The sequence below is a fragment of the Aeoliella mucimassa genome (genome assembly GCF_007748035.1).
GTDB classification, from domain to species: Bacteria; Planctomycetota; Planctomycetia; order Pirellulales; family Lacipirellulaceae; genus Aeoliella; species Aeoliella mucimassa.
Genome location: NZ_CP036278.1, coordinates 6401069 through 6458739, shown reverse-complemented (window position 1 = coordinate 6458739; position 57671 = coordinate 6401069). Strand labels below are relative to the sequence as shown.

The 57671-nt window shown below is 59.5% G+C and carries 43 protein-coding genes and 1 pseudogene (2 of these 44 running past the window's edge); 22 read left to right on the top strand and 22 right to left on the bottom strand.

Features of this window, described 5'->3' with window-relative positions; translation table 11 throughout:
• Positions 1–55 carry the start of a class I SAM-dependent methyltransferase gene (locus tag Pan181_RS25285; RefSeq protein WP_197528708.1) on the bottom strand. The gene continues 728 nt to the left of window position 1, outside the view, so only the first 55 of its 783 coding nucleotides appear in the window; it begins with the start codon at positions 53–55; the stop codon falls past the left edge of the window.
• A gap of 208 nt (positions 56–263) precedes the next feature.
• Here Pan181_RS25285 and gap point away from each other — a divergent pair, with 208 nt between their 5' ends.
• Positions 264–1283, top strand: coding sequence for a type I glyceraldehyde-3-phosphate dehydrogenase (gap, locus tag Pan181_RS25280; RefSeq protein WP_145251694.1), 1020 nt, complete (start codon positions 264–266; stop codon positions 1281–1283).
• Between the two features lie 167 nt (positions 1284–1450).
• On the opposite strand, the gene Pan181_RS25275 is transcribed toward gap, so the two are convergent.
• Positions 1451–3931: a beta-L-arabinofuranosidase domain-containing protein gene (locus Pan181_RS25275; RefSeq protein WP_145251692.1), complete on the bottom strand. Its 2481-nt coding sequence runs from the start codon at positions 3929–3931 to the stop codon at positions 1451–1453.
• A 162-nt stretch (positions 3932–4093) separates the two neighbouring features.
• Here Pan181_RS25275 and Pan181_RS25270 point away from each other — a divergent pair, with 162 nt between their 5' ends.
• The 3 genes from Pan181_RS25270 (at position 4094) to Pan181_RS25260 (ending at position 6022) form a co-directional block, all read left to right on the top strand.
• The gene (locus Pan181_RS25270; RefSeq protein WP_197528707.1) at positions 4094–4696 is read left to right on the top strand and encodes a sigma-70 family RNA polymerase sigma factor; all 603 of its coding nucleotides are present in this window, start codon (positions 4094–4096) and stop codon (positions 4694–4696) included.
• Positions 4693–4980 (top strand): zf-HC2 domain-containing protein, encoded by a 288-nt coding sequence (locus Pan181_RS25265; RefSeq protein WP_145251688.1) that lies wholly within the window; start codon positions 4693–4695, stop codon positions 4978–4980. Before Pan181_RS25270 ends, Pan181_RS25265 begins: the two co-directional genes overlap by 4 nt.
• A 226-nt stretch (positions 4981–5206) precedes the next feature.
• Entirely contained in the window at positions 5207–6022 is an 816-nt protein-coding gene (locus tag Pan181_RS25260) for a spondin domain-containing protein (RefSeq protein WP_145252473.1), read from the top strand.
• 103 nt (positions 6023–6125) lie between these two features.
• On the opposite strand, the gene Pan181_RS25255 is transcribed toward Pan181_RS25260, so the two are convergent.
• The 4 genes from Pan181_RS25255 to Pan181_RS25240 form a co-directional block, all read right to left on the bottom strand.
• Positions 6126–7367, bottom strand: coding sequence for a DUF536 domain-containing protein (locus Pan181_RS25255; RefSeq protein WP_145251686.1), 1242 nt, complete (start codon positions 7365–7367; stop codon positions 6126–6128).
• Between the two features lie 91 nt (positions 7368–7458).
• Complete coding sequence (locus Pan181_RS25250; protein WP_145251684.1) at positions 7459–8706, bottom strand: fibronectin type III domain-containing protein; 1248 nt, start codon at positions 8704–8706, stop codon at positions 7459–7461.
• Between the two features lie 94 nt (positions 8707–8800).
• The gene (locus tag Pan181_RS25245; protein WP_197528705.1) at positions 8801–9511 is read right to left on the bottom strand and encodes a PepSY-associated TM helix domain-containing protein; all 711 of its coding nucleotides are present in this window, start codon (positions 9509–9511) and stop codon (positions 8801–8803) included.
• Positions 9508–11001 carry a DUF2271 domain-containing protein gene (locus Pan181_RS25240; RefSeq protein ID WP_231943703.1) on the bottom strand — a complete coding sequence of 498 codons (1494 nt, stop codon included), beginning with the start codon at positions 10999–11001 and terminating at the stop codon, positions 9508–9510. The genes Pan181_RS25245 and Pan181_RS25240 overlap by 4 nt, the downstream gene beginning before the upstream one ends.
• Before the next feature lie 25 nt (positions 11002–11026).
• On the opposite strand from Pan181_RS25240, the gene Pan181_RS26730 reads away from it, so the two are divergent.
• Positions 11027–11293 (top strand): hypothetical protein, encoded by a 267-nt coding sequence (locus Pan181_RS26730; protein WP_231943702.1) that lies wholly within the window; start codon positions 11027–11029, stop codon positions 11291–11293.
• On the opposite strand, the gene kbl is transcribed toward Pan181_RS26730, so the two are convergent.
• Both kbl and tdh read right to left on the bottom strand, forming a co-directional pair.
• A complete protein-coding gene (gene kbl / locus Pan181_RS25235) occupies positions 11265–12449 on the bottom strand; it encodes a glycine C-acetyltransferase (protein ID WP_145251680.1) in 1185 nt (394 codons plus the stop codon). The two genes, Pan181_RS26730 and kbl, sit on opposite strands and share 29 nt — an antisense overlap.
• A gap of 114 nt (positions 12450–12563) precedes the next feature.
• Positions 12564–13592 (bottom strand): L-threonine 3-dehydrogenase, encoded by a 1029-nt coding sequence (gene tdh, locus Pan181_RS25230; RefSeq protein WP_145251678.1) that lies wholly within the window; start codon positions 13590–13592, stop codon positions 12564–12566.
• 359 nt (positions 13593–13951) lie between these two features.
• On the opposite strand from tdh, the gene Pan181_RS25225 reads away from it, so the two are divergent.
• The 6 genes from Pan181_RS25225 to Pan181_RS25200 all read left to right on the top strand — a co-directional run bounded on the left by Pan181_RS25225 (position 13952) and on the right by Pan181_RS25200 (position 20430).
• Complete coding sequence (locus Pan181_RS25225) at positions 13952–14995, top strand: DUF1559 family PulG-like putative transporter (RefSeq protein ID WP_145251676.1); 1044 nt, start codon at positions 13952–13954, stop codon at positions 14993–14995.
• A 147-nt stretch (positions 14996–15142) separates the two neighbouring features.
• Positions 15143–15832: an ABC transporter ATP-binding protein gene (locus Pan181_RS25220; RefSeq protein WP_145251674.1), complete on the top strand. Its 690-nt coding sequence runs from the start codon at positions 15143–15145 to the stop codon at positions 15830–15832.
• Positions 15829–17157 (top strand): ABC transporter permease, encoded by a 1329-nt coding sequence (locus Pan181_RS25215; RefSeq protein ID WP_145251672.1) that lies wholly within the window; start codon positions 15829–15831, stop codon positions 17155–17157. Before Pan181_RS25220 ends, Pan181_RS25215 begins: the two co-directional genes overlap by 4 nt.
• A gap of 58 nt (positions 17158–17215) precedes the next feature.
• Positions 17216–18949, top strand: a complete 1734-nt coding sequence (locus Pan181_RS25210; protein WP_145251670.1) for a hypothetical protein — start codon at positions 17216–17218, stop codon at positions 18947–18949.
• Between the two features lie 82 nt (positions 18950–19031).
• The gene (locus Pan181_RS25205) at positions 19032–19760 is read left to right on the top strand and encodes a hypothetical protein (RefSeq protein ID WP_145251668.1); all 729 of its coding nucleotides are present in this window, start codon (positions 19032–19034) and stop codon (positions 19758–19760) included.
• Positions 19761–19860: 100 nt separating this feature from the next.
• Positions 19861–20430 carry a DUF3299 domain-containing protein gene (locus tag Pan181_RS25200; RefSeq protein WP_197528704.1) on the top strand — a complete coding sequence of 190 codons (570 nt, stop codon included), beginning with the start codon at positions 19861–19863 and terminating at the stop codon, positions 20428–20430.
• Between the two features lie 350 nt (positions 20431–20780).
• On the opposite strand, the gene Pan181_RS25195 is transcribed toward Pan181_RS25200, so the two are convergent.
• From Pan181_RS25195 to Pan181_RS25175, 5 genes are all read right to left on the bottom strand, one after another.
• Positions 20781–21584: a hypothetical protein gene (locus Pan181_RS25195; RefSeq protein WP_145251664.1), complete on the bottom strand. Its 804-nt coding sequence runs from the start codon at positions 21582–21584 to the stop codon at positions 20781–20783.
• Between the two features lie 451 nt (positions 21585–22035).
• A complete protein-coding gene (locus tag Pan181_RS25190; RefSeq protein WP_145245135.1) occupies positions 22036–23307 on the bottom strand; it encodes an IS4 family transposase in 1272 nt (423 codons plus the stop codon).
• A gap of 194 nt (positions 23308–23501) precedes the next feature.
• Positions 23502–24113, bottom strand: a complete 612-nt coding sequence (locus tag Pan181_RS25185; protein ID WP_145251662.1) for a DUF2695 domain-containing protein — start codon at positions 24111–24113, stop codon at positions 23502–23504.
• Between the two features lie 337 nt (positions 24114–24450).
• Positions 24451–25704 carry an IS4 family transposase gene (locus Pan181_RS25180; RefSeq protein WP_197528324.1) on the bottom strand — a complete coding sequence of 418 codons (1254 nt, stop codon included), beginning with the start codon at positions 25702–25704 and terminating at the stop codon, positions 24451–24453.
• Between the two features lie 424 nt (positions 25705–26128).
• Positions 26129–27400 (bottom strand): IS4 family transposase, encoded by a 1272-nt coding sequence (locus Pan181_RS25175; RefSeq protein WP_145245135.1) that lies wholly within the window; start codon positions 27398–27400, stop codon positions 26129–26131.
• A gap of 254 nt (positions 27401–27654) precedes the next feature.
• Between Pan181_RS25175 and Pan181_RS25170 the strand changes: the two genes are divergently transcribed.
• Positions 27655–28989: a leucine-rich repeat domain-containing protein gene (locus Pan181_RS25170; RefSeq protein ID WP_145251658.1), complete on the top strand. Its 1335-nt coding sequence runs from the start codon at positions 27655–27657 to the stop codon at positions 28987–28989.
• A gap of 1173 nt (positions 28990–30162) precedes the next feature.
• Complete coding sequence (locus Pan181_RS25165; RefSeq protein WP_145251656.1) at positions 30163–31101, top strand: hypothetical protein; 939 nt, start codon at positions 30163–30165, stop codon at positions 31099–31101.
• A gap of 27 nt (positions 31102–31128) precedes the next feature.
• Here the strand turns inward: Pan181_RS25165 and Pan181_RS25160 are convergent, their stop codons facing one another.
• From Pan181_RS25160 to Pan181_RS25145, 4 genes are all read right to left on the bottom strand, one after another.
• Positions 31129–32226, bottom strand: a complete 1098-nt coding sequence (locus tag Pan181_RS25160; RefSeq protein WP_145251654.1) for a succinylglutamate desuccinylase/aspartoacylase family protein — start codon at positions 32224–32226, stop codon at positions 31129–31131.
• Entirely contained in the window at positions 32223–33431 is a 1209-nt protein-coding gene (locus tag Pan181_RS25155) for a RimK family alpha-L-glutamate ligase (RefSeq protein WP_145251652.1), read from the bottom strand. Before Pan181_RS25155 ends, Pan181_RS25160 begins: the two co-directional genes overlap by 4 nt.
• A gap of 16 nt (positions 33432–33447) precedes the next feature.
• A complete protein-coding gene (locus tag Pan181_RS25150) occupies positions 33448–33963 on the bottom strand; it encodes an ATP-dependent zinc protease family protein (protein ID WP_231943701.1) in 516 nt (171 codons plus the stop codon).
• A gap of 133 nt (positions 33964–34096) precedes the next feature.
• The gene (locus Pan181_RS25145; protein ID WP_145251647.1) at positions 34097–35305 is read right to left on the bottom strand and encodes a rhomboid family intramembrane serine protease; all 1209 of its coding nucleotides are present in this window, start codon (positions 35303–35305) and stop codon (positions 34097–34099) included.
• Between the two features lie 261 nt (positions 35306–35566).
• Between Pan181_RS25145 and Pan181_RS25140 the strand changes: the two genes are divergently transcribed.
• The 4 genes from Pan181_RS25140 to Pan181_RS25125 all read left to right on the top strand — a co-directional run bounded on the left by Pan181_RS25140 (position 35567) and on the right by Pan181_RS25125 (position 41472).
• On the top strand, positions 35567–36457 hold the full coding sequence (locus tag Pan181_RS25140) for a cytochrome c biogenesis protein CcsA (protein WP_145251645.1): 891 nt from the start codon (positions 35567–35569) through the stop codon (positions 36455–36457).
• Positions 36454–37731 (top strand): glutamyl-tRNA reductase, encoded by a 1278-nt coding sequence (hemA, locus tag Pan181_RS25135; protein WP_145251643.1) that lies wholly within the window; start codon positions 36454–36456, stop codon positions 37729–37731. The genes Pan181_RS25140 and hemA overlap by 4 nt, the downstream gene beginning before the upstream one ends.
• 85 nt (positions 37732–37816) lie before the next feature.
• Positions 37817–40015, top strand: a complete 2199-nt coding sequence (locus Pan181_RS25130; RefSeq protein WP_145251641.1) for a PSD1 and planctomycete cytochrome C domain-containing protein — start codon at positions 37817–37819, stop codon at positions 40013–40015.
• 20 nt (positions 40016–40035) lie between these two features.
• Positions 40036–41472 carry a DUF1501 domain-containing protein gene (locus tag Pan181_RS25125; RefSeq protein ID WP_145251639.1) on the top strand — a complete coding sequence of 479 codons (1437 nt, stop codon included), beginning with the start codon at positions 40036–40038 and terminating at the stop codon, positions 41470–41472.
• 1099 nt (positions 41473–42571) lie between these two features.
• Here the strand turns inward: Pan181_RS25125 and Pan181_RS25120 are convergent.
• Together Pan181_RS25120 and Pan181_RS25115 are read right to left on the bottom strand one after the other, a co-directional pair.
• Complete coding sequence (locus Pan181_RS25120) at positions 42572–43609, bottom strand: hypothetical protein (RefSeq protein ID WP_145251637.1); 1038 nt, start codon at positions 43607–43609, stop codon at positions 42572–42574.
• A 283-nt stretch (positions 43610–43892) separates the two neighbouring features.
• Entirely contained in the window at positions 43893–44837 is a 945-nt protein-coding gene (locus Pan181_RS25115; protein ID WP_145251635.1) for a hypothetical protein, read from the bottom strand.
• Between the two features lie 633 nt (positions 44838–45470).
• Here Pan181_RS25115 and Pan181_RS25110 point away from each other — a divergent pair.
• Both Pan181_RS25110 and Pan181_RS25105 read left to right on the top strand, forming a co-directional pair.
• Positions 45471–47849, top strand: a complete 2379-nt coding sequence (locus Pan181_RS25110; RefSeq protein ID WP_145251633.1) for a PQQ-binding-like beta-propeller repeat protein — start codon at positions 45471–45473, stop codon at positions 47847–47849.
• Between the two features lie 70 nt (positions 47850–47919).
• Complete coding sequence (locus Pan181_RS25105; RefSeq protein ID WP_145251631.1) at positions 47920–49614, top strand: outer membrane protein assembly factor BamB family protein; 1695 nt, start codon at positions 47920–47922, stop codon at positions 49612–49614.
• A 128-nt stretch (positions 49615–49742) separates the two neighbouring features.
• Here the strand turns inward: Pan181_RS25105 and Pan181_RS25100 are convergent.
• A pseudogene (locus tag Pan181_RS25100) lies at positions 49743–50491 on the bottom strand (IS5 family transposase).
• 71 nt (positions 50492–50562) lie between these two features.
• On the opposite strand from Pan181_RS25100, the gene Pan181_RS25095 reads away from it, so the two are divergent.
• From Pan181_RS25095 to Pan181_RS25085, 3 genes are all read left to right on the top strand, one after another.
• Positions 50563–51051 (top strand): response regulator, encoded by a 489-nt coding sequence (locus tag Pan181_RS25095; protein WP_231943700.1) that lies wholly within the window; start codon positions 50563–50565, stop codon positions 51049–51051.
• Between the two features lie 21 nt (positions 51052–51072).
• Positions 51073–52308 carry an outer membrane protein assembly factor BamB family protein gene (locus tag Pan181_RS25090; protein WP_145251629.1) on the top strand — a complete coding sequence of 412 codons (1236 nt, stop codon included), beginning with the start codon at positions 51073–51075 and terminating at the stop codon, positions 52306–52308.
• A gap of 327 nt (positions 52309–52635) precedes the next feature.
• Positions 52636–53670, top strand: a complete 1035-nt coding sequence (locus tag Pan181_RS25085; protein WP_145251627.1) for an ROK family protein — start codon at positions 52636–52638, stop codon at positions 53668–53670.
• A gap of 20 nt (positions 53671–53690) precedes the next feature.
• Here Pan181_RS25085 and Pan181_RS25080 read toward each other — a convergent pair whose 3' ends face one another.
• Together Pan181_RS25080 and Pan181_RS25075 are read right to left on the bottom strand one after the other, a co-directional pair.
• Positions 53691–55112, bottom strand: a complete 1422-nt coding sequence (locus tag Pan181_RS25080) for an AI-2E family transporter (protein WP_145251625.1) — start codon at positions 55110–55112, stop codon at positions 53691–53693.
• 927 nt (positions 55113–56039) lie between these two features.
• On the bottom strand, positions 56040–57671 hold the 3' portion of the coding sequence (locus Pan181_RS25075; RefSeq protein WP_145251623.1) for an Mce/MlaD family protein. 51 nt of this gene lie beyond the right edge of the window; the window shows 1632 of its 1683 coding nt (coding positions 52–1683); its start codon lies beyond the right edge, outside the window — the gene reads right to left on this strand; the stop codon is at positions 56040–56042.

The following is a 57671-nucleotide window of genomic DNA, read 5'->3' as shown; positions in this document are numbered from 1 at the left end:
ATTCCCAGGTGCCATGCGACACGCCAGGTGGTAGCTGCCAGTGAGGGATTTGCATGTTCGCAGGGAGCGGAGGATTCGGGATTCGGAATTCAGAAAGCACCTGCATTGTACGCTGAGAATGCCAGCATGGGGTGTGACTCCGACCCTTTTGAGGCGCAGTCTCGATTACTATAATTGCTGGTTCGGAGCTCTTAGTAAGAAAACAGGCTTCCTATCCGCCGCGGGATCAGCCCGTGGCTCATCCATTTCGCAGGAGAACAACCATGGCTATCAAAGTTGCCATCAACGGCTTTGGCCGCATTGGTCGTCTGACCTTCCGCGGCCTGATCGAGCGCTCGGACGAGTTCGAAGTGGTCGCAATCAACGACCTTACCGACAACAAAATGCTCGCAACGCTTCTGAAGTACGACAGCACCCACCGTCGGTTCCCGGGCACCGTGGACTTCGACGACGAGAACCTGATCGTCAACGGCAAGAAGATTAAGGCCACCGCTATCCGCAATCCGGCTGAAGCTCCTTGGGGCGAGCTGGGCGTCGACGTTGTCGTCGAGTCGACCGGCGTGTTCGCCGCTCGTTCGACCGCCGAAAAGGCTGGTTACGACACCCACTTGGCCGCTGGTGCCAAGAAAGTGGTGCTGAGCCAACCCGCTAAGGACGGTGCCGACCTGACTTGCGTGATGGGCGTGAACGACGATCAGTTGACCCCCGACCTCAAGTGCATCTCGAACGCTAGCTGCACCACCAACTGCTTGGCTCCCGTGGCCAAGGTGCTGCAAGAGTCGTTCGGCATCAAGGAAGGCTTGATGTGCACGATTCACGCTTACACGAACGACCAAAACGTTCAGGACCTGCCGCACCAGGATCCCTACCGGGCTCGTGCTGCTGCGATGAACATCATCCCGACCAGCACTGGTGCTGCCAAGGCGGTTGGTTTGGTGATTCCTGAGCTCAACGGCAAGCTCACTGGTTACGCCATGCGTGTTCCAGTGGTCACCGGTTCGGTGGTCGACCTGACCGTGAACCTTGAGAAGAAAGCCACCCCGGCCGACATCAACGCTGCCATGAAGGCCGCTGCGGAAGGTCCGCTCAAGGGGATCCTGTGCTACACCGAAGATCCGATCGTGTCGACCGACATCATCGGCGATTCGCACAGCTCGATCTTCGCTGGTCCTTGGACCACCGCCATCAGCGACACCATGGTCAAGGTGGTGAGCTGGTACGACAACGAGTGGGGCTACTCGTGCCGCACCGTCGACCTGATCTCGAAGCTTGGCAAGATGTAATCTTGACCCAGCTCGGCTCCCCGAGAGCCTGTAAAAACCAAAACGGGTGTCCTTACCTCGGTAGGGACACCCGTTTTTTTGTGCGCTAGAATCTTTGCAAGATGGTCTGAAAGTACGAATACCCAGTAGGTATTAGTTCGACTTTGTCGTTGCGCGGTGGGCAAGTGCTAGTCTTCGAGCACTGGGAAGTAGACCACGCGGAGCTTCGTGGAGCCGAACGGAACCAGGCGTACTTCTTCGAGTGGCTCGCTGCTGGTCACGGGGCTGGTTGGTGGCTCTGCGGCATCGGCGTGCGATTGCGGGGCGGTGATGCCGACGTAGTAGCCTTGGTAGTTGTCGAGGCCATCGGCCGCTTCGCCGACGCGGAACAGCAGCCCTGCGTCCCCGCCGCCAGAGACGGTCACCGTGGCTTCGAGTGTGAACTTGCGGCCTACGTTTGATTGGTTCAGCACCGCCTTGGCGGTTAGGTGCTCGTCGACCGCAATCGTTCCCGAGTCGAACTTCCAGGCAGCGTCGTACGTGGTCCAGGCGTCGCTACCGCTGGCGACCGGCTCGCCATTCACGCGGATATCCTCAAAGCGGGCGGTCGAGCGATACGCCCGCAGGCCGATGCTGCCGCGGCCGAACTCGTTGTCGGAGCCGGCGAGCACTGGCTGCTCGGCGTCGTCGACGTACACGCGAAACTGCGGGCCATCGACTTCCACTCGTAACTTGTGCGGCTGATTGGCCGCCAGCGTAGCGGTTTCGCTCTTCAGGGGATGCCAGCCGTGGTTGCCGCGCCCCAGTACCACCTGACCCTTCGCCTGCTGCAGTCCCCAGCCAGAGAGCTTGCGGGCGTGGGCCTTGAGCACCACGGGAGCCGATTCCAGCGCCCACGGCACCTCGCCTACTTCGGCCAGGTCGACGCTCAGCGATTGCTCGGGCTGGTCGGCATCGATCTCGAGGGCGTAGTTCCAATCGCTCCCGGGGGTGACCGTGAACTCGTCGAAGGGACCCTGGTGGTCGGCCACGCGGTGCCATTGCTCGTCGAACTCCAACCCATAAGTCAGCGGGCCGCGCTGGATGCCGATCGAGTTGTTCACCCATCGCGAGGTGCGAATCGGCATCGGTAGCTCTAGTTTCACCGTGTCGTTGGCTTTCCACTCGCGATCGATCGTCAGGTACTGCCCCGGCACGGCCACGGCCAGTTGCTCGCCGTTGACCGAAACCTTGGGCTGCGAGCACCAGGCGGGAATCCGGACCATCAGCGGGAACTTCACCGGCTGCTCCGGTTCGACCGTCAGTTGAATCGTATCGCGGAACGGGTACTCAGTGGCTTCCACAATCCGCACCGACACGCCGCCAGCGACTTCGGCTTCTACGGTCGATGGGCCGTAGGCCACCGTGGCCAGACCGCCCTGGCTCGTTGCCGCCCAGAGCGACTCCACGAGCTTCGGCCAGCCCATGTGCCAGTTGTAGCAGCAACAGGGGAATCCGCTGTAAGGGCCAGGCATGATGCCGTTGTGGTAGTCTTGCTCGAACCCGTGTGGCGTATTCATGCACTGCACCTGGTTCTGCAGTTGGTAGTAGGTGATGCCAGTCAGGTCTTTCGTTACGTGCGCTGGGAGCGAGTTGTAAGCAACCTGCTCGATTTCGTCGCCGAGCGTGGCGTCGCCCAAAATACGAGCGGCCACGGCAGTCGACACAATTCGCTCGACATCCGCACACAGCTCGACTCCATCGGTGCTGCTGAGGCCCGAGAGCATCTCGGTGCCCGAAATTTGCCCGTCGATCCGCCCGTATTGGCGATTCAGATGCACCAGGCCCTTGGCGTACGCGTTGCGATCGGCCGCATGGTGCGACAACTGCCAAACCACCGGCGAGAACTTCAGCGCCTGGCTCACGTTGACGATGTGGTGCGGGTGAAACTCTTCGAAACGCCCATAAAATTGGTTGTCGGTAAAGATTTCGGTCCAGGGATAGGCTTGTTTCGCTAGCAAATCGGCAAGCTGCAGCAGCCAGGCTTCGCCGGTGAGGTTGTAGGTCCAGAGCACGATCTCGATGTTGTCGCCAGCGCGGGCGCGGCCCCAGTCGGTCAGCGGGCGATTCGGCAGGTTCGTAAGCTGATGGCGGAAATACCGCGTGAGGAACGGCACCACGCGCGTGTCGCCGGTCGCCTCGTAGTAGTCGCGCAGGTAGTACAGCACCACCATCCGCGGCCACCAGTCGTTGTTGCTATCGGGGCCGAAGAATCCGTCGTCGCGCTGGCTCGAGAGCACCCAGCTCACCCACTTTTCCGACCGCTCTTGCAGCTGCTTGTCGTCCAGCGTGTACGCCAGGGCGATCAGGCCCTTGGTGTAGTAGGGAGATTTCTCCCAGCCCTCGCCCGAGCCCCCCAGCCAGCCCGAGTTGGCCTCGAGGGCGTCGTACAGCTGCTCGGCCGAGCCGGTGAGTCCCTCTCGCTGCAGCTCCAGCTGGCGGAGCAGCCAGCCCTGCGGGCGGACACTGCCGATCGGCAGCCGCACGAGCGGGGTTTCGGCCAATGGAGCCCGATTCGCGACCGGTTGCCGGTGCGACGGTTGGTCGGCCAAGGCGGGGGAAGTCGCCATCTTCGAGGCCAGGAGAGTGAGTAGCAACAGTGTCGAGAACTTCATGGTGTATTTCATCATGGCAATATGATAACAGGTGTCAGCAGATTCAAGTAAACTGGTAAGGCGATCGAACCGCGCGGAGCCGTTGCGGGAATCCCAACAAAAATAGCTTGTAATCGGACTGCCTGGGGAGCGACTAACGACATGTCAGCCATCCCCTGCCCCCTCGGGAAACCACTTGTGGAACGCCCTCGCATAGTCAACAACCCGCCGAACGACGCGGCCGAGTCGCCGAATACGTGGGTCGAACAGTATGGCGATTTGTTATTCCGTACCGCGGTATCCCGCGTGGCCGATCGCGCGGTCGCCGAAGATCTGGTGCAGGAAGCCTTTCTCGCTGCTTGGCGGGGACGCGACAAGTTCGACGGCCGATCCGAGCGAGGCACCTGGCTCATCGCCATTTTAAAACGCAAGATCGTCGATCACTACCGGGCGACGGGGCGCTCGCGCGAGGTGCCTGCGGGCGACGATTCGCACGATACCGACTTGTTCGATAGTCGTGGTCTCTGGCGGTCGAGTGTCGGCAAGCTCTCGCTCGAGATCGACGACCCCGTGGATCGCGAAGAGTTCTGGCGGGTCCTCAGCGGCTGCGTGCGGGAGCTGCCAAGCACCTTGGCCCAGGCGTTTGCGGTTCGCGAGCTGGAGTGCCGACCGGCGACCGAAGCGGCTGCCGAGCTGGCGATCAGTCGCGAGAACCTGGCAGTGCGTTTGCACCGCGCTCGGTTGCTACTTCGCGGGTGTTTGGAACATCGTTGGCTTGGCGAACGGGAGGCCAAATCATGAAACTCCCTGATCTGAATCTCATCCTCAATTGTCACTGCAAGAAGGCGACGGAGTTGGCCTCGGAGTCGCTCGACCGTCAGCTCACTGCGAGCGAACGCTGGGCGCTCCGGATGCATACGCTGGTCTGCAAAAGCTGCCGACGAGCGGTCCGCCAGCTGCAAGCGCTGCATCGTCTGGCAGGGCAAATGCCCGATGCGGTGAAGCAAGCCTTTGGGCACGACGCCAGCGAGCTATCACCAGAACGCAAGGCCGAGATTGCCGAAGCGATGCGTAAGCTGAAATAGACCGCACTCAGGCGATCTCAAACTTCTTGGCGTTTTTCTTGTAATCGCTCGCTCTCTCGAGCGACTAATCCGCCAAATCGCTTATCGGGCCAGGTGCAAGCTGCCCTGCACCACTGGCCCGCCCGCATTCCTCAGGGATTCGCCTATGGCATAACCTCTGCGCGAAAGCTGCGCACCTACTCGTTTAATTCACCGAATTGCTGCCTTCACTCGAAATGGAACAAAGATGATTACTTCACCTATGCAGAAACTTTGCTTTACGTTTGCTTCGCTCACACTCCTCGCTGCCGCTTGCAGTTCGCAGGCGGTGGAGATTCGCGTGACCGTAACCAATCACAGCATGTCGGACAGCGTCGCGCTGTCGCCGATTATCATGGCCGCTCACAATGGCTCGGTCGACCTGTTTTCCGCTGGCATGGCGGCCAGTGCTGGCATTGAAGACGTTTCGGAAATGGGCGGGGCCGCCGAGATGCTCCGCAACGAGATCACCGCCGCCCAAGCTTCTGCGGTTACCGAAGTCGGCATTGCTACCTCCGGCGGTTTTGGACCCGGCGTGTTGATTCCGGGCGCCGAGGCCTCGTACGTGCTGTCGCTCGATCCCACCGACAACCGTTACTTTAGCTACGCTGCCATGGTGGTGCCGAGCAACGATTCGTTCATCGGCAACGACGATCCGATGGCCGTGGAGTTGTTCGACGCCGACGGCAACTTTGTGGCGAGCAGCTTCGAACTGACAGGCCTCGACATCTGGGACGCGGGTACCGAAGTCAACTCGTTGACAGGAGCGGCTTACATCATGGGGCAGGATGCCGCGCTCGGCAGCGACGAGAATGGCCTGGTGACCCAGGTGAGCAATCTGGCCGATCAGTTCGGCCTGTATCTCGGTGGCACCACGCCTGAAGGGTCGACGTTTGCTTCGTTGCCTCCGGCCGATGCTGGCTTCGTGACGTTCTCGTTCGAAGCCGTACCTGAGCCATCGACGGCCGTGCTGTCGCTGATGGCCGCTGGACTTGGCTTGGTGGTCTGGCGTCGCCGTCGATAGAGAAATGGAAGAGTCTCCGTAAGTCAGTAGCGGGTGGCCCTGGTCGCGATTCGGCGACTGTAGCTTCGGCGACAGTTGTTTGGCGACTGGGGCTACTCTGCTGTTACTTGCGGATGGGACTCCACTCGGGGGCCGCTTCGCGGTGCGTCGCGATCTCTTCCCGTTGGATGGTCGGCGCGGTACGCGGTGCTACTGGTTTCGGCATCGGCTCTGCCGAAGCGGTCCAGCGCGACGGGCGAGCCGGCGTTGCATTGTTCGCTGGCATATCGAGTCCACTGGCAGCGGCCCAATCGGTGGTGACACGCTCGCCAGGTTGTTCGTTTTGGGCGGTGACTTTTTCGACTAGCGTAAGACCAGTCGAGCAGAGCATCTTGCTCGATCCGTCGTCGGGTTGCAGGCGGACCCATAGTTCGAGAAGTCGACCCATAGGAGCCTTCGCCGGCACCGCGATCGGTAGATCGAGCACCCGGTGCGAATCGTCGCGCCAGGCAGCTTGCACTTCGCTGGCCGAGAAGTTCCAGCGGGCGATTTCCCACTCCTCGTCGCTTGCTTCGGGATCGACGAGCATCAACGATGCGGTGCCCGAGAACAGTCCCGCGGCTCCGTCGCTAGTGAGTGGTTCGATGATGGCCATCACGCCGCGGCCGGTGGTTGCGACATCCGCACCAGGTTCCGTGGGAAGCTGCTCGGCGTACATCGCACACGACGTGGCCGGCTGCTCCGGCATCGACAGCATGGTCGCGCCTGGTTTTTGATTCGAAACCAAACGAGTCGCCGAGTGGAAGGGGACTTTCGAAAGGTCCCCAGGCTCTTCGAGCGGAAGCGGATCGGGCTCTTCCAGGAAGTCTGGCACGTCGAAATCCGGTGCAGCCCCAGGATCAGGGCCGTCCATCGGTTCTAGCTCATCGAGCGACTCGCGCATCGGTTCGGGATCGCCGAGATCCACCGGGTCACCCAACATAATCTCGGGCAGTTCCGGTTCGTCGATCGGCTCGCTTCGCTTCACACGTGGGAGCGGACGGTCGAGCAGGCTCCGCTCACCTTCGTCGGAGTCTTCGTCTGGATCGTCGCTCGCGTCCGAGTCGGCAGGTGCGCCTTTATCGATCTGCTCGCGAAGCTTGGCGTTCTCCTGGCGTTGTTCGCGCAAGAGTTGCTGATACTGCTCCATGTTGTCCTGGAGCTCGTAGATTTGATCTTCCTGCATCCGCAGTTCACGAATGTAGGCGTCCTGTTGCGTGGGATTGTTGCGACAACCCACCAGCGCAACCGCGAGCAGACCGACCAGCGCGAGCGAAGCTCGGCGGCGACTTGCAGCGCATGCACTTTGACCAACATCAGCGTTCATGCAGGGGGAAATACAAGATTTCCCCCTGCTGGGTCAAGGCAACTCGCGCCGCAAAGGCAAAAAGTGCTAGCACTCACCGTGCGAGACTGGCCTAATCTTGTTGGTGCGGCTTGAGCGTGAATTCGTCGAACACCTCGCCTGCCATGGTAATCACTCGCACTTCCATGCGATCGTCGTAGAACGTGATCAGGTGCAGGTGATGGTCGGAGCCGCAGTGCTCGGCGGTTTCTTGCAGGAACCACCGACCTGTCTTGGGAGTCCGTTGTCCAACGCCGAGACCTCCCTCGCCGATGTAAACGACACCCTCGGCATCGATTTTACCGTTGCGAAGCGGAGAGGTCCGTTTGATCACGTGACCATCGGCCTCGCAGGCGAGGTCGATCTTGTACTGGTCGAACAACGGCACCCAATTCGGCAGCGCGCCGCTAGGGATTTTCACGGCCGGGAAGGCCGGCTTGTGATACTGGGCCAGGTACCAGGTGGTGTCCCAGCGGTGCTCAGCAAGTTCGTCAGCAAGCCATTCGCGTTGCTCGCCGCCGGTGACGGTCTCGGTGTTGAGCGTTGCGAGTCGCACGTTGCCCGACAGGTTGCCAGCGTAGTAGTTCTCGCTTTCCTTGGGGAAGGCAAACAGCTGGTTGAAGATTGGCCCCATGTCGTGATTGCCCCGCGCGGGAACAATCGGCAGCAGTCGGCCATCGGTGCCGGTGGTTTGCTCGCAGTGCTCCAGCCAAGTCAGCCATTGCGGCAGATCGGTGCCGTTGACGATGAAGTCGCCGCCGTGGGCGAGGGCCACGATCTCGGGCCGGCCAGCCTTGGATTGCTCGGCCACCATGTTGGCCATCATGCGATTCATGGCCATCCGCTCGCCCCAGCCCGAGCGACTATCGCCGCCGTAGATGAGGGCGATGGGACGCTTGTCGTCCGGCGCGGTGTAGAAGTAATACTCACGCGAGGTTTCCTCGTCGGACAAGCACCGCACGCGGTACTTGGTTGCCGGCGTCAACTCGGCGAGTTGTGCCGAGTGCACGTAGGGGGCTGTCCCGCGCTTGACCTGACCATCGAACTGCTGAGTGTCGACCGACTCGACGGAGTGCCACTCGGTTTCGTCGCCGGCCGCGTACTCCACCTTGTGCGAGGTGCCTTGTTCGCTAGTGGTCCAGGCAACGATCGCCTCGGTCGCGGGAGCGGTCCGCCAGATGACCCGTACGTGACGAGGGGTGGTACCAGATTGTGGCTGATTGTTCTGCGCGCCGGCCGATTGCAGCACGACAACTAGCAGGCCAGTGATCGCCAAGATTGCGAACAAAGTACGACTAACGTGGGAGTTTTTCGACAACATCCTTCTCCAATAAAGCTCGAACTACGACAGGGAGCCAAACATGGCGCAGCCCCATAGTATACCTTGCACGACCGCTGGCAAAGTAAAAACTGCACTACCCGCGGGCGACCCAGTAAACCGCGTACAAGGCGAGTGTGCCGGCTAGGGCGACTAGCAGTGCCGATTTGAGTCGCAGTCGCAGGAAGAAAATCAGCACAAATCCGGTGAGCGACACCAGCACGCCGATGATGGCCGAGATGTCGATGACCCACGACCATACCTCGCCGGTGTGGCGGCCTTTGTGCAGGTCGTTCATCACGGTCACCAGGTCGTTGCTGGTGACATCCAGAGTGTACTCGCCCGACTCCCGCGAAATGCGGGCGGTCGACGCGTAGCCCGGCCCTTCGAAGGTTACCTCGCACTCGTCGTCGAACACCAGGAAGTCCGAAAGCCGCCCTGTGAGTCGATGCTCCGCCCGCAGGTGCTCGGCGACTTCGAGCTTGTCGACTTCGTGCGACAGGTCGTAGCCGTCCCAGTCGTTTGGCGGATTACCATCCACGTGCAGCCAGGCGACAGGCAGCTTGCCTTCGAGTTGCACCAGGTGCTCTTCGAAGAACCAATCAGGATGGTTGAGCGTGATGCCAGTCGCACTGAAAAACAAAATGGCAGCCAGGCCGAACATCGAAAGATAGATGTGTAGCCAGCGACTCCACTTGGCAAGCCAGCGACGAAACTCCTTGCCGGCCGACAACGTGCGTCGGGGCCGTGGGTTCGGCGAAGGCTGGACTAGCGGTGCAGGTTGGTCGGAGGGGTTGATGGTACTCACTTCCCTTCGCTTCCAACGGTGTAGCGAATCTTGGCCGAGCTGATCTCGCTGTTCGGTTCCAGGTCTTTCGAGAAACCATCGGAGAGATCAAACGAGTGCTTCATGAGTACGTAGCTGCCATGCTCGCGAGCCGATTCGATGAACAACGTATACACGCCAGCCGGAACCGGCTTGCCGAGTTCGTCGTTGCCATCCCAGGCGACGCGATACGAACCAGGATTCCGCGAAGGCTTCGAGATCGTGGTAATCAAATCGACCTTTTGAACACGCTTGCGGGCTTGGTCGGCTGAGTACCAGCGACGCAGGTCGCGATACCAACGTGGACCAGGCTGCTGCTGCATGAGGAACAAGCTGAGCGTCTTGACTGGGAAGCCCGACTCGTCTTCGACCCACACGGCCACGTAAGGGCGGCGGTAGCGGCCCGAGTTTGCAGGGCGGGCGATTTCGAATTCAACCGTCATCTCCATGCTCTGGGGAGCCGACTTGCTGGCGGGATCCTCCCCCCAACCTTTGGTGGTGGTTACTTTGCCATCGACGGTTTCGAGTCGGCACTCGACGCGCGGGATCGAGCGAATCAGCTCCATGCTCTCCTCGGGCGGCAGGATGCTGCAGATGGTCGCCAGCACGTCGGCCGTGGCGGCGTCCTGGGCCATCACTGCTGCGCTCACGATCTGCGTGGCTGGTTTGCCTGTGCGGGGGTCGATGAGATGCGAGTAGTGCTTGTCATCGATGGTCCAGCCGCGCTCCGAATCGCCGCTGGTGGCAACCGCGCCGGCGGTCAGTGGGAAAGTAGCTGCGGCCGGAGCGCCGATCGCGTCGTTCTTGGGATCCGCAATCGCGACTGGCACGGTGAGTTCGCCGGCCACGCGGATGTCGCCGCCGATGTTGAGCATGACGCCGGTTACGTCCTTGGAGCTGGCAATCACTTTCTCGGCCGCGCGGTCGAGGATCATGCCTTTGGCAATCGCATTCAAGCACAGCGGGGCGTTGCCAGTTCGGGTTGCGCGACGCAGGGCTTTCATCACTCGCCATTGCGTTTGCTCGACTTCCTGCACCACACTGCTCAACGCTTCTTCGGTCGGCAGCGTGCCCTCCTTGGCGGCTTCGGTCCACTGTTGGGTGAGTAGTTCGACCGCGGGGTTGTACACACCCTGGCTGGTAGTGGTCCATTGCTCGCTCAGGTCGAGAGCCTCGGCCAGGTCCTTCGACACCCGCATCGACTCGCCATTCTCGAGGGCGGCGAATTGCGACAGTTCGCTCTCGGCGGTGTAGCTGCTGAGCACAAGGTTCAGGCGATCGATCTCGGCCAGAGCAACTTGTTCGGCCTTGTTGGCAGCCGCCTGATTGGTGGCCGCGACCTTCATGTCGAGCGAAGTGCCGAGCACGTTCTCGTGGTGGAACGAAAACTCTTCGGCACCCAAAGTGGATGCGAGACTGATAACGAGCAGCAGCACCAGCGAAACGCGGCGCGACACACAAAGAATGTTCATGGTGGGTAGGGACGGGGGCGAGTGAATGCGAACTTGGATACGAAGCCGCCCGCCGACCGAAGGTACCCCTTCGCTCGTCGACATCAGCGACTCCACGTTTCCCCTACCCGCGCATCTGGAATGCGAAAGCAATCACCTGACGGAGAATGCACCCTTTGAGCATACCAACGGCCGAGTTGGTTTGCTACTCCTGTTTGTCGCCCGCCGCGGCAAGTTTTGGCCCTCTGCGGCAAGTCGAACCGCTTGCCGAGTGATTCCGCCGGTTAGGCGACGACCGCCTTGGCTTGCTTGAACTTCTCGACCGCACCGCGGAGGTCTTTCTCGCTGTGGGCAGCGGAAATCTGCACGCGGATGCGGGCTTTGCCCATCGGCACCACCGGGTAGTAGAAGCCGATGACGTAGATGCCGAGTTCCAGCAGCTTGTCGGCCATCGACGTGGCGAGCCGAGCGTCGCCTAGCATGATCGGCACGATCGGGTGTTCGCCCGGCAGGATGTCGAAGCCGGCTTCGGTCATTTCGCTACGGAACAGCTCGGTGTTCTTCATCAGCTTGTCGCGCAGATCGGTCGAGCGGCTGGCGATCTCCAACGCCTTGAGCGAACCGCCGACGATGGCCGGGGCCAACGTGTTGGAGAACAGGTAGGGCCGCGAACGTTGACGCAGGAGGTCGATGATTTCCTTCCGCCCGCTGGTGTAGCCACCGCTGGCACCGCCGAGGGCTTTGCCAAAGGTGCCGGTGGTGATGTCGATGCGTCCCATCACTCCACAGTGCTCGTGGGTACCACGGCCGGTGGGGCCCCAGAAACCGGTTGCATGGCAATCGTCGAAATGCACCAGTGCGCCGAACTCGTCGGCCAGGTCGCAGATTTTGTCGAGCTTCGCGACACTGCCATCCATGCTGAATACTCCGTCGGTGGTGATCAGCTTGGTCTTCGCCCCTGCGGCATCGGCTTCCTGTAGCTTGCTGCGGAGGTCGTCCATGTCGCACGTCTTGTAGCGGAACCGCTTCGCCTTGGCGAGCCGCACGCCGTCGATGATCGATGCATGATTCAGCTCGTCGCTGATGATCGCATCGTCGGCGGTAAGCAAGGTTTCGAACAAGCCGCCATTCGCATCGAAGCACGAGGAGTACAGAATGGTGTCCTCGGTCGCCAGAAACTTGGTGACCGCTTCTTCCAGTTCTTTGTGACAGGTTTGCGTGCCGCAGATGAACCGCACGCTCGACATGCCGTAGCCCCAGCGATCGAGTGCGTCGTGCGCGGCCTGGATGATCTCGGCGTTGTCGGCCAGACCCAGGTAGTTGTTCGCGCACATATTCAGCACTTCTTGGCCGCTGCCGACTTCAATGTGCGCCCGTTGTGGCGAGTCGATCAGTCGCTCGTTCTTGTAGAGTCCCGCGTCGCGGATTTCGTCGAGTGTGGTTTGGACGTTAGCAAGGGAAGTTGGCATGATATTCTGCGGGGGGCTGGGAGTGCCACGATGAACGGGGGAAAGGCACAAGCGATGCACTATGGTTATGCGAACCGGTGCACCGCGTGCAGCCTGCTTGATAAACGGGAAACGCTATGCGGTCCAATCGAGCACGATCTTGCCCGAGTTGCCCGAACGCATTGCGTCGAAGCCTTGTTGGAACTCGGTGTACGGCAACCGATGCGTAATGACCGGGCGGATGTCGAGACCGCTCTGGATCATCACGGTCATCTTATACCAGGTGTCGTACATCTCGCGGCCGTAGATGCCTTTGATGGTGAGCATGTTGAACACCACCTCGTTCCAATCGATGGCCATCTCCCCTTCGGGGATGCCGAGCATGGCAATCTTACCACCATGGCACATGTTGCCAATCATGTCGCGGAACGCGCTGGGGTTGCCCGACATCTCGAGTCCGACGTCGAAGCCTTCGGTCATGCCGAGTTCCTTCTGCACGTCGGCCAGCTTCGTCGTGCGAACATCGACCGCTCGGGTAACACCCACCTTCTGGGCGAGTTCCAGGCGATAAGGATTGACGTCGGTGATCACCACGTGACGCGCGCCGGCATGGCGAACCACCGCGGCGGCCATGATGCCAATCGGTCCGGCGCCGGTCACGAGCACGTCTTCGCCGAGCACGGGGAACGACAGCGCGGTGTGCACAGCGTTGCCAAGGGGATCGAAGATCGAAGCCACTTCGGGATCAACGCCCGGCGCGTGATGCCAGACGTTGGTCATCGGTAGGGAGAGGTACTCGGCGAACGCGCCGGGGCGGTTCACACCGATGCCCTTGGTGTCTTTGCAAAGATGCCGCCGGCCAGCCATGCAGTTGCGACACCGGCCGCAGACCACGTGGCCTTCGCCGCTGACGATATCGCCAGGGCGGAAGTCTTTGACGTTCGAGCCGATCTCGACGATCTCGCCAACGAACTCGTGGCCAACAACCATCGGCACAGGGATGGTCTTCTGGGCCCAGGCGTCCCAGTTGTAGATGTGTACGTCGGTGCCACAGATGCCGGTCTTTTGGACACGGATCATGACATCGTTAATTCCAATTGTCGGTTCAGGCACATCTTCGAGCCATAAACCAGGCTCGGCGTGCAGTTTGACCAAGGCTTTCAAGGTGGGGACCCGCTGAGAGGGAAAGGGGAAAGCAATAGAAGCGAATCCCCTCACGCTAATCGACCAAATAAAAACACACCAGGGACCCTTGGGTAGAACCCGCAAGTCCCCAGTGTGTATCAGGGGGGCACAAGAATGAGTGGTCGACTAATGATTTAGCAACCACTGCTAAGTTATGTATAGCTACTGAAGGCAGAATTTCATTCCCGAAAACATCCAAAAAGGCAAAATTGTAAGAATTTATTCGGTTTCTATGTCAAACACATTCGTTTTGCGAAGCTCGACACGGAGGTCCACATGAAAACCGAGTAGAATCGACAGAACCTCCACGAGTTAGGTAATCATTCGAAGCCCAAACGATGACCTTTCGCCTCGCCACGTTCCTGTATCTGTTCGCGTTGATCGCCGCAGCAATTGCGGTTTTTGGCACATCCGGCCTGGTGGTCGCCGCCATGGTGTTGGGCTTCTGGTCGGTGTTCTTTTATTTGCTCTGGCGAGGGTACGCCTTTGTGTTAATCGGTGCTGCGATGCTACTGCTGATCATGTTCTTTATGTTGCATGGGTTGTGCTATAGCTTGAAGTCCCCAGGTGGAGCGAGGTGTGTGAAAAATCTCAGGCAACTAGCGTGGGGGGTAAGCAAATACGAATCTGCGACTGGCAACTTCCCACCCGTGGGCGATAAGGCAAATCAAAACTCGGTGCCATGCAGTTGGCGAGTGCTCATCTTGCCACAGATCGATCAGCAATCTTTGTTCGATGCTTACAACTTCGCTGAGCCCTGGGATGGACCCAGCAATCGCAAGCAGTTCGCCCATATAGAAACTGAGGTATATGAGTGCCCCGAGAGTGATGTTGCTTGTCATACGAACTATTTCGCCGTGACAGGTCCCCAGACCATCTGGGGCGATGGGGAACCGCGAACCTTACGCGAGGCGACCGATGGCGCTTCCAACACGATCCTGCTGATCGAAGCGGCCGGGCGCGGTGTGCATTGGACCGAGCCGGTCGATCTGACGTTTGAGCAAGCGTTGGAGTTGCTCACCACTCCGCTGCCGGCCGACAGTACCGATGGACATATCGTTGACTATGGCTACTTTCGTAAGCCAGGCCGGGTACGGGGCGTTGCCATGGCCGATTGCCGCGTGCGAGGAGTGCCGGTACCGATACCGCGCGACCTGGCGGTCGCCCTGCTAACAGCCAACGGGGGAGAAACGTTCGACGAGAACCAGCTCGATGCCTATTACTCAGGTGGTGAGCTGGACTACGGCCAGATTTGGGGGGTGGTGATCTTCGTGGTACTCGCCCTGATGCCGGGTGTTCCGGCGATAAAACGGCGAATTTGGCCCGAGTGGGTCAACCAACCGGGGGCAGTTTCCGTAGAACATGGAATGCCAGTAGAATAAGCGTTGTTTTGTAGGTAGAATTGCATTTGCAATTCAATTGCGAGAACCAGGGCTCCTCCAACTGCACCGCAGCTGGCGACGGAGCGGGTAAGCACCGGCCTCCCTCGACGACAGCGGGGCGGGGGTCGTATTTCCACGTGGAATCCCATGTCCGACAAAAAAACACTCGTTGAACTCAAGAACGTTCAAAAGGCGTACCGCGAGCCGAACGGCGACCTGTTGCCGATTCTCGATATCGAGCACTTGGCGATCTCGCCGGGCGATCAGATTGTGATCCGCGGGCGGAGCGGCTGTGGAAAGACCACGCTGCTGCACGCGATTGCCGGTCTTACGCCGATTGATTCGGGCAGCATCATGTTCGCTGGGGTTCGGTTTCACGAACTCGCCGAAGCTGGACGCGACCGATTTCGGGCGCACCACATCGGCTACGTGTTTCAAACGTTCAACCTGCTCCCCGCGTTCACCGCGCTCGAGAACGTGATGCTCGGCATGACTTTTACCGGTCGGCCGAAAGATCGCAGTCGGGCGATCGCGTTGCTCGAAGAGGTCGGCCTTGGCCATCGCATGCACCATAAGCCATCGTCGATGAGCGTCGGCGAGCAGCAACGCACCGCGGTCGCCCGGGCGCTGGTGAACAAGCCGAAGCTGCTGCTGGCCGACGAGCCAACCGCGAACATCGACCCGGGGCATCAGCAGCAAGTGGTCGACATGCTTCGCGAGGTTTGCGTGCAAGAGCAGGTAGCCATGCTCATGGTCACGCACTCGCCGGAAGTCTCCGATCAGTTTGACCATGTGATTGCCTTAGAAGAACTCAACAGGGTGGTACGCGCAGCATGAATTACTTAACCATTGCCTGGCGAAACATGACCGAGCGCCCGCTCGCGTCGACCCTTACCGGACTTTCGATGGCCCTCGGCGTTGCCGCGGTGATCGTGGTGCTGGTGATCCATCGTGTCGCGGTCGATCAGTTCGAGCAGGACGCCCAAGGATACCACTTCATTGTCGGCGGAACCGGCGGCCGCACCGAGTTGGTGCTGAGCACCGTGTACCACCTGGGCAAGCCGCTCTATCCGATTTCGTACAACTACTACCGCAAGTTCACCGACGGGGAGTACGCTCCCCTGACCGACGCGGCAGTGCCGTACTGCCTGGGCGATTCGCTGGTAGTCGGCGAGTACAAGTACCGCGTGGTCTCCACCACGCCCGACTTGTTCGACAAGCTCAAGTACGATGGCCTGCACAACTACGAGTTCGCCGAAGGGGAGAACTTCAAGCGCGACCACTTCTTCGAAGCGGTCATTGGCTCAGTGGTCGCAAAGCAAGGCGGCCTGAAGCTCGGCGACACGTTCAAACCAACGCACGGCCTCAGCGGCGAAGGCAACAAGCACGACGACTTCAAAGTGGTCGGCGTGCTGGCCCCCACCGGCACGGCCAACGACCGTGCGGTGTTTGCCAATATGGAAGGGTTCTACCTGCTCGAAGGGCACTCGCTGAGCAGCAAGGCAAAAACCTCCGACAACACCGCTGCGGCGACCACCCCCGAGCCAGGGGCTCCGACTATTGGCTACGACAACGAAGGCAACGAAGTCGAGCCGCTGCCGGAAGATCGCCGCGAGGTGACCTCGATCCTGGTGCGGGCGAAGAATCCCATGGCGTCGCGCGACATGATGGTGGTCATCAACAAAAGCGGCACCGGCGCCCAAGCGGTCGCCCCCGCCGAAACCGTCACCCAGCTCCTGCAGAATATCATCGGCCCCGTACGGGTGGTGCTGCTGGTGCTTACCGCGCTGATCGTGCTGGTCGCAGCCATCGGCATCCTGGTGAGCATCTACAACTCGATGTCGGAGCGCGCCCACGATATTGCCGTGATGCGGGCGTTGGGGGCCAGTCGCATGGCGGTGCAGACCATCGTGCTGCTCGAAGCCATTTTGCTAGCAGTGCTCGGCGGGCTGGCCGGCATCGTGCTGGGGCACCTGATGGTGGGGGTCGCAAACCCCTACGTCGAGCGGCAAACCGGTGTCACGCTCGAGATGCTGGCCTTCGACCCGGTGGAAATCTGGGTGATTCCGGGATTGGTGCTCCTGGCCATCGTCGCGGGCATCCTTCCTGCGTTTACCGCGTATCGCACCGATGTGGCAAAAGCCCTAAGCGGCACGCGATAAATTCGGTAGAATGTTTGAGCTGGTAGTGTTCCCTCCATCTCGCTTGGCAGGTTTATCGATGCGCAATGCATTTGTTTGTTCGCTGGTTCTACTCCTGCTGGTTGCCCAATGGCAGTCGGCCGTCGCGTGCCCTTTCTGTACCGTGGAGCGGGCTACCTTGGCCGAAGAAATGGCCGGTAGCGACGCCGTGGTGCTGGCCAAGCTGGTGAAGCCAGCCGCGCAGTCGGGCGAGGGACCGAACGAACTCGGGCAGTTCGGCGTGGTCGACCCCGACACCGGCATGGCCAAGTTCCGCGTGGTCAAAGTGCTGGTCGGCGAAGAGGTGATGACCGGCATCGAAGAGATCGAAGCGGTGTTCTTCGGCGAAGCGAACGCCGATCAGCTCTACTTCATCCGCGGCAGCGGCACCGACCGCCTCGACTGGAACATTCCCATTGCGGTGTCGCCAACCGCTGCCGAGTACGTGGAACACGTGCTGACCCTGCCCGAGAATGGGGCTGGTCGCATGGAGTATTTCCTGCCTTACCTGCAGCACGAAGATCCGCTGCTGGCTCAGGACGCATACGACGAGTTCGCGCGGGCACCGTACTCGGATCTGGTGGAGATCTCCGAAGGCTTCGATCGCGAGAAGCTGTGGCAATGGCTGATCGACCCGATGGCTAGCGCCAACCGCCGCAGCCTGTACTTCACCATGCTCGGCATCGTCGGTACCGAGGAGGATCAGCACCGCTTGGAAGAGATGATGCTGGCCGACAACCGAGTGCTCCGCTCGGCCGCCGAAGCCGCGGCCGCCGCCAGCATGGGACTCGGCGGGGCGATCACCTTGCCGGTGATGCCCGAGATGATTGCCATGGAGCAACGGCAAAAACAGCTCGGCTTCAACGCGATGGTCGGCTGCTACCTGAAACTCACCGGCGCCGAAGGACTCGACCTGCTCGATCGCGAGTTCCTGAGCAGCGAGAGCGACGATCCCACCAAGGTGTACGGCATGCTGCTCGCCTTGCGGTTCCTCGGCGACGAAACCGACGACGTACCGCTCGAGCGGTTGTGCCAGTCGATGCGGCTGATCCTGGCCAAGCCCGACGCGGCCGAGCAGGCCATTCGCGACCTGGCTCGCTGGGAAGACTGGGGCGTGCTCGACCAGCTGGTCACCATGTTCAAGGAAGCCGACAAGAGCAGCTACGTGCGCGATACGATTGTCGCTTACCTCGATCAGGCAGCCAAGCAACAAGGCGAGGTCGGTGAGAAGGCGACCGCCGCGCTGGCCGAACTCGAACCGCTCGATCCCAAGGCCTTCAAGCGGGCGCGGACACTCACCGCATTTGGCTTCCTGGGATACGCCCGCGCGGGGAGCCGCCCGGCCGACACTGCCCCGGCGCTCAACAAGCCAACTGCCGAGGACTCCGCGGCCGACTCCGGCGAAGAGTCAAGCGACGCGTCGCTCGCTACAGCCGACAGTTCCGACGCACCCACGCTGGAAGAGCCAGACGCGGCCATCGACTCGCAAGTGAGCGACTCGGCCGCCGTCAAAGAGTCCGCCGATGCGGTCGCCAGCGACCAGCCGCAGGCCCCGGCCGACACGCCCGACACCGAGGCCGTGGCCGCCGAAACGGCCGGATCGCCCGCCAATCAGGTGGCCGACAGCACCGATGCTTCGCACGATGGTCTCGAGGAAAGCTCCACGGATCCTGCGATCCAGCCCCCCACCCGTGGCAAGGCGATGATCTTCGTGCTGGTAGCCGCCGGGGTGCTGGTGGTACTGGTTTGGGGAGTCATGCGGGGCGGCGGATGATCCATTCGCCTGTTTCGAACGTATAACTACAATGTAGTATTCCCGGTTTCCTTTCCCGCCCTTTCTACGTATTTCGATTGCCATGAGCACGACTCTCGCCGAGCCCTTGCCCGAAACCGATACGTCCGCTGCTTTCGAAGACGCGACCCTGCAGTATCGTGCGCTCCACTCCGGTGCGTTGATCGCTGCGTTGTTGGGGTTCGCCTCGCTGTTCATGCTGGCGGTGACCGACTTTATCGACGTGGCCATCGCCGCCGCGGTGGTGCCGGTGGTTGGCATCGTCGCCTCGCTCATGGCGCTGAAGAAAATCAAGAACAACAGCGACATCTACACCGGGCAGAAGTTCGCCCTCCTGGGACTCGTCCTGTCGTTTTCGATGCTCTGCTGGGGCGTCGGCTGGGCTTCGTACAAGCATGCGACCGAGGTGCCGGAGGGCTATGGGCGGATTTCGTTCTCGACATTGCAGCCGAGTCAAAAGGACGAAGAAGCAGGCCGGGCGATTCCTAAAGAGATCACCGACGTGCTGGAAAATGGCGAACCGGTGTTCATTAAAGGCTACATCCGCCCTGGAAGTTCCGACTCGCGAAGCGGCGCTACGCAGTTCTTGTTGGTACGCGACAACAACACCTGCTGCTTTGGCGACCTGCAAAACGTGAAGTACTTCGATCAGGTGCTGGTCACGCTCTCGCCCGGACTCACGGCCGATACCGACCTGTCGGTCACTCGCCTGGGGGGGCGCTTGGTCTGCTATCCGCAGAACTTCGGCACCAGCAACCCGGTGTATGGCATGATGGCCGATTACATCGAGTAGTTGTCCGCGACCTATCGTTCGTCGATCCATGAGTCATGGTGACCGACTCGAACCGTCTATCTTCGGAAGAGCAGGGATGAGCATCCACTCGATCAGACCCTTGAGCCTACGTAGCACGCTGGCGATGCTGGCCGTGGTCGTCGTAGCGACCACCGGTTGCGACCACTCGTCGACCACGACCACGTTGTCCGAAATGTCGTCGACCGCCGAGCCGGACGAGTCGTCCCCGTCGACCGCGACCGAAACCACTGCAGCCAACGAGCCTGCGAAAGCGACCGCCGATCCAGGGCCGACTGGCAAGCTGGTCGACAAGACGTTCGACGACATGAAGTTTGATATCGAACCGGACGAGCCGTTTGAGCGCGAGATGCTGACCGACGAAATCGTGAACCTCGATGGCCAGCGCATCCGCATTCGGGGCTACATGTATCCCACGATGCAGCGGTCGGGCATCACGCAGTTCGTGCTGGTCCGCGACAACCTCGAGTGCTGCTTCGGCCCCGGCGCCGCGCTGTTCGACTGCATCTTTGTCGAAATGGAAGCAGGCAAGACGGCCGACTTCAGCGCCCGCCCCATCGCCGTGGAAGGCACCTTTAGCATCGACGAAGTGCTAGGTCTCGACGGCACCCACCTAGCCATCTACCACCTCGACGGCGAACAGGTTCGGTAACTGGCGTTTGGCTGGATGTCGGTGGGAGCCCCACGGTCGGAAATATTGTCACGAAAAGCAAACCGTCGGCGAGTGCTTTGAGCCAAGTGATGGGAGCAAAGATTGTAGTGAGAACTAATGCGATCGCACAAAAGCCACCATCGCGGCAGCTTTCGCATGGAAAGTGTCGGGTCTTGAGTCCGATTGGTGAGGATCCGCAGTTGTCATATAGGGGGGCGTATTTGTGAGGCAGCGTCTTTCCAGCGAACGTCAAGCCTAAGCTGGACCGTACTGCGCCTATTACGACGGCGAAGAAAAAGAGCCAAACTCGACGGCGCAGTACGGACTCGACTTCAGGCCCATGTTTGACCTCATTTCATCACCACGTTGGATGACAGAGTTCGAACGCCTGAATGGTCGATAAGGTATCCGGAGGAAGTGCCGTCTGGACTCTTTGCCAAGACGAACTGAACGGGCTTGCCTGATGTCGAAGTGCCGGAAACAAAAGGCACTGATCGGAATGTGCCAGATGCATATTGTACAGGAGAAGCCGAGTTGAGCACTTTCAAGCCAACGCGCAGTTCGACGAACTGGCCGGCCTTTCCCTCTTCCTCGTATCGCCACAAGCCATTGGGATGTGAGTAACGAAACCAGAAATCATGTGGTTTATCAGATGAGATGTTCTGCCGAAGCACATCTCGCACCTCCAGCTTGTCCAGGATGGAGCGGACGAACTGATCCATAGTTACTGGCCCCTGAGCCGTTGAGAGCGAAGTCGCAAGAGAAATTGGAATCTGCTCTCGGATGCCAGTGTCCTGTTGCAGAATGCCTGTCACGTCGAAGCTGATTGTCATCACCTCAAAGACACCGGAAGCTGTCAGATTAGCTATCAGTGGCCAATCCGCTTCGTCTGCCTCTTCGAGCGTGAGCACTTCTATACCGTAGAATTCGGCTTTGCGGCGAGCAGGCTTATAGAAACCACTTTCAGAGACAAGAATCAACTTGTCTGTCGCTAAGTTTTCGTGCTTGGCTCGCATCTTCTCGATCCATGGCGTATCGGCTGGCCGAGCCCATGAGATCACTTCAATACCAATTCGTACTGTGTAGCCTCCGGCTTCCGCTACAACCAGTATGTCAACCTCTCGCTCCTCATCACTCACGCGATCAGTGAGCATCGCGGATTCAATAACTTGCGCCTTCCCAGCAAGCGTTGCTGTAAGTAGAGTGACAAGGCACTGGAAGTCGTTGGTTCGTCGAGGCATTAATTTGTGACGTCTAACGTAAAAGGCTCAATTGCCGGCCGCCCGTGGCAGCAGGCGTCCAACCGACCACACCATTCTACTCGCGGGCGTCGCCGGTCAACTGCAGTCGGTGGTTAGCTATCCTGTCGAAGTGTGTGAGGACGGTACTGTTCCGAATAACACGTTTCCGATAGCCGGGTGCCCCCACAGAGTTTCTTCACTGGCGAAGCCCATTACTGTCCGGAGTTCGGTTCTTTGCATTCCGGGAGTGTTGCGCGGCGTCTTATGATTGCATGGATTGGCTTACGCGATCAAGACTCGCCGCCTTTTTCCTTTCACATTGCGCAGGCGGCAGCGTGAGAATCGCGGCCGAGTGGCAGCGTCTCTAAGTCGATTGCTGTTTCTTTTTCTCGCTCCGCCGCGCGGCCGACTGCCGGGCCAGTTCGTTCTGACGTTCTCGCTCGCGGAGGATCGGCAGGATCTCTTCCAGGGTTGCCGCCCCGCGGCCGACCTGTCCCATTAGGGCGAACAGGTACTTGCTCGGTCGATAACCGGTGTGCAGGTACATCAGCAACACGGCAATGACCGCCACGTAGAAGTGCGTTTGCACCCCTTCGCTTGCGTGGCTGATCAAGTGTCCGAAGTTCGCAGAGCTCTTCAGCCACCGAAAGAACAGTTCTACTTGCCAACGATAGCGATACAGCATGGCAATCACGTGCGCCGGTACATCGAGCAGGTTGGTGATCAACCGCAGTTGCGACGGTTTTCCCTTTTCTTCGCAAGCGACGATGACTTCGCGAAGCTGCACTCGGGGAACTCGATGTCGGCTCGGATTCGAAGACTTGAAATGTCCCACTCCATCGCTGAGCACGCCGGCCGCTTTGTCTTTTTCGGTGAGTTCGCGACTTTTCACTTCCCGCAGCGTGGGCGAATTGCCCCCCGCTGGGCGATAACGAGCCACGAAGTGCGATTGCAACGCGTGTGTGTCGTCGTAGTGCGCTGCCAAGAGCGCGAAACTCATGAAGCCGCGGTCGTACAGATAGATACGACCGGGCTGCAACCGTTCGATGGCTGAATCGGCCTCGCTCTGGCCAGGGGATGGAATGACGATTGCCTCGGGAAGCCACGTGCTCACCGGCAAATGGACATCCACCCGCGCTCGATGCTTCTTCGCCCCATGATTGTTCGTATTGCACATGGCCCAGGCGACTTCGGCCACGGCCGGGAGAAACGTGCCATCGACGGCCACGGTCTGCTGGAGCAGTTCGTCGAGATCGTCGTCACCTATCGATTGCCGTTTTGACTTGCGGGCAAGTTGCCGGCGGAGGGCATCGAGAATCGGCTGCAATCGCTCGGGGTCGGCCAGTTGATTGAAGTCTGAGAGCGTACTTCTAGTGATCTTGCGAATCGAAAGGTGTTTCTGAGCCTGTACCGTTTGGCTGAAATCTTCGATGGTTCGCAAACTGCGGATGGTGGGATTGAAGAACGCCAGCAGGTAGGCTACGAACACGTCATCGAGAAATAACTTGCGATTACCGTGGGCGTCTTCCGAGCGGAGTTGTTTGAGAAACTTCTCCAAAAGCCGGACATACTTCCCCCCAATGACCTGCTCGGGCCACACTGGTAGCTCGTCTTTAGCAACTCGCTGGGAAGGCATGGACTATGTCGTACCACACCACTCCCCACCGCGCAAGTTCAGAATCGGTTAAGATTAATTCCGGACAGTAATGGGCGAAGCCAGTGGCACCCGGAGTTCTCATCTGAGCCAAATAACGACCAGCATAACGCGGTCGGGAGGTGATCCTTTGCCGAGCGAAGCCAGCCGACCTGATCGGGCTCGCGTTCATCCTTTTAATCGGACCCGTTGTGCGGATTGTACGGTTCCAAGCCTTCAGCCCGTGCCATCCAGTACGCTGCCTTTAGTCGGTTTTCTTCAACGATATTATAGAGGATTTCGCAATCGCAATAGCCACCTTGCAACATGAGGACATGACACACGTCGAAGAGTTCATCTTCAGTGATTCCACATTTGTGGAGAAGGGGTATCGAGTTTCGGAAATCGCCCCAGCACGGTGACGGTCGTAATTCGTCATCGGCCGGACACATGATGTCGTCAAGTTGTTTGAAGAATCCCGTGCGGCTGAGAATCCGCATTACGTGAGGGGTTATATCCTCGACCAATTGTTCATCGGGATATCGTAGATCTTCGGGCGTTTCGCCGGGGGCTAGTTCAAACCAAACGGACGTGGACAGATGTTGTTCTTGGTAATCACTTGGAATGAGGTGCGTCAGATAGTGCCAACGCTGGTAGGGATAAAGGAGCGAAAACTTCTCGTCAATGAAGTAGATCGCGAGCCTGCTTTGGTCTTGATCCCAAGGCTGAACACGGATGTCGATGTCAGGATACGACGGTGTGATGAATAGACGCAAGTCATCAACGATTTCAGCTGCTGTTCGGGGCATCTGGGTGCCTGGGGAAAGACTAAATTCAACGATGCACGGACGCCTCGTATTCAATAAGGAGAAGTCTTATGCATGCAGGCGTAAGTAACACGACCACCACAGCTCCGCCCAACGACGGAACTCTTGTCATGGCAACATCTTATCCCGATCCAATCGTCAATACAAGCAAAAGCCATGGCAGGGCAATCGCTCTAGGCGGGTTGGCTGCAAAGCTGCTGCCAGGGTAGCGCTTTGGCTCGCGGAGCTCGCCGGCGCGCAACCCTTCGCTGGGCGACGATTCCCTTTCAGGGAATGGGGGCGCTGAGGATGGAAGTAGTACATTGTCGTGGGTGCCACTCTACGCCGTTAACCCTTTTCGTAGTACTGGTTTGATTTGCTTTGCTCGCAGGGCCTGTGTCTTGGTAGCAGTGAGCAGTTGTGGTACTCCTGGCGGTTTGGCTTGTTTTTTTCGTGGGTAGTTGCGGCTGGTTTTGTTTGCTCTCTTGTAGCTGTCGATGATGGCTTGGCGAAGCCTCTCGCACAGGCGTTCGTTTTTCTCCGTTGGATGCAGGTAATCACGCATCGTGCGGCGAAACGCCAACAGCAGCTTGGCGAAACTCAACTTTGCTGGTGTGATGCCTTGCTTCATCGCTTCGACCAACGCGAACAGCGACATCGCCCATAAGCCGAACAACGACCAGGTGATTTCGAGCTTGGCGTTCTCGGCTTCGCGAGAGAGGAGTTTTCGACGGTGAAAGGTCTGCTTGAGATGGCGATAGAATAGTTCGATGCCCCAGCGACGTGCATACAATGCAATCACCTGCTTGTCGCTCAATTCACGCCGAGAAAGGATATTGGTAACCAGGTAGACCGGCTGCTTGCCATCCGTAGCGACCACCAGTCGCAACACGAGCGGTTCGTTGCCACGCTTCGATTCCCGATCGGGCCATAGATAGACCGTGCCGGTCCATTCCCGTACATAACCAAGCTGTTTCAGCAACCGCACATTGGCTCCCACTCGCAGCAGGACGTGTCGGCCACTTTTGATAATCGCTTGCAGCCCTTCGTACCCCATGAATCCGCCATCGGCCGTTATCAAAGCCCCGGCTGGCAAGCTAGTGAGCATCTCCCGCAAGTGGACACGTTCGCTACTGTCACCAGGTCCGACCCGCCAGTCCCACGGCAATCCCGTACCGATGTGCCACATCGTTGTGAGCCAGAGTTGAGGCGAGTTGACTTTCTTCGCATCTTTGGCCTGCCGTCTCTTGTAGCGACTGTTCTTTACCCGTCGTGCGTGACGAATCGTCGAATAGGCTTGTTCGTGCGAGCGGGTGCGAGGCAATTCAAGGCGACTACCATCGACCGCGAATACGAGGTATCCCGCGGTGAGCCAGCAATCGGTCAGCGTCGCTTGCATCCGTTGTTGCAGCACTGACTGCAACAACGCGGCGAGCGGCTTCGTCCAGCGACGAAGGATTTTTATGAAGGCTTGGTAGGAAGTGGCCAGTTGCTGTTGCTCTTTATCGAGGCAGAGTAGTATCTTACGCACAACGAAAAAACGCTCGGTGAGAGTCTGCTCGTCCGACCAGGCCCATAACAGCGCGGCTGCCACTAGTGACCGAGGAGTCCAACTGCAGTCGTTGCGGAAGCGGATCGTTCGCCAACAGATTCCCGCCAACAACCAACGCAAACATTGCCGAAGGCACACGATATTCAGCCGCACTTGAGTGTCTCGATGTAACATGCCCGATTCCCTTCGGGTAAGTGATGGCCGCCCCTTCCTTGGTTCAACTGAAAGGATGGCCGAAATACGCTGTTACATCGAGACCTCTTTTTTAAGGCAAAGAAAGGGTTAACGGCGTAGAGTGGCACTGGCTCTGCCCATTACTGTCCGGAGTTCGGTTCTTTGCATTCCGGGAGTGTTGCGCGGCGTCTTATGATTGCATGGATTGGCTTACGCGATCAAGACTCGCCGCCTTTTTCCTTTCACATTGCGCAGGCGGCAGCGTGAGAATCGCGGCCGAGTGGCAGCGTCTCTAAGTCGATTGCTGTTTCTTTTTCTCGCTCCGCCGCGCGGCCGACTGCCGGGCCAGTTCGTTCTGACGTTCTCGCTCGCGGAGGATCGGCAGGATCTCTTCCAGGGTTGCCGCCCCGCGGCCGACCTGTCCCATTAGGGCGAACAGGTACTTGCTCGGTCGATAACCGGTGTGCAGGTACATCAGCAACACGGCAATGACCGCCACGTAGAAGTGCGTTTGCACCCCTTCGCTTGCGTGGCTGATCAAGTGTCCGAAGTTCGCAGAGCTCTTCAGCCACCGAAAGAACAGTTCTACTTGCCAACGATAGCGATACAGCATGGCAATCACGTGCGCCGGTACATCGAGCAGGTTGGTGATCAACCGCAGTTGCGACGGTTTTCCCTTTTCTTCGCAAGCGACGATGACTTCGCGAAGCTGCACTCGGGGAACTCGATGTCGGCTCGGATTCGAAGACTTGAAATGTCCCACTCCATCGCTGAGCACGCCGGCCGCTTTGTCTTTTTCGGTGAGTTCGCGACTTTTCACTTCCCGCAGCGTGGGCGAATTGCCCCCCGCTGGGCGATAACGAGCCACGAAGTGCGATTGCAACGCGTGTGTGTCGTCGTAGTGCGCTGCCAAGAGCGCGAAACTCATGAAGCCGCGGTCGTACAGATAGATACGACCGGGCTGCAACCGTTCGATGGCTGAATCGGCCTCGCTCTGGCCAGGGGATGGAATGACGATTGCCTCGGGAAGCCACGTGCTCACCGGCAAATGGACATCCACCCGCGCTCGATGCTTCTTCGCCCCATGATTGTTCGTATTGCACATGGCCCAGGCGACTTCGGCCACGGCCGGGAGAAACGTGCCATCGACGGCCACGGTCTGCTGGAGCAGTTCGTCGAGATCGTCGTCACCTATCGATTGCCGTTTTGACTTGCGGGCAAGTTGCCGGCGGAGGGCATCGAGAATCGGCTGCAATCGCTCGGGGTCGGCCAGTTGATTGAAGTCTGAGAGCGTACTTCTAGTGATCTTGCGAATCGAAAGGTGTTTCTGAGCCTGTACCGTTTGGCTGAAATCTTCGATGGTTCGCAAACTGCGGATGGTGGGATTGAAGAACGCCAGCAGGTAGGCTACGAACACGTCATCGAGAAATAACTTGCGATTACCGTGGGCGTCTTCCGAGCGGAGTTGTTTGAGAAACTTCTCCAAAAGCCGGACATACTTCCCCCCAATGACCTGCTCGGGCCACACTGGTAGCTCGTCTTTAGCAACTCGCTGGGAAGGCATGGACTATGTCGTACCACACCACTCCCCACCGCGCAAGTTCAGAATCGGTTAAGATTAATTCCGGACAGTAATGGGCGAAGCCAGTGGCACCCGGCGAGCGGTCGCGGGGGATTGGTTCGACAAGGCCTACTAATCTATACATGTGGATATCAGCTGTTTCGGGGTCTACTCTGTTAGCTGTGTGTTTTGCAATTATCTGCAAGCAGAATTACAATGCGGTCTGCAGGTAGAGTACTATCATATCGGGCCTTTTCATGACTTATCGTATCCTAGCAGACTCTTTCTGCCACGCTCGTGTCACTCGACTGTACTTGTTTTATGTAGTCGAGATACTAGTTGCGGCGATTCTATTTCCGGCCATGTCACAAGCTTTTATTGACGACGGTGATGGCTTGCTCGATGTCGGCGAGGCTCCCGGTTATCCCATGGACCCCACATTAGCTTGGGAGAGTGTATATCTTGACTCTCGCTCGATCCAAGATCTTGACGGAGCGAATCTGTTGGTCAACGTACAAGAGCTCTATTTGGATAACAATAAAATTGCTAGTATTGAGTCGGGCGATTTCAACGGCCTTAATCGACTTCTTACGCTCGACTTGAGCGACAACCAGATTGCTCACATGGAGTTGGGCGTATTCAGCGATTCGATTTACCTGCAACAGCTCGACCTTAGTTCAAATAGGCTAACGAGCATCGAGTCTGGTACATTTAGCGGCCTGGATTATCTGCCAGGACTCAATCTATCCCGGAACAGAATCACGAGTATCAATGCAGGAACCTTCAGTGGTTTAACCTACACGCAAAAAGTAGACTTGAGCCGCAACCGGTTGACTAGTATTGAGCCGGATATGTTTGAGGGGCTGGTTCATCCGCGTACCCTCGATTTCAGTTTTAATCGTATTGCTCACATCGATTCAGAGTCCTTTCAGCAACTAGACACGTTGCTAATACTCGATCTCGAACGCAATGACGTTACGAACGTCGACTCTGGGACCTTTGACAATCTGTCTAATCTTAAGTTTCTGAATCTCTCTCGCAATCAATTGACGAGCATCAAGTCCGACACGATGAGCGGGTTGATAAGCCTTCAATCTGTTACTTTTCAGGGTAATCATATTCAAAGTATTGCTTCAGGCGCACTAGCAGGACTGAACGAGCTAGAAGTCATTAACCTTATTGATAATGACTTCACTGAACTTAACTTGTCACATGCTACTCTAAGTAAGCTTAGAGAACTTTGGATTGATCGTGATGCCATTGTCTCGTTACGACTCGATGGTTCCGAACTGTCAGAAAATGCCTGGGACATCATAACAAAGAGAACAACCAGTATCGAGGATGTATCATTGGTCTGGATGACTTTCCAAAACGGTAACCCTAGTGATCTCAATTCCCTTTTGAGCAAAACCTCACTTCACAACGTTTGGGTCGACCCCCATTTGTACTCCACTTACGCCACTGAGTTCGACACATTTGACGCCATCGCAGGCAATACCGTGACCATCGTTCCCGAACCGAGCACGCTTGCCACCATGCTAGTAGCTGCCTGCTTGCTATTGTTTCAGCGTTCGTTCTATCGACACCCGTGATTAATGGAGTAAGTTGTTTTGTATCAGCGACCACAGCTCAATGAATGATGCATTGCTCTAATGTGTTTGCGAAAGGCATGCAATCACCCGGTTCGATCTCCTTTCATGTCGCATCGCAATCGTGTCACTTGATTCTTCCAGTTCGCAGATTCTGGTAAAATGGTCTGAGACACCGTGCTAGCTTCCGGTGGCTTATCAAACCCGTAGCCCACATCGCCAGCCTACGCCTTCGGCTGCGGGCTAAACGATTTTTCTAGAAGCTCAAGATTTCTCTGGGAATTGGCCACCTGTAGTGTTCTAATGGACAGGTGCTTGAGGCTGTCGGCTATCAGCTTTCGGCTGTTGGCTTTTTAGTGATTGGAGGTGAATCAGATGTGATGCTTGTTTTGAACTTGAATTTCTAGCGACGCGCAGGCGATGGTTTGCCTGCGTGGGCGTTCGCTGCTGCGCGTGTGGCAAAGCGGCCGTGGGGCGCTCGTTGATAGCGCGTTCGAAATGGCTGGCTGAGATCTTTCGGTCGCTGGAAGCTCCCTCAAGATGACATCCGCTTATTCCCATTCCGCAATCCGCAATCCCAGATCCCCAATCCGTCCCTTCCCAAGAATAGTTTCCCACCTATGGGAATCTATTTTGGGCAACTATTCCGGAGGTGTTGATGCAACTCAGTGCTGACAAACGACTTGCGATTGATTCCCATCGCGGAAATAGATACCCACTCGATGCGTTTTGGGAAATGGGAATCTATTTCGTTGTGAAAACCACTGGTTTTGTAGTGTGGGCGAAGATTCAATTTTCCCATCGATGGGTAAATTGGGAATCTATTGCCCAGGGTTGGGAATCTACGGCTCCGCAGTGGGAATCTATTCGGGAACGGTGGGAATCTATTTCGCACCTGCGGGGAGTTCGATCGCGGGTTCACGGAGCAGCAGCGTTGGGGCGCGTAAATTGGATGCCGGGGTCCGAATGGTGTTGTACTTTCTTAGGAGACGTCGAAATGCCTGCTGTCGCACGTGGCTGGAGATTTCGGGTAGCCGATTCCTGCAAGATCCTGCACGCTGCGGTGACTCGATCGGCAAATCTGGCCCAAATGCTCCGGTTTGCCCTGCCCTCCCGGTGGTGCGTACAATAGTGCCTTCTCCGAATCACGAACTGATCCACTGTTGGAGTCTGGTCATGACCCGCCGTTTGAGTATGGTCCTCGTTGCTCTTTTTGCTGCCGGCACGATTGCCGAAACTGTCAGCGCTCAGTTTATCCTTCGTCGCGATACGAAGCGGGATCTGAAAGCGATGGAAGAGTACTACGACGACCTCGAAGACTTCTACGAAGATCGCAATCCGCGACTGGCCAGGGAAGCCGAGCGGATGGAGAACTATTACGAAGACCTGCGTAAAGGTCGCCGGGTAGCGCCGCCGGTTGCGGTCGGTTTGCCGCGGGTGCAGATTCTGCTCGACTCGGCGTTGCCGCGGGCGATCTACCAAGAGCGCTCGGTACTGGTACCGCGCCAAGGCGTGCCAGCGGGTCACTACGCCACTCCAAATACAGCAGCGCCGAACTATGCAGCGCAGCCGCAGTCGTCGAACGGTCGCTGGCAATCGTGGGGAGCGACTCCCCCTGCTGCGAAGGTTGGCGAGCCGACCCCGGCACCTGAGTTGGCCGAGGCGTATCGCGTGCCGACCGACACCCCGCAGCAAGGCGGATTGGTAGCTCCCCCGAATAGTGAGTACAATCCACCCGAAAAGTTGCTGCTCGCAGTGACTGCTTTGCGGAACGAACTGAATTCGCTGGCCGGCGACAATCCTAATGCGGCCGCGCAGTGGATGGAGTTCCTGGCGATCCCCGCGCCCGCGCCGGAGGCCGGATCGGTCGACGCAAGTGAGTTTTACAATACCGCGGAGCGCCGCAAGCAATTGCTTGCGTCGATAGAGCACTTCGATCAGGTGGCTAACGATCCCGCTTACGAAGCGGTGAACAAGCTGGAATCGTTCGAGCAAGCTCGCGGAGCACTGCATGAGTTGCACGCATGGTTCTATCAGCAACCCACGCTGGCAGCGCCGGCGAACATGCCGGAGCCGACGCCGGCCGAAGAGTTGCCGACCCCGCCGGGTCAGTAAGCTCGCGGGTCGTTTGCTCGGCCGTGTTTATTGGTGCTCGCTTTCGCTTTCGTTGTCGCGTTCGAAGACCATGACGTTGGTTCCCAGGTCGTCGACCACTTTGCCTTCCCAGCTATCTTGGCTGGCGCGGAATTTGTCGATGCGTTTGGGTCGGACTCCATCGGGCAGCTGACCAAGGTGGCAAACCGACTCGCCAGGGCTGACGGCCGGCAGCGTGGTCATGCCGATCACGACTCCATCGAACGGCGCAGCGAGCACGCTGCGTTCGCGGCCGAGCAGGTTGGTGTTGGTCGCGAGCGGCTGATCTTGCTGCACCATCTCGCCCGGTTGGACATGAAACTGCAGGAAGCCGCCGCGTTCGGCTCGCACCCACTTGGTTTTCTCGATGATCACCTGGTAGTCGGGGCGCTCGGGCTGCTCGTCGAGCATTTCGAGTTCGATGAGGATGTTCCGCACGCCGCGCACGGCGGTCTGCACGATGGTTGGTTCGACTTTGCAGACCTCGCCTCCTTCGAGGATGATGCTCGGTCGACCAGCCGCGCACGCTTCGCGGCGGAACGCACCTGCGGGGCCTTTGCCGTTGACGATGAAGTCGCAACCAAACGCCTCGGCGATGCGGCGGACTTCGGGGATTTGCAAGTCGCCGCGGACGTTGGGATAGTTGGTGCGACGCACTGCAGCGGTATGGAAGTCGATACCGTAATCGCCGCGGGCGACGATTTCGTCGAACACCGTGCGAGCCATGCGACTGGCCAGGCTGCCGTCGGACGAGCCGGGGAACGAGCGGTTCAAGTCGCGGCGATCCGGCAAGTATCGCGAGTGGCGATCAAAGCCCAGGATGTTAAGTACCGGCACGAGCACCAGCGCACCGCGGGTGAGTGTCAGGGATTCGTCTTGAATCAACTGTCGAATGGCACCGGTACCATTGATCTCGTCGCCATGAAGCGCGGCGGTCACAAACACCGTGGGGCCCTCTTCGGTGCTGCGACGCACGTGAATCGGGATGCGGACAGTCATGCCGCTATAGCTTTCGGAAACAGCCAGTTTCACGTCACCGGTTTGGCCTGGTTCGATCACTTGACCGTTCCAGTCGCCTACCGATTTAGGTACCAGCGGGTGTTTCATTCTTTGTCCTCATGCGATTGGTCATCCTGCGGTGGCAGGTCTTTGACTTTGGGCCGTCGGCGACGGCGGGTACGCTCGGGAACCATCGCCCGCATGCGTTCAAGTTTACCAAAGCAAAGCAAACGGTCGCCGGCTTCGAGCTCTCGGTCGGCACGTGGATTGGGGATAACGGTCGTCCCGCGGTAGAGTGTAAGTGCGTTAATGTCCTTTTCGCGCAGGCCCGACTCTTGCACGGTTTTGCCGACGTAGTCGGAGCCTTCGGGAATGTGGATCTCGGTCACGCCGTAGCCGGAACTCACGGTCAGCCGCTGACGCAGGTCGATTTCGGGGAAGTCGACCTGGGCGGCAATGTAGTCGATCACCGCTCCGGCGATGTCGAGCTGCGTACAGGTTTCGATCCCTTCCAATCCCGGCGACGAGTTGACTTCCATGATTTGCGGGCCGCTGTTGCTCTCGAGCATGTCGACGCCAGCGACGCGAAGTCCCATGATCTGGGCGGCCCGCACGGCGGTTGCCTTGTAATCGTCGTCTAGTTCCACGACCTCGGTACGACCGCCGCGATGGACGTTGCTGCGGAACTCTTGCCCTTGGGCGACTCGCCGCATGGCGGCCACCACGCGATCGCCGACCACAAACGCTCGCACGTCGCGGCCTTTGCTTTCGGCGACGAACTTCTGTACCAGCACGCTTTGCCGCGCGGATTGCAGCGTCTCGATAATCGCTTCGGCTACTTTCACCGAATCGGCCAGGATGACGCCGACGCCTTGAGTGCCTTCGAGCAGCTTGATAATGACCGGCGCGCCGCCCACCCGTTCGATGGCTGGCAGCACGTCTTTCTTATCGCGAACGAACGTGGTTTCGGGGATTCCGATGTGGTGCTTGCTGAGGATTTGCAGCGAGCGTAGCTTGTCGCGCGAGTTCGCGATGCCGGCCGACGAGTTGCCGCAGAACACGTCCATCTGCTCGAACTGGCGCACCACCGCGGTGCCGAAGTAGGTGATCGATGCCCCGATGCGCGGCAGCACGGCATCGTAATGGCTGAGCTGCTTCTGATGGTAGTAAAGGTCGGGCTCGCCTTGCTCGAGGTCGATAGCGAACTTCAAGGTATCAAGCACCCGCACCTTATGGCCGCGCTGCTCGGCGGCTTCGCGGAGTCGGCGCGTGCTGTAGCAATGGCGATTGCGAGAAAGGATGCCAAGTTTCATGTGCGATTCACCTCTGTTATTCCGGCTTCTTATCTGGCCGTTTCTTCTTAATTTTCTTGGTAAGCTTTTTCCGTTTGACGACTGCTGCTGGTTTGCCTCCGTAGAAGCTGCCGGCTGCGTCGATGATCATCCGCCCCCGCACGGCCTCGCGCCCGAGCAGCATGCGAAAGCCCATCGCGTCGCGGTTCGCCAAGGTTAGTTCGATTGGCCAGGTTAGACCCACGGCCTCGACGGTAGTCACGATTACCGGCCGCCGCTGGGCGTGCCCGGTGGAGCTGCGTACCTTGCGGAACTCAAGCACTGGGTGCTCCACTTCGATGGTTTCTTTGCTGCTCCGCTGCAACGGATGCACCTTGAAACGCACAAACGGCTGACCATCTCGCTCGAAGGTCACCATATCGAAGGCATGCAAGCTACTGGAGCGAGCCCCCGTATCGATCTTGGCCTTGATGGTCGACACCCCCAGCTCTGGCAGCGCTACCCATTCCCGCCATCCGATGATGGGTAGTTGTCGTGGATCGATTTTTTTCACGCGACTATTCATCCATCCCGTCGAAACAAGGCTCGTCGGTTCTGTTGAGTGGGGGAGAAACTGTCCATAGCTACTCGTATTATTGACAGTCGGCGATTATTGCCCACCCGGGGGAGATTCGTCGAGCCCGGTATTACCAGCTTTCGTCGTCGAGCTCGTACACCCCTTCGGCTTGCAATTGGTGGGCCTTCGCGACGATTTTGCGTGCCATCGCCTGTTTTTCGGGCGGGAGCTGCGAACTGTCGAGCGACTGGAGGATTTCGAGCGCGCGGGCTGGTTTTTCCAGGGCGGTCACGCAGATCTGGGCCAACTTCAGCCGTACGTTGTCGGTGCCCTGTGGAAAGCGAGCGACCCATTCGTACATCAGCGGGGCCGACAACGCCCACTCTTTGCGCTCATGAAGTCCTTTGACCAGCGCGATCAGCTCTTCGCGATCCAGCTCCACATGAGTGCCATGTTGCTTGAGCTTTTGATACAACGTTGCAGCCCCACGCACGTTGTCTTCTTCCAGGTATTCGCGAATCTGCTGGTGGGCGTCGCGTCGTTGCTGGGTCGCTCTTTCCTCTTTCTTGATCGCCACCCGGGCGTCGACTTCCTTATAGTCGACCTCGGCATTCGGGTCGGCTCCGTTCCAGGCGTGGAACAGGTCGAAGCCCTCGCAATCGACCAGTTTCATCTTGACCATCACGATGCCGACGATTGCACCGAGTACGGTCCCCATGGGGTGCAGCAATCCGCCGATTATATCGCCGGTCGTGACGATCTCGATTGCGAGAAACAGCAAGTCGATCGTCGCGTAGATCAAGGCGAGCACGAACACCGCGATTTCGGTGGTGCCCATGAAGAAGCCAAACCAGTACAGGCAGTCGATGTTATTCCTCGGCGCCCAAATCAGGGAGATCGCCATGAGCCCGGCAATGGCCGACGAGGCCCCGATCGAAACGTTGTCGTTGGTCGACGCGAGCGTCGCAAACTGAGTGAAAGCCGACTGCAGAACGCCGATGCCAAGGTACAAGCCAAGGAACCGGGCCCAGCCGACTTTGCCTTCGACAATCAGGCCGAACACCCACAGGAAGACCATATTGGTCAGCAGATGCATGAAGCCTCCGTGCATGAACAGGCTGGTGACCCACTGCACGGGGTTCAGGTCGCCGTGGACGAGAATCAGCCAGTAGAGCAGTTGCGCTGCGTGTTCCGCGTCGGCCGGATCTGTGGTGTCGCCCCCAATCGTCGCGATCAGGGAGTGAAACAGCGGGAAAGCCAGCACGTTGGCCACGATGAGCCCAATCGTCGCGTATGGCCAGTGGTAAACTGGTGCGTCGGTCGAAATTGGTAGGAGCATCGCGTCAGGAATTCCCCAAAAACCGTAAAACCAAAGGCTTAAGCTAGAGTATAGCCACTGCTGGCGACTGGGTGAAAGTTAAAGATTCGAGTGCGTAAGGGAGGTTCGTCGTGCCGACGGTTTGCTTGGAGTGCCGTGCCAGGCGAGTGGCCTGAAACTCGCGGGTTTTACGACCTCTGGAGCCCGAACATTGAAAACCAGCCTTCGCCCGCCGATACTACAATATTCGACGATTTCCGAGTGATTCGAGTGGTAAGATCCATGTCCGGTGTGACCGTCTTCTGTTTTGTCGCTAGCTACGCGGTGGCCTTGGCCCTGGAAGTAGCCGGGCTGTGGGTGCGCTTTGGCTGGCACCGCCTGGCGATGGTCGTGATGGCCGTGGCCGGATTGGTCGCCCACTCGTGGTTCCTGGCCAGCCATTCGATGGACGACGTCGCCATACTCGGCAGCCCCGAAAACTGGTACCTGGTGGTCGCCTGGGTGCTAGCGGCCTCGTACCTATGGGTGGTGTTCACCGCCCCGAATACCGCGATGGGGCTGTTTGTGTTGCCACTGGTGCTACTAGTGATTGCCATCGGCGAAGGGGCCAGCCACGAACCATTCGCTGCGCAGCAAGCGTCGAAACTGTGGAGCAACCTGCATGGCGTGTTCATGATGCTGGCCACGGTGACCGTGTGCGTGGGCTTCCTGGCGGGGCTGATGTACCTGATCCAAAGCTGGCGACTCAAACGTAAGGTGCCCTCGTCGCGCGAGTTCCAATTGCCAAGCCTCGAATGGCTCGAGCGAACCAATAGCCGCGCGCTCGGCCTGTCGGCCATTCTCGTCGCAGGTGGGTTCATCAGCGGACTCATACTCAGCCGAATCGTGCATGGCGGCGAGGCGAATTATCGTTTGCTTGCCGACCCGGTGGTGCTTAGTCTGTTGTTCATGCTGCTGTGGCTTGTCGCTGCGGAACTGTTTCGCATGGTGTATCCCTCGGCTCGCGTGGGGCGCAAAGTGGCCTACTTAACGTTAGCGTCGTTTGGGTTCCTGGTGATTACGCTCATCGTGTTTAGCTCCAATGCGATCCATGGTAGCCCACCCCCGCGCGATACCACCGCGCAATTGAGCACCGCGGCCGATCGCACCACCAGCGGGGAGGTTTGGCAATGAACCTTCGCATGGTGGGTTGCTCGCATCACAAGACATCGATCGCCATCCGCGAGCAACTGGCGTTCACCCCAACCGAGGCGGCCGATGCTTTGACCGCCTGGCACCAGGCCCATCCTGGCGTGGAAGCGGTGTTGCTGTCGACTTGCAACCGCACCGAGTTCTACGCGGCCGGACTCGACGGCGCGCCGGCCCCCACCGACTCAGCCCTGGCCGAGTACCTGGCTGCCTTCCATTCGATTCCGGTCGACCAGGTCGCTAGCGAACTGGTGTCGCTCGACGGTCGAGCGGTGGTCGAGCACCTGTTTCGCGTCGCAGCCAGCCTCGACAGCATGGTGGTTGGCGAGCCGCAAATCTTGGCCCAGGTCAAATCGGCTTACGAGCTGGCTTGCGAGCTAGGTTCGGCCGGCCCGCACATGCATGGCTGCTTCCAAGCAGCGCTTCGCGTGGCCCGCCGGGTGGCCAGCGAGACCGCCCTGCACCGCCATCGAGTGAGCATCCCCAGCGTGGCGATTGCCGATTTTGCCAGCCGCATTTTCGAGCGGTTCGACGACAAAGAAGTGCTGGTAATCGGCGCCGGCGAAATGGCCGACGAAACCCTGCGCTACCTCCGCGACTCCGGCGCGCGGCGATTCACCATTCTCAACCGCGACCACAAGCGGGCCGAAAGCCTCGCGGCCACTTGGAACGGCAAAGCCGCCACTTGGGGCGAGTTGCACCAGCAGCTCATCCAGGCCGACCTGGTGATCTCGACCACCGCGGCCGGGCATCCGATCGTGACGCTCGATTACTACCGCCAGCAAATCATTAATCAACGCAAGCAGCGCCCGCTGTTTATCCTGGACCTCGCCATGCCCCGCGATTTCGAACCGACCATTGGCGACGAACTGGCCACGTACCTTTACTCGATCGACGACCTGGCAGCCGCCTGCGATCAGAATCGTAAGAACCGCCAGCGCGAGATGCCGAAGGCCGAGCGGATTATCGGCGAGGAGACCGCGCGGTTTCTCACCGACACACGCATGCAGGTCAGCTCGCCGCTGATTGTGCAGTTGCGCGACGAGTGGGATGTGGTAAAGCAGGCGGAACTCACTCGGCTGATGAATAAGCTCGGCGACGTCGACGAGGTAACCCGCGAAGAAATCACGCGCTTCGCCGATCGGCTCGTCAACAAGCTGTTGCACCCGCCGATGAAATCGCTCCGCGACGAAGCCGAGTCGGATAATCACAGCAGCCTGCTCGACGCATTACGGCGGTTGTTCCAACTCAAAGAGTAACCCCAGGCAACGCGAATTTCTTTGCGATCGACGCGTCCCGCCGTTACGATGTGGCAAAAGTTCTCTAACACGGGAGGGCGGCCGCATGAAGCGCGTAGGATTACTTACGTTGGCATTCGGGGCGATGGCGTTCGGCTGCGTCGTCGCAACCGGCTTCGCGCAAGAGGAGGAAGCTCCGTCGGGGGCCGCGCAGTTCCACCAACAGGTCGAGCCAGTGCTGCTCGCCCGATGCTTGAGTTGCCATGGCGAATCGGGCCAGGCGGGGCTCGATCTGCGAACCCGCGAGCAACTACTCGCCGGCGGCGATAGCGGCCCGGCCGTGGCCCCGTCGAGCGCGAGCGATAGCCTGCTGTACGACTACGTGTCGAGCGGGCAAATGCCCCCCGACAAACCGCTGTCGGAGGACGAAGTCACTGCAATCAAGCGATGGATCGAGCAAGGGGCGTACTATCCGCCGCAGCCGCTCGACCCTCTCGCCCGCACCACCGACAAGCGAGCGGGCTACGATTGGTGGTCGCTGCAGCCGATCGCCAAGCCGCAAGTTCCTGGCAGCCAAGCACCTGCCGAATGGCAGCAGAGCCCGATCGATCACTTCGTCTATCGCCGGCTCGCTGCGGCGGAGCTTACTCCGTCGCCCCCTGCCGACCCAGTGACTCTCCTGCGGCGGGCGAAGTTCGATCTGCTGGGGCTACCGCCGACGCCAGAAGAGGTCGCGCAGTTTGTCGCAGAATGCCAGCAAGAGACTGGCCAGGCTGGCAAGGTGGGCGACGCCGCGTACGAGTCGCTCATCGACCGCCTGCTCGCTTCGCCACACTATGGCGAGCAATGGGGCCGTCGATGGCTCGATGTCATTCGCTTCGGCGAGAGCAACGGCTTCGAGCGTAACGTGATTCACGTGAACGTCTGGCCGTTCCGCGACTACGTGATTCGCTCGTTCAACAACGACAAACCATTCGATCAATTCATCCGCGAGCACCTGGCCGGCGATACGATGGCGGCCGACGATCCCGCCGCGGCGATGGGGGCCACGTTCCTGGTCTGCGGCCCGTACGACAACGTCGGCAATCAGGATGCCGCTGCGGCAGCGCAGATTCGCGCGAACACCATCGACGAGATGATTCGCACCACCAGCGAAGCGTTCCTCGGCATGACCGTTGGTTGCAGCCGTTGCCATGATCACAAGTTCGATCCTATCTCGCAGCGTGACTACTACCAGATGTACGCCACGTTTGCCGGCGTGACGCACAACGTCGATTCGCTCGGCAGCGAGAACCGCGCTGTGAGCGAGACGCCGGAGCCTTGGAAGGGGCATTACCATCCCGCGAATGGCCCGTTCCATGTCTTCGGCGGCGGTAGCCCTCAGCAACTCGGCAGCCTGGTGCAGCCGGCTAGTCCGTCGGGCATCAAAGCGGCCAGCACCTACCAGTTGGCGAGCGACTCGCCAGAAGCCGACCGCCGCCAGGCGCTGGCCGACTGGCTCGTGGCCGACGACAATCCGCTGCCGGTGCGGGTGGTGGTGAATCGCTTATGGCAAGGCCATTTCGGTCGCGGCATCGTCGCCACGCCGAGCGACTTTGGCTTCCTCGGCGGCGAGCCCACCCATCCCGAGCTACTCGACTGGCTGGCCAGCGAACTTCGCACCAACGGCTGGCACCTCAAGCCGCTGCATAAGCAAATCATGCTGTCGGCCACGTATCGTCAATCGAGCGAGTACCGCCCCGCGATGGCTCAGGTGGATGGCGACTCGACCCTGCTCTGGCGATACCCGCCGCGGCGGTTGGCGGCCGAGGAAATCCGCGACGCCATGCTGGCCGTGGCCGGAGAGCTCGACCCACAGATGGGTGGGCCCGGTTTCCGGCTCTTCCGTTACGTGCAGGACAACGTGGCCACCTATCACCCGCTCGACGTGCATGGCCCCGAGACCTATCGTCGCTCGGTGTATCAGCATCGCGCGCGGGCGACGCAAATCGATTTGATGACCGAGTTCGATGCGCCCGACTGCGCGTTCGCGGTGCCGCGCCGCTCGAGCACCACGACGCCGCTGCAGGCGCTCACGCTCTTGAACCACGACTTCACGCTCAAAATGTCGGAAGCCCTGGCCGAGCGACTCGCCGCCGCGAGCGAGGACCCCCACGAGCAAGTCGCGCTCGCCTTCGAGCTGGCGTTCGCCCGCCCCCCTGCCCCCGACGAGGCCGAAGCGGCCGTGCGACTGGTGGAAACGCATGGGCTGCCCGCTTTCGGTCGCGCGATGTTCAATGCCAACCCGTTCCTCTATCTCGACTAACCCCAAGGCGACCGCAGGTTATGAGTCCCCATCCTTCCGGCGACTTCCTCGCGCGAGTCCTCTCGCGGCGCGGCTTCCTCGACTGCGTTACCACCGGGCTGGCCGGCGTGGGGCTCGCGAAGCTCGCCTGCCTCGAAGCGGGTGCAGCGACGCTTCCGCAACCGCACTATCAGCCCCGCGCGAAACGCGTGCTGCAGATCTTCTGCCCAGGTGCTGCGTCGCACATGGATCTGTGGGAGCACAAGCCGGCGCTCGAAAAGTACCACGGCCAGCCGCTGCCGGGTGAAGAGAACTTTGTGAGCTTCCAGGGCAAAAACGGCAACCTGATGCGCAGCCCGTGGGCGTTCGTGCCTTGCGGCGAAACCGGCAAGCAGATCACGAGCTTGTTTCCTCACATGCAGAAGCATGTCGACGACATCGCGTTCATTCACTCGATGCAATCGAAGTCGAACACCCACGGCCCAGGTTGCGTGTTCATGAGCACCGGCCATCCGACCGAAGGGTTCCCCAGCGCCGGGGCTTGGTGCAGTTACGCGCTGGGTAGCGAGAATGAAAACCTGCCAGCCTACGTGGCGATTACCGACGTCCGCGGCGAGCCACCGAACGGCAAGGCGAACTGGGCGAGCGGATTCTTGCCGGCCGCGCACCAAGGCATCATGCTCAGCGCCCAGCAGCCAATTCGCAACCTGCAGACTCCCGAGTCGATCTCGCACGACGAGGAACGCGACACCAGCGAGTTCCTCGATTTCCTCAACCAAAAGCACGCGGCCGCACACCCCGGCAACTCCGACCTCGAAGCCCGCATCGCCGCCTATCAACTCGCAGGGCGGATGCAGCTCTCCGCGCCCGAAGTGTGCGACCTGGCCCGCGAGTCGGCCGCTACTCACACGCTGTACGGCACCAACGACACCAACGAACTCAAAGCGTCGTACGCCCGCAACTGCCTGCTCGCCCGGCGCTTGCTGGAGCAGGGCGTTCGCTACGTGAACCTGTTTTGCGCGTCGCGAGCCTCCGGCGCAGACGGGCTGCTGAACTGGGACGCCCATAAGACGCTTAAGGCCGACTACGAACGGCACGGGCCGATCTTCGACCAGCCGACCGCCGCGCTGCTGACCGATCTCAAGCAACGCGGGCTATTGGACGACACGCTGGTGCTCTGGACCACCGAGTTCGGCCGCATGCCGACGCATCAGGCGAACACCGAAGGCCGCGACCACAATCCCGACGGGTTCACCTGCTGGATGATGGGTGCCGGCGTCCGCGGCGGCGTAAGCTACGGGGCCACCGACGAGTTCGGCCGCCGGGCGGTGAAGAACCCGACCACCGTGTGGGACTACTACGCGACCGTGCTGCACCTGCTAGGGCTCGACCACGAGCGACTCACCTACTACTACAACGGCCTCGACCGCCGCCTGACCGACGTGCACGGCTACGTGATCCACGATGTGGTAGCGTAGGGGGTATGCCAGAGGATCGGGGTAGTGGTTTCGCGACGGCTCGTCATGTAGTGGAGTGATATCGCGGGCTTCAACCGGTGGTCAGCGAGAACAGCTATCCAGAGTAGCGCTTTGGCTCGCGGAGCTCGCCGGCGCGCCACCCTTCGCTGGGCGACGATTCCCTTTCAGGGAATGGGGGCAGTACGAGGGGAATCTCGTAGTACTCATGTCTTCACTCACCCACCCGCTTGCGGGAGGGTCGGGCTATCAGGCCCGGGGAGGGCCTGACGGTTTGACGTTGGTTACTGATTCCATTTCCCGGGGCGATGTCCCGGGCTGGCCTGTAGCTGCCCCTTCGGGGCGTGGGATTCCTGTGTGGCACCCAGCGACAATTCGTGTGAATTTGTGTGGCCTGAGACCGGTTGGATCCTTACCACTCTTCATTGTGAATTGGGTGCTATCCGATGTCGGCTTTGAAACAGTAAGACGCGTTTTCCACTTCCCACCTCCCCGGGCCTGATAGCCCGATCCTCCGCTCGCGGAGGGTGATTTCGAGTGATTTGCGCATCTCAGAGTTTCCAAAGTTTTCACTAGGAATTGGCCACCTGTGGTGTTCTAATGGACAGGTATCTTGTGGTCCGTTGTTTGTTGTCCGTGGTCCGTTGTTGGAGGAGGATGGAAAGATGTAACCGAGTGAACATGAAAACTAGTAAGGCCATTCACCACGCAAGCGCGCTGTAGGAGCGGTCTCTGACCGCGATGCCGCTTGCGTGGGCGTTCGCTGCTGCGCGGTTGTGAAAGCGGCCGTGGGGCTGCGTCGCTGGAAGCTCCTGGACCCACGCTACGGACTCTTCCAACTCCCAACTTCCAACTCCCAACCAAAAATACTTTCCCACCCATGGGAATCTATTTTGGGTACCTATCGCGGAGGTGTTGATGCAACTCTCTACTGACAAACGACTTGCGATAAGTTCCCAGCGAGAAAATAGATTCCCACTCGATGCGTTTTGGGAAATGGGAATCTATTCGAGGTCGAAAACCACTGGTTTTGTAGAGTGCGTGCCGATTCAATTTTCCCATCGGTGGGAAAATTGGGAATCTATTCGCCAGCGTTGGGAATCTATTTGCGGGCGGATGGCTGCGCGGCGGTTTTGCTGGTCGAGGGGGCCGCGGTGTGGTTCCCTGCAGTGTTGTCTCCCGCGATGTTGTCTCCCGCGGTGTTGTCTCCCGCGGTGTTGTCCCCCGCGGTGTTGTCCCCCGTTTTGGCATCATCGGCCTGGGGTTTCGCGGTGGTGAATGGCAGCAGCACCAGGCGGTCGCGTTTCTTGTCGATCGCCCGGTTCAGCTTTGCGGTCAGCTTTTTGTTTTCGAGCTGGTCCTTCAGCAGGTACTCGAGCCCGTCGCCGAACTCCTCGGCGAGTTTGCCGTGGAGTTCGCCGAAGCGCGTGAGGTTGAAGCGTTGCAGCTCGAGCTGGGCGTTGGTGACCTTGGGGTCGATGGCCATGCCTTGCGGGGTCGCCCGCATGCGAACTTCGCAGTCGATCGCCAGCTTGAGTCGCGAGTCGCCTTCGGCAGTGAGGGTGATGATGTGAATGCCGCGCTCGTAGCGCCGCATCTGCGCCCAACCTTCGAGCTTCGCTTCGACCAGGAGTCGCAAGCCAAGCCCGGCCGACTCGAGGCTATGCAGGTTCTCGACCGAGACGCTAAGTTGCTCGTCGGGATCGATGAACTTGACGCGATACTGTTTCCAGGTGCCGTGCGAGACTTCGGTCTTCTTGCGGTGCAGTTTTAGTTTGTAGAGAGGTTCGTCGGTCGTGATGCCAGTGGTGATGTGCTTGGTGCTGCCCCAGTCCTTCTTCTTCTCGTACTCGCGAGGAATCGCTTCGCGAACGATGGCCGCGAGCGAATTGGCGAGCATACGATCGCTGGCCGAGATGTGGTCGCTGGCTGAGGAGGGAGCCGGCTTGGGAGTTGGTGTTGCCGCCTCGTTCGGCTGGACGTCGCTCGCGTTGGCAGGCGGGGTTAGCTGCAGCGTCGCTGGTGGTTGGGTGGATGGAGGCGCTGGCAGCTGGACAGTGGGTTCGACCGCCGCGGCGGTGCTCGACAGCAATGCCAGCACGCAGCAAACCGACCAGAGCAACGGGTTGGGAGCAGGCATGGATGACCAACTAGCGGAATGGAGGGAAAAACGGATGCGAGTTGCGTTTACTACGTGCGAACGATGCAATCGGTTTCGCGGCACTGCGGTCCGACATGACGCTCGGCGCGGAGTGATATTCGTGCGGTATACCCGAATATCGGGCGAGGGAACAATCGCAATGCGAAAAACATCGGCTAGTAAAAAAAGAAAACCTGCCCCTGGCAATTTGCCAAGAGCAGGTTCTCAGAAGGGGGAATCGACGCTTTTACTTCACATGGTTACTGCTAAGCAGCAACGTTGCTTAGCGAGTGAAGCTGGTGCGTACGACGTCGCGCTGACGGCCAATAGCAGCGTTGGGGTCGGCCATCGGGCGAGGAGGCACTGGACGGAAACGGGCGTCCGTGGCTTCCACTGGTTGAGGAGCAGCTTCCATTTCGGCTGGGGCGGCAGGAGCGGGAGTAACGGCTCCACCGCAGCAGTCGCTGGCACAGCAGCTCGGCTCGCAGCAATCGTCAGTAGCACAGCAGCTGGGCTCGCAGCACGAATCGCAGCAGTTCGACTTCTTGAGCTTGCCGAACAGTTTGTCGAGCAAGCAAGGCTTCGAGCAGCAGGTCGATCCGCAGCAAGGATCAGCACCACAGCAATCGTCGGTAGCACAGCAGCTAGGTTCGCTACCACAGCAGTCGTCGGTGGCACAGCAGCTGGGTTCGCAACCGCAAGGATCGCAGCAACCACGGTGCTTGATCTTGGTGAAGAGCTTGTCGAGCAAGCAAGGCTTCGAGCAGCAAGGATCGCTGCAGCAAGGATCAGCAGCACAGCAGCTGGGATCAGCACCACAGCAATCGTCGGTAGCACAGCAGCTGGGTTCGCAACCGCAAGGATCGCAGCAACCGTGACCCTTGATCTTACCGAACACTTTGTTCAGCAGACCGGGCTTCGAGCAGCAAGGATCGCCACAGCAAGGATCAGCAGCACAGCAGCTGGGGTCGGTACCACAGCAATCGTCGGTAGCACAGCAGCTTGGTTCGCCACAAGGATCACAGCAACCGTGACCCTTCAGCTTGCCGAAGAGCTTGTCGAGCAAGCAAGGCTTCGAGCAGCAGGTGTCGCCGCAGCAAGGGTCGCTGGAGCAGCAGTCGTCAGCAGCACAACAGCTAGGCTCACAACCACACAAGCCACCGGCAAAGCTGGGGCTCGCAAGTAGGGCACTCGCGAGGAGCGCTCCGAACAGGTTCCATTTCATCATATCTATCTCCTATTCATGCGAGACCTCCCTTGGCCTTGCTTAGGGTTGAATCCTCGGCCGAGGACCGGAACAGCGCAACCTAAGGTCCGCTCATCGTTCCGATGGCCGTTCCCCCGGTGTTCGGTAAGGTGGGTCGCGGAGAGCCTAGGTGGCCGGTCCGCTCGAACCGGGAGTCAACTTGGGGCGAGCTATGGCGTGGGGGGATCTTCACAGGGGACGTCAACACCAGTCGAGCCAATCCTTGACTCGATTTCAGTTTGGGCCGGTTTGTTGACGCATGTCGCGGGGTGTCGTCTTCAAAAGCATGACTGCCATTTCCGACAACATCCACATCTATCGGGCCCTTTGCCGGCGACCCTTGAATCATCGCAACTGTTTTTGGGCGAATGGTTTAGGTCAATTTTTGCGCAAAGTTTGAGGGCCCCGTAAGCTGTAGCGGTTGTGCGGATCATCCGCCCGAAATTACTTGAAACTGATGGTTGTTTTGGTCTGTTTGTGCTATGCTTCACTACCGCGCAGTTGGAGAGTTTCGCTCACCGCCCCGCTTGGGTAAGCGAAACTTACGGCCAGCTACATCCCCCTGCGTACCTTCCTTCACCTTTCTGGTGCCGCACACATAATTGGAGATATTGCATGCAACGGCTTACCAACCGTTACCAGCTCACTCATTGCGCCTCGGTGCTGATGTTCGCGTTATGCGCGGCAATGTCGCCGACCTACGGTCAGAACATCGTGACGCCCGGAACCGATCCGCTCGATTGGCCCATCTGGCAAGGTCCTGTGCAAGACCACACTTCGCCAGCGACTAATTTACCTGCAGAGTGGGACCCCCGCGGCGGCGAAGGCAGCAACCTGCTTTGGAAAAACGAAGATCTCGGCGGTCGCAGCACCCCGATCGTGATGAATGGCAAGCTCTATACGCTTACCCGAAATCACCCTGGCACCGATCTCGAAGGCGAGAAAGTCGTATGCCTCGACGCAGCAACCGGCAAAAAACTGTGGGAATATGAATTCAATGTCTACCTGTCCGACGTACCCGACACCCGCGTCGGTTGGTCGAGCGTGGTCGGCGATCCCGAAACGGGGCGAGTTTACGCTTTAGGGGTTTGTGGATATTTCTGCTGCCTGGATGGCGAAACAGGCAAGCTGGAGTGGGATCGCAGTCTGCATGAAGAATATGGATTGCTCAGTACGTACGGCGGGCGGACCAACTTTCCGCTGATTTACGAAGATACGGTTATCATCAGCGCGGTCGTCATCGGCTGGGGCGATACCCCGCAGTGGGGTTTGTTGGCCAAGCCGGCGCACCGCTTCATGGCGTTCGATAAGAAGTCGGGCGAGCTTCGCTGGCTCAAGGGCACCACGCTCATTCCGCACGATACCACCTACAGCACCCCGACGCTCACTACCCTGGGTGGCAAGGACGCGTTGGTGTTCGGCTCCGGCGATGGCAAGGTGTGGGCCATGCAAGCCGGCACCGGGCTGCCGATCTGGAGCTACGAACTGTCGGGCCGCGGTTTGAACGTCGCCCCGCAGGTTACCAAGCATGGCAAAGTGATTACCGGCCACAGCGAAGAAAACACGGTTGGCAACACGATGGGCGCCATGGTCGCGCTCGATGGCAACGCGACCAGCGGATCGGCCAGCCAGGAGATCTGGAAGAACTACGAAGTCATGGCGGGCAAGAGTTCGCCGCTGATTATCGACAACCGAGTGTACGTGGTCGACGATCGCGCGAAGTTGTTCGTGTTCGACCTCGAGACCGGCGAGCAGATCGCCAAGAAGGCGCTCGGCACCGTGCAGCGGAGCACTCCGCTTTACGCCGACGGCAAAATCTACGTCTGCACCAACAACGGTCGTTGGTACACCTTGAAGCCGACCGAAGATGGCGTCGAGGTGCTGCACAAGATGCGGATCAGCGGGCAATCGTCCGATGGTTCGCCGATTGCCGCCCAGGGCCGCATCTACATTCCGATGTCCGACGGCCTGTACTGCATCGGCACCGAAGCCAGCATCGAAGCGGCGAAGAACAGCAAGGCGACGCTCGCCAGTGAGTCGAGCGAAGATGCATCGATCGCCGACCAGCCAGCTCACCTGCAGGTGGTGCCCTACGATTCGCTTGTCGCCCCCGGCGACACCAAAGAGGTTCGCGTCCGTGTTTACAACGCCCAAGGCGAATACATTCGCGATGCGAAGTCCGATGAGCTATCGTTCGTGGTGACCGGCCCCGGATCGATCACCTCCGATGGCACTTACACCGCCCCGGAAGATGCCGCTCACCAGTCGGCCTTGGTCACCTGCACCATGGGCGAACTGAAGGGCGACGCCCGCATTCGCATCGTGCCGGAGTTGCCTTGGAAGTTCGACTTCGAGCAAGCCGACGACGTGCCGCTCACGTGGGTCGGTGGCCGCATCCGTTACGTGGTTCGCGAAGGCAAAGAGGGCAATCACTACATTGCCAAGCCGACGGAACTGCCGACCAAGCCAGGCGCGCCGACCACGAAGCTCGGTACGCGTAGCCAGATGTGGATGGGGTCGCCAGAAATGAGCGACTACACCATCCAGGCCGACGTGCAGATGACCGTCGGCAAGCCAGGCGTTGAGGGTGCGACCGAAGAGGACGTGCCTGAGTTCCCGAGCGAATCGGCTGACGGAGCGAACGCCACGCTGCCGACGATCGGCGTGATCAACAGTTGCTACACGTTTGCCCTGTTCGGACCGAATCAGGAAGTGCGACTCTACAGCTGGTGCACTCATCCCGAACGCACTCAAGGGACGCTGAGCAAAAAGCTCGAACCAGGCAAGTGGTATACTCTGAAGCTCAAGGTCGTTCCCGAAGGAGACCACGCCCACGTGATGGGTAAGGTGTGGGAACGCGGCACCGACGAGCCCAGCGACTGGACCCTGGAGTTCGTCGACAAAGCCCCGAACCTGCAGGGAGCCCCCGGCTTGTTCGGCGACTCGAAGGTCGCCGAGGCTTACGTCGACAACATTGAAGTCACCGAGAACTAGCCACCGGTTCGCTCGACACTTGAGCGATGCCGACCACAATCATACTCGCGTTTTACCAAGGCTTAATTTCATGACCAATTCACGAACCAGCTTATGCATCGTGGCGGTGTTTGCTGCATGCAGTTCTTTCGCCCTGGCTGAGGACATCACTCAGGACTGGGCGCAATGGGGTGGCGACTCGATGCGCAACAACACCCCGGTCGGCAATAACATCCCCACCGAGTGGGAAGTCGGCGACTTCGATCCCGAAACCGGCGAGTGGGACTCGACCGAAGCGAAGAACATCAAGTGGGTCGCGCGGCTCGGTTCGCAGAGCTATGGCAACCCCGTCGTCGCTGGCGATAAAGTGTACGTTGGTACCAACAACAACGGTGGCTGGCTCGAGCGCTATCCCACCAGTGTCGACCTCGGCGTGCTGCTCGCGTTCGATCGCGAAACCGGTGAGTTCCGCTGGCAGCACTCCAGCGAGAAGCTCAAGACCGGTCGCGTGCACGACTGGCCCGAGCAAGGCATCTGCTGTGCTCCCTACGTCGAAGGTAACCGTTTGTGGTTCGTCACCAGCCGTGGCGAAGTGCGTTGCGTCGATACCGAAGGCTTCTACGACGGCGAGAACGATGGTCCCTACCAGGACGAGCCCGTCCAAAGCAAAGACGAAGCCGACGTGGTATGGGTGCTGAACTTCATGGCCGAGCCGTACTACGTGAGCCAGCACAACATGTGCAGTTGCTCCATCACCGGCGTAGGCGACATCCTGTTCGTTAACACCTCGAACGGCCTCGACGAGTCGCACATCAACCTGCCCGCTCCCGAAGCCCCCAGCTTCATGGCGGTCGACAAGAACACCGGCAAAGTACTCTGGAGCGATAGCTCGCCAGGGCTGAACATTCTGCACGGGCAATGGTCGAGCCCCACTTTTGCGGAGATCAATGGCCAGGCAATGGTGATCTTCGGCGGTGGCGACGGTTGGGTCTACGCGTTCGATCCTGCCGGCGATGGCAATGGCAACAGCAAGCTGCTGTGGAAGTTCGACGCGAATCCCAAGGAGTCGGAGTGGATTCTCGGCGGCCGCGGCACGCGTAACAACATTATCGCGACCCCCGTGGTGTACGACGGGCTCGTTTACGTGGCCGTGGGACAGGATCCTGAGCATCAAGAAGGCATTGGTCACCTGTGGTGCATCGATCCCAATGGCCGTGGCGACGTGAGCCCCGAACTGGCTTTCAACTCGTCGAATCCCAGCGAGCCGATCTCGCACAAGCGGATCAAGGCGGTGGATCCCGACGAAGGAGACTTCGTGCGTCCGAATCCGAACTCGGCTGCGGTCTGGCACTACAGCGAGCAGGACGCCGATGGCGATGGCGACATTGCCTACGAAGAAACCATGCACCGTAGTTGCGGTACCGTGACCATCAAAGACGGCATTCTGTACATCGCCGACTTCAGTGGATTGTTCCACTGCCTGGACGCGAAGACCGGCAAGCTCAACTGGAGCTACGACATGCTGGCCCAGTGCTGGGGCACGCCGTTGGTGGTCGATGGCAAGGTTTACATCGGCGACGAAGATGGCCAAGTTGCTATCTTCCGTCACTCGGCCGATCCGAACGTCGCCATGGTCGACGACGGTGGTGAGATGCTGCCTTACTACGGCGAAATCGAAATGGGCAACAGCGTGTACTCCACGCCGATCGTGGCTGGCAACATTTTGTACATCGCCAACCGCACCCACTTGTTCGCCATTGAGCAAGGAGCAGAGCCCGCCAACTAGGCTCACCCGCTCGCCAACTGGCAGGCGACTGCCTAGCGTACCCTGACGAAGTTTTCACGAACACTAATCGACGCGAGTCGTAGCCAACCTCGCTTGGCAGGCTCGCGAAGATTAGGTCGTGTTGACATTCATGCCAAGCTGATCATGAGTGACGCCAGGCAGAGGAATCCATCGTAGTTTCGATCAGTTTTATCGTATCGTGTAGCGACCCTACGGTAGTGTTTTAACCGGTTGAAGAACCGCTCCACGACATTTCGGAGTTTATAGCGTGTGCGATCGTACCTTTTCTGTCGAAACCCACGGCGAGTCGGAATCACCGGCTTCGCGCCTTGGCGACGAATCTGATCGCGAAACCAATGGCAATCATACCCTTTGTCGGCGACGACGTATTCGGGAGTTAGTCCTTCCAGCAGCGTTTCTGCTTGGTGCATGTCGTGTCGGTTGCCACCCGTCAAAGTCAGACGAACCGGGCGGCCATCGCCCGTTACCGCGGCGTGGACTTTCGTTCCCCAACCTCCGCGCGAGCGGCCCATGGCTTCGCCACCGAGCCCCCTTTTACGCCCGCTGCGTGTTGATGGGCTCGGACCGTTGTCGAGTCGAGTAGCAAGTGCTCCAAGTCGGGCTCTTCGCCCAGAGTCTCCAAGACTTGCCGCCAGACGCCACGCTTGCACCATCGATTGAAACGCTGAAATACCGAATTCCAAGGGCCAAAGCGAGTGGGAAGATCGCGCCACGGCGCGCCTGTGCGGGCGATCCACAACACCGCGTTCACGAACCGACGATTGCTCGCCGCGGTTCGACCGGGATCGCCGGATTTGCCAGGCAAATGGCCTCGAATCTTCAACCATTGTTCGTCTGTCAGTTCGTGCCGTCGCATCTATTCGCTCCTCCATGAGCAAGTAGGGGACGACACCGTGATACCATTTCGACAAAATCTACGCTACATAAATGTCAACACGACCTAGTGTTCCGTTATTAGGTGCCTTACTGAAGCACCGCACCGATGGTCGATGGGCCGTGCCAGCCACCCCATCCGGCGACATTCCCCTACTCTACGATATGGCTATGAAACAGATTCTCGACGTTGGCAACTGCGGGCCCGACCACGGCGCCCTCAAGCGATTCTTCACCAAACACTTCGACTGCGAGGTCTCGCAAGCCGATCGGGCGGACGACGCCCTGGCGAAGCTCAAGCAGCACCCCTTCGATCTGGTGGTGGTGAATCGTAAGCTCGATATCGACTATTCCGATGGCATCGACGTGATCAAGCAAATCAAATCGACCCCTGAGTTGGGGGAGATTCCGGTGATGCTGATTACGAATTTTCCTGAACATCAGCAGGCGGCCCAGGCAATTGGTGCCATCCAGGGCTTCGGTAAGTTAGAATTGGACGCGGCCGATACGGTCGAGCGCGTTCGCGCGGTGCTAGAACCATAACTACCTTGAGGAGTCTTACGTATGCCAGTTCGAGCCTTGCTTGCCATTACGTTAGTTGTTTGTGCGTCTAACGCCCGGGCGCAGTGGCCGCAATGGCGAGGCCCGAGCGCCAACGTGGTGGCTCCCTCTGGCGATTACCCGGTAGAGTTCTCGCCCGAGAAGAACTGCCTGTGGCAAGTCGACCTCGGTGGCGAAGGAGCATCGACCCCGATCCTGTCCGATGGCAATATCTACGTCACGCTCGACCAAGAAGAGCACGATGTCATCGCGAGCTACGACCTGCAAGGCACCGAGCGTTGGCGCGTGACGCTCGGCGAAGCCCGCGGCGGCAAGAACCGCGCGGCGACTGGCAGCAACTCGTCGCCGGTGACCGATGGCAAGCTCGTGGTCTGCTACTTCAAGAGCGGCGAAGTCGCCTGCCTCACGACCGAGGGAGAAAAGAAGTGGTCGCTGAACTTGCAGGACAAATACGGGGCCGACACCTTATGGTGGGACCTTGGTACCTCGCCGGTGCTCACCTCGGCCGGCGTCTGCATCGCGGTGATGCAGGAGGGGGATAGCTACTTGGTGACCTTGGACCTCGAGACCGGCGACGAAGTCTGGAAGGTGCGCCGCCAGTACGAACGCCCGAGCGAATCGGATCAGGCCTACACCACGCCGACTGTGCTCGATGTTGATGGTCAGGAAACAATCGTCACCTTCGGTGCCGATCATCTGACCGGGCACAGCGCCGAGACGGGCAAGCTGCTCTGGCAGCGCGACGGGTTCAACCCGCAAGACAAAGGCATGTGGCGCGTCATCGCTTCGCAGACCATCGCCGATGGGGTGGCCATCATTCCGTTTGGTCGTGCGGAGTACCTGGCTTGCGAACCACTCGGCTCCGAAGACTCAGCCGGCGAGCGTCGCTGGCTCAAGAAGGGAATCGGAACCGATGTGCCTTCGCCGGTGGTGCACGATGGCAAAGTCTATGTGCTCGAAGATGGCGGTCAGCTCACCTGCCTGGCCCTCGCGACCGGCGACGTACTGTGGGAAGAGCGATTGCCGCGCAGCCGCGACAAGTTCTATAGCTCCCCACTGCTGGCCGGCGGCAATCTCTACTGCCTGCGTGGTGATGGTACCTTGTTCGTCGTCGCGGCCGACCAGTACGAGTTGCTGGCCGAGAACGACCTGGGCGACGAGTCGGTCGCAACGCCGGTGCCGGTGGATGGAAAGCTGCTGGTTCGCACCCGCGGCAAACTGTTCCTGTTTGGCGAATAACTAAATCGATTGCAGAAATCGATTCGCAAGCTGTTGATTGTCGAAGAGCGATCGCGTGCGATCCGCTTGTTTGGTAATCTGGACCCGTTAGTCGCTTTGTAACGTGCGGCCACGATGTTCCCCCAATAAGACCAGTTGCCAGACGAATCCACCGCCGACAAGCGTGTGGGACCCCTCCGCATGGTCGCGTCGATGGGTTACAACGGGTGCACCTGCCCCCTACCCTTGGGCCCCTGCGAGCGGTGCGAAGCACCCCTGGGGGCGTTGTTCCCCCCTTTCCGAGTCACCATTTCCCCGGTGAAGCAAGCACGCTGAAGCGAGACCGCGATGGCTGAGATCGAAACCTTTCTTCCCCTCGACCAGGCAAAATTACCACTGTTCGCTGGCATCGATGTTGGTGGAACCAATATCAAGATCGGCATCGTCGACTCGACCGGCGAGCGCATCGCGTTCACCAAGATCGAGACCCGGCAGGAAGAAGGACCCCAGCGGGCCGCGGAGCGAAGCGCCGAGTCGCTCGCGTCGTTGATCGATGCCGTCGGAGGCAAGCCCACCGATGTGGTTCGCGCCGGACTGGCGACTCCCGGGCCGATGGACATCCCCGCAGGCTTGCTGCTGCAACCAGGCAACCTGAGGGCCTGGCACTTTTCGCCGGTTCGCGACTTGTTCAGCCAAGCGTGCGGGGTGCCGGTTACGTTTGCGAACGACGCCAACGCGGCTTCGTTTGGTGAGTTCTGGACCGGAGCCGGCGCGGAAGTTCGCAACATGGTGCTCTTCACGCTCGGCACCGGAGTCGGCGGCGGCATCATCGTCGACGGCCGACTGCTGGTCGGCTCGCACGGTGCCGGTGGCGAAGTCGGGCACATCGTGATCGACTGTCGCGACGACGCCCCGAACAACACATGCAACCTCCGCGGCACGCTCGAAGGCTACTGCGGTGCCTACGGAGTGCTCGCCCGCACGCGGACCGCCATCGCCCAATCGGACGGCAACACGTCGCTGGCGAAGCTCGAGGGGGACGATCTAACCCCGCTGGCCATCGCCGAAGCGGCCGAGGCGGGCGACGAGCTAGCCACGTCGATCATCATGGAAACCGCCAAGATGCTGGCCATCGGCATGGCGAGTGTCATCCACACGGTTGATCCCGAGAGTGTCGTGATCGGCGGGGCCATGACCTTCGGCGGCGCCGGCAACGCGCTCGGCGAGCGGTTCCTCGAAGAGGTTCGCACGCAGACTCGTAAGCGGATTTTCGAGAATCTCAAAGATACGATTGCCATCGACTTCGCCCGCTTAGGGGGCGATGCTGGTTACATCGGCGCTGCGGGACTCGCCTGCGACGACTACCAAACCGAGCAGAAGTAAGCTCGCCCCTCGCAACTTGCTTACGCTTGCTGCGGCGTGTCGCGCTTTGCCAGGATCGACAGGTTGCCTTCCAGCAGGTCGGCCACCGGGCGGGTTCCTTCGAGTTCGGCGAACACAATCTTCAAAGCCGAGGTAATCGGTACCGCGAGGAACGCGCCGACCAGGCCCCAGATCATGTACCAGAACATCAGCGACAGCAGGATCGCAATCGGGTGCAGGCGGAACTGATCGCCCATGATTTTAGGCTCCACCACGTTGCCGCTGGTGAACTGCACGATGCTCACCAGAGCGAGGGCGATAATGCCTTTGGTCATCGACATGCCGGGGTTCTCGCCGGTGGGGGTCTGCCCAGCTTCGACCGCGGCCTCGTACGCCCAGGTGCTTTCCATCACCACCCAAATCAGCGGCAGCGGCAACAACGAAGCGATGATCGGTCCCAGGTTAGGGATGAAGTTAAGCAGGAATGCCAGGATGCCGAGCACGAACGCCAGCGGCACGCCGAACAGCCAGAGCACCAACCCAAACACTGCTCCGGTGACGAGCGAAATGAGCGACTTGGTAACGATATACTGCCGGACATGACCATCGACGTCGCGCCAGATGTTCTCCTCAGGAAGCGTTACGTTGCTTCCTCCCAGCAGCAGGAAGAACAAGAAGATCATCACCAGCAGACCACTGGAGAACACCACGATCAGTTCGTTGGCGACCAGTCGAACGATTACCTCGATGCGATTGCCAATGAACGTATTCAATGGAGCCAGTCGCCCCTTGTTGGAATACTTCGCAATTTGTTCCAGGTCGTCTTCTGAGAGATCCTCGCTCGGCGACTCTTTGTCTTGCTTAGGTGGTGGAGTCTCTTCGGTCTCCTCCTGTTCGGTTTCGGATGGTTTTGCTGCTCCCGGTTCCTCCTTCTCGGCATCTTCTGTTTCCACCGGATCGGTTACGGTTGGCTCCGTAACTTCTGGCTCCTCTGGTTCGGTTTCCACGAGAGGAGTCGCTGCTGCCTCGGCCGCTGCTGTTTCGGCGGGCGCGGGTTTTGTTGTTGGTATCGTACCGGGGGCCGATTGCGAGGTTTCGGCCGGGTAGAACTCCTCGATCTTGTCGCTGATGTGCCCGAGCATTTCGTTGAACCCGGCTCGGTACTGACCTTGCTGGTCGATCAGTCCCAGCACCGAGACCCAGATCACCACGCAGAGGGCGACGGTTACGGTGATGCTAATCAGCGCGGTAATGAAGATCGTCATCGGGCGGGTCGACCCAAACAGCTTCTGCACCCCGTTGAGCACAGGAGCCAACCCGCTGGCGATGAACAGCGCGAGCACAAATGGCATCAGCACCGGGCGGAGAAAGTACATGGCCGCGGCCATGGCGATAAACGTGAGCACCACCAGCGCGGAGGTACGAATATGCGAATCGCGAAGCAGTTGAGGATCGATGTCCATGGGACCAGTGGTGGGTTGTTCGCTGCGGAGTATCGTGAAACATCAGGCCAGCGAGCTAGCCTAGGCTACTCTGCTATTCTAGTGCAAGTTGCCCACCCATGTTCTGAAGTGGCGGCGGATTTTTCTGTGGTACACATGCAATTCTCCGGAAATAGGAGCTCTCAGGCCGCTTTGAGCTGCTCAGCAGACAAGTGTTACCAGCGCATAGAAAAAGACGCCAACCGGTCCACTGGAAGGGGGGAAGGGACCGGTCGGCGTCTTACCTGGCGACACCCGCACAGCTCAAGGGGCACCACTCCCAGGGCCGGCAGAATGGGCGTTCGCCTATTCAGCGTTGTTGTCTCAAGAAAACTACTGGGCCATGGTCGGCGTACCCATCATTTCGCCACCGTAGATGACCCCGTTGTTGCAGCTACAGGGATTGCAGCCACACGAGTCGCACGGCGAACATACATTGCAACTGGGGGTACAACTCACTGCAGGCATGGCAACCGCATGCGAACGTGGGCGAAGGATGCCCAGGCATCCGCAACCCGTACTGCCGGCTAATAGCATTAGCACGGCTCCAAGGCGAAGCATTTTGTTCATAGTTCTGTTCCATCTCGCAGGCAGGAAGAAAGGTAGGCAGGCGAAGCCGTCGTGGTCCGCCAGGCCGCCGCTCGAGAGGAAGTTTTTTAGCAGGTCGTTCGTGGTGTCGTTTGTGCCTCTCGTGGCGACACACAACACTACACGCCAGTTAGCACAGAGCAAACGAATCGCAAGCGAGTTCCCCAAGAAATGCGACAGCTGCTTCGCTGCGTTCGCCACAAACCGCCAACGCACCGCGAGTGCTAGGGCTTCGCCGCCGGGCAGGGTTTGGCCAGGCGGCAAAGTTTGACATCGTGCGATTCGGCCTTAAAACGCAGGTCCAATCGCGGGGTGGTTCGCTTAGCTCTTCTCTTTACCCAAGGCTACGCGAACGTCGTCGAGGTTCTCGCGGAGGATGACCAGCTGCTTTTCAAGCGCCTTCTCGTCGGTATCGACCCGCTTGATGATCTTCTCGCCGCTGCTGACGATGGTCTTGGCCGACGTGCGAATCGAGTCGAGATTCTCCGCTCGCTTTTCGATGTCGAGCACTGCCCGATCGATCGCTTCGAAGTCGACTTCCTGCGAAGGAGACGAACCCGCCTGACGAACCGACAACGCCCTGGCGGTTACCAGCGCGGCTTTCAGCCAGATGTCGGTCGACGGGTCGTCGGCATCCCAGGCGCAGATGATGTCGCTGCCGTAGTGCTTAAAGCCATCGAGCCCCGAGGGGGCCATGCGTTTGGAGAACACGAACACGCCGATACCGGCTCCCCGGTTCTTGCGGGCGATGTCGAGTTCTTCGCGGGCCGAGGCCAGGGTGTAGCCGCCGTGTTGCTTGGCTTCGACCACGATCTTCTCGCCTGCGGCCAGGCAACTGGGGCCCAGCTCCACCAGGCAGTCCCCCTTCTTGCAGTTACGAATCAGCCCGGTCGAAGCCCCGGTGGGGGTCGCGATGTCGCCGGCGTGCTGCGCTTCGCGAGCCACGAAGTCGTAGACCGCTTCTTCGAACACTTCGCCATGGCGGGTGGAGCGTTCGGCTTCCTTCTTGGCCGCGGTCATTTCGGCCAGCGCCACGCGAACCTGCTCGCGGAACTCGTTGTTCTTTTCGTCGGCCGACTTGAGCAGGTCGAGCAGCTCTTTCTTCAGCCGCGCGAGCGGCGAGCCATCCTCGTCGAGCGTCAGGTTCTTGTGAATCGCCCCCTGCGTTTCCTGCAGCATCTCGCGCAACCGCGACAACGCCGACTCGTTGTTGTCGAGCGAAAACTCGTTGGTGATCGTCCGTTGGGCGCGATCCACGTTGCGCACCAGGCGGCTCAAGGCCGAGCCTTCGTCGTCGAGCGAGAACTCCTTGACCACGTCGTCAATTTTCGATTTCAGATCCTTCGAGAGATCGCCATGCTTGGTGTTGAGTTCGTGCACCAGCCGGGCGAGGGCCCCTTCGCGGTTGTCGAGCGAAAACTCGCGGAGCACCTGCTCGCTTTGCTTGGTCAGCTGCCCCTCGACCGCTTGCTGCAAGGCCGAGAGCAAGCCTTCGGACTGCGCGGGATCGAGCATCTTCATCAGCGGGCTTTCGCTGCCGACATGGGTCATCAGCGTGCGGGCGAGGCTGCTGTTCTCGCCGTCGATCTGTTGACGCATCAAGGTGGCCAGCTCGCCATCTTCCTTCACCAGTCGCGAGACCCGTTCGTTGAAGCGGCCATCGTTCGGATCAAAGTACTCTTTGAGCGAGCGATTGAGCTGATCGCCGGTCGATTGCGAATAGCGATCGAGGGTTTGCGACAAGGTGCCGAGTAGTTGCGACGTTTCGCGACGCAGTAGGTCGGCATCCATCCGCGTGCCAGCATGGCGCAAGGCCATCACTCCAATGCGGAGCGCGTCGAGCGCGAATGCCTCGCGACGTTCGTCCGACTCCAGTTCTTCGAGCGCGGCAATCACTTCGCGATCGCGCACTAAGAGTTCGAGATGCAGCTCCTCCGGCAGATCGCCATCGGC

What these genes read in the sequence shown, in the direction of transcription:
- Pan181_RS25225 (WP_145251676.1), top strand. Translation starts at nt 13,952, where the DNA reads ATGACCTTTCGCCTCGCCACGTTCCTGTATCTGTTCGCGTTGATCGCC.
- Pan181_RS25250 (WP_145251684.1), bottom strand. Translation starts at nt 8,706, where the DNA reads ATGTTGTCGAAAAACTCCCACGTTAGTCGTACTTTGTTCGCAATCTTG.
- Pan181_RS25155 (WP_145251652.1), bottom strand. Translation starts at nt 33,431, where the DNA reads ATGAAACTTGGCATCCTTTCTCGCAATCGCCATTGCTACAGCACGCGC.
- kbl (WP_145251680.1), bottom strand. Translation starts at nt 12,449, where the DNA reads ATGCCAACTTCCCTTGCTAACGTCCAAACCACACTCGACGAAATCCGC.
- Pan181_RS25105 (WP_145251631.1), top strand. Translation starts at nt 47,920, where the DNA reads ATGACCAATTCACGAACCAGCTTATGCATCGTGGCGGTGTTTGCTGCA.
- Pan181_RS25170 (WP_145251658.1), top strand. Translation starts at nt 27,655, where the DNA reads ATGACTTATCGTATCCTAGCAGACTCTTTCTGCCACGCTCGTGTCACT.
- hemA (WP_145251643.1), top strand. Translation starts at nt 36,454, where the DNA reads ATGAACCTTCGCATGGTGGGTTGCTCGCATCACAAGACATCGATCGCC.
- Pan181_RS25085 (WP_145251627.1), top strand. Translation starts at nt 52,636, where the DNA reads ATGGCTGAGATCGAAACCTTTCTTCCCCTCGACCAGGCAAAATTACCA.
- Pan181_RS25160 (WP_145251654.1), bottom strand. Translation starts at nt 32,226, where the DNA reads ATGAAACACCCGCTGGTACCTAAATCGGTAGGCGACTGGAACGGTCAA.
- Pan181_RS25255 (WP_145251686.1), bottom strand. Translation starts at nt 7,367, where the DNA reads ATGAACGCTGATGTTGGTCAAAGTGCATGCGCTGCAAGTCGCCGCCGA.
- Pan181_RS25080 (WP_145251625.1), bottom strand. Translation starts at nt 55,112, where the DNA reads ATGGACATCGATCCTCAACTGCTTCGCGATTCGCATATTCGTACCTCC.
- Pan181_RS25240 (WP_231943703.1), bottom strand. Translation starts at nt 11,001, where the DNA reads ATGAACATTCTTTGTGTGTCGCGCCGCGTTTCGCTGGTGCTGCTGCTC.
- Pan181_RS26730 (WP_231943702.1), top strand. Translation starts at nt 11,027, where the DNA reads ATGCGAACTTGGATACGAAGCCGCCCGCCGACCGAAGGTACCCCTTCG.
- Pan181_RS25110 (WP_145251633.1), top strand. Translation starts at nt 45,471, where the DNA reads ATGCAACGGCTTACCAACCGTTACCAGCTCACTCATTGCGCCTCGGTG.
- Pan181_RS25140 (WP_145251645.1), top strand. Translation starts at nt 35,567, where the DNA reads ATGTCCGGTGTGACCGTCTTCTGTTTTGTCGCTAGCTACGCGGTGGCC.
- Pan181_RS25115 (WP_145251635.1), bottom strand. Translation starts at nt 44,837, where the DNA reads ATGATGAAATGGAACCTGTTCGGAGCGCTCCTCGCGAGTGCCCTACTT.
- Pan181_RS25190 (WP_145245135.1), bottom strand. Translation starts at nt 23,307, where the DNA reads ATGCCTTCCCAGCGAGTTGCTAAAGACGAGCTACCAGTGTGGCCCGAG.
- Pan181_RS25120 (WP_145251637.1), bottom strand. Translation starts at nt 43,609, where the DNA reads ATGCCTGCTCCCAACCCGTTGCTCTGGTCGGTTTGCTGCGTGCTGGCA.
- Pan181_RS25145 (WP_145251647.1), bottom strand. Translation starts at nt 35,305, where the DNA reads ATGCTCCTACCAATTTCGACCGACGCACCAGTTTACCACTGGCCATAC.
- Pan181_RS25130 (WP_145251641.1), top strand. Translation starts at nt 37,817, where the DNA reads ATGAAGCGCGTAGGATTACTTACGTTGGCATTCGGGGCGATGGCGTTC.
- Pan181_RS25215 (WP_145251672.1), top strand. Translation starts at nt 15,829, where the DNA reads ATGAATTACTTAACCATTGCCTGGCGAAACATGACCGAGCGCCCGCTC.
- Pan181_RS25265 (WP_145251688.1), top strand. Translation starts at nt 4,693, where the DNA reads ATGAAACTCCCTGATCTGAATCTCATCCTCAATTGTCACTGCAAGAAG.
- Pan181_RS25095 (WP_231943700.1), top strand. Translation starts at nt 50,563, where the DNA reads ATGTCAACACGACCTAGTGTTCCGTTATTAGGTGCCTTACTGAAGCAC.
- Pan181_RS25175 (WP_145245135.1), bottom strand. Translation starts at nt 27,400, where the DNA reads ATGCCTTCCCAGCGAGTTGCTAAAGACGAGCTACCAGTGTGGCCCGAG.
- Pan181_RS25125 (WP_145251639.1), top strand. Translation starts at nt 40,036, where the DNA reads ATGAGTCCCCATCCTTCCGGCGACTTCCTCGCGCGAGTCCTCTCGCGG.
- Pan181_RS25260 (WP_145252473.1), top strand. Translation starts at nt 5,207, where the DNA reads ATGATTACTTCACCTATGCAGAAACTTTGCTTTACGTTTGCTTCGCTC.
- Pan181_RS25210 (WP_145251670.1), top strand. Translation starts at nt 17,216, where the DNA reads ATGCGCAATGCATTTGTTTGTTCGCTGGTTCTACTCCTGCTGGTTGCC.
- Pan181_RS25195 (WP_145251664.1), bottom strand. Translation starts at nt 21,584, where the DNA reads ATGCTCACTGATCGCGTGAGTGATGAGGAGCGAGAGGTTGACATACTG.
- Pan181_RS25275 (WP_145251692.1), bottom strand. Translation starts at nt 3,931, where the DNA reads ATGATGAAATACACCATGAAGTTCTCGACACTGTTGCTACTCACTCTC.
- Pan181_RS25090 (WP_145251629.1), top strand. Translation starts at nt 51,073, where the DNA reads ATGCCAGTTCGAGCCTTGCTTGCCATTACGTTAGTTGTTTGTGCGTCT.
- gap (WP_145251694.1), top strand. Translation starts at nt 264, where the DNA reads ATGGCTATCAAAGTTGCCATCAACGGCTTTGGCCGCATTGGTCGTCTG.
- Pan181_RS25220 (WP_145251674.1), top strand. Translation starts at nt 15,143, where the DNA reads ATGTCCGACAAAAAAACACTCGTTGAACTCAAGAACGTTCAAAAGGCG.
- Pan181_RS25185 (WP_145251662.1), bottom strand. Translation starts at nt 24,113, where the DNA reads ATGCCCCGAACAGCAGCTGAAATCGTTGATGACTTGCGTCTATTCATC.
- Pan181_RS25205 (WP_145251668.1), top strand. Translation starts at nt 19,032, where the DNA reads ATGAGCACGACTCTCGCCGAGCCCTTGCCCGAAACCGATACGTCCGCT.
- Pan181_RS25165 (WP_145251656.1), top strand. Translation starts at nt 30,163, where the DNA reads ATGACCCGCCGTTTGAGTATGGTCCTCGTTGCTCTTTTTGCTGCCGGC.